Here is a 57,671-nt window from a genome sequence, read left to right as displayed (position 1 = left end):
GGAACGGGTGCTGGTCGTGGACCTGGAGAAACCCGCCGAGCCGCTGGAGGGCGTGCCGGGCGTCATCGACGTGAGGAGCGAGTTGGGCGGCCTGCGCCAGCACCTCACGTTCCGCAAGGACCGGACGACCGCCGCCGCGGTCATCGCCGCCGTCGCCGCGCGAGCCGAGGTGCACGACCTGGTCGTCGAGGAACCCGAGATCGACGATGTGGTGCGCCGGTTGTACGCGCGTCGGTAGAGTCGGGCGAAACGGTCACGCACCACCTACTCTCGGGAGTTCACCATGCGCGCAGGTCGTCCGGTCGCCACCATCCTGCTGGCACTGGGACTCGTCGGCGCGGTGTCCGGGTGCGAGGCGGTGCAGCAGGCGCAGGACACCGCCAACTCCGTCGGCCAGGCCGCCGACAAGGCGCAGTTGTGCCTGGACGCGCTGTCCCTGGCCGGCTTCACGCCGAACGCCGCCGACCCGCAGAAGGCCGTCGAGGAGACCCAGGCCAAGGCGAAGGAGCTGGAGGCCCTGGCCGCGAAGGCCGGCGACGCCACCCTCAAGGACGCCATCAACGGCGTGTCGGACTCCATGAGCCAGTTCACCGCGGCGGACCTCTCCCCGGCCAAGCTGGCGGAGTGGACGTCGAAGAAGCTGGAGACGGTGAACAAGCTTTCCCAGGCTTGCGGCTGAGCGGAAACGCCAGGCTGTCGGTACCTTCGAAGGCGTCCTACGCTGTGACGCACCGGAGGTGTTGCAGATGCACGCGACAGTAGGCGACCGGTTGCACGTCCACAGCCGCGCCGTGGGTCTCGACGAGCGGGTCGGCGAGATCCTGGAAGTCCGCGGCGCGGAGGGTGCACCCCCGTACCTGGTCCGCTTCTCCGACGGCCACGAGGGGCTGGTCTACCCCGGCCCCGACTGCCTCGTCGAACCCCGGACCGGCGACTAGCGCCGAACCGGTCCGCCGGTCGGACGGCCAGGCCGTCCGACCAGACCGGGTTGCCCAGCAGTCTGACGGCCTAGCCGGGCAACAACGACTCCACCTCGGCGCGGTACAGCAACGCCGGGTCGAACCCCATCGGCCCGAACTGGCCCGCGACCTCCAGGCTGAGCACGCCGTGCAGCCTGGTGAACGCGCGCAACCCGGTCAGCAGGACGGTGGGCGGAAGTTCGCCTTCACCCCGCGACAACGCCCAGGCCGCCAACTGCCCGTCCAACACGAGCCCGGCCCGCGAGGGCGCAGGTCCGGCCCCGGCACCCACCGCGCCAGCCCTGGCAGCCACCGCGCGGGTTCCGCCACCTGCCGCGCCCGCCGACCCGCCGCCCGCACCCACGGACCCGGCCGCAGCCCCGCTACCCATCGCCGCGCCGGCCGACCCAACCTCAGCACCCGCCGGCCTGGTGCCTGCCGTCGAGTTGGCTGCCTTCCAGGACCGGTCGACCCGGGTCTCGTCCTCGGAGGCCTCGGCGAGCACGCTCAGGAATGCGCTCATCGTGCGGTGGGCCAGGGCGATGGTGTCCTGTGGTGCGTGGTAGCCCGGTAGGGGGGTGCCGAAGAGCAGCAGGTAGCGGTGGGGTTGGCCCACGGCGAAAGCTCGGAACGCGTCTGCGAAGCCGTGCACCCGCTCTCGGTGTGGCCGGCCCTCGGTCGCCGCCACGGAGGCCTCCACCTGGTCGGCGAGGTCGCGCCATGCGTCTCTGACCAGGTCGTTCAGCAAGTCGTCGCGGTTCTTGAAGTAGCGGTACAGGGCGGGGCCGGTCACGCCCATGCGCTTGGCGATCGCGTTGACCGAGATGCCCTCGACGCCCTGTTCGGCCAGCTGCTCCAGGGCGATGCGCTTGGCCTCCTCCTTGGTGTCCTCGCGGTACTTCTCGCGCCGGCTGTTCACCACGTGCCGCCACCTCCTTGAGAAGGCACTCTAACTTGTGTTAGAACTTCTAACACAAGTTAGATGGGCTCAGGAGGGTGAGACGTTATGACGGTCGTGGTGTTGGGTGCGGGGCGGGGTATCGGGCACGAGATCGCTCGGCAGCTCGTCGTGGACGGGCGTGAGGTGCGGGCGGGTACCCGGTCGGGGGGTGTGCCGGAGGGGGCGGAGGATGTCCGGGCCGATCTGATGGACCGGGAGTCGGCGGTCAAGGCCGCGCGGGGCGCCTCGGTGATCCACTTGGCGGCCAACGTGCCGTACACCAGTTGGGTGGACATGCTGCCGACGATGTTCGACAACGCCGTCGCCGCTGCCGAGTCCGCCGGGGCGAAGCTCGTGCTCGCCGACAACCTGTATTCCTACGGCCGGGTGCCGGTGCCGTTCGACGAGAAGACTCCCGAACGTCCGACCGGAACAAAGGAGAAACTGCGCAGCGCGTTGGGCAAACGTTTGCTCAGCGCATCGGTGCCCGTGGTCCTGGCCCGGTCCAGCGACTACTACGGACCGGGCGGCTTCGGGTCGCTGCCGGGTGAACTGGTCCTCAAGCCGCTCGCGGCGGGCCGGCAGCCGTTCTGGTTCGGGCCGCTGGACGTCCCGCACACCTTCGCCTACCTCGGCGACACGGCCCGCGCCCAGATCGTCCTCGGCGACGACCCACAGGCCGACGGCCGCGTCTGGCACACCCCGGCCGCCGAGACGCTGACCGTCCGCGAGTTCATCGCCCTGGCCGGGAAGGTCGTCGGCAAGACCGCCAAGACCGGCAAGACCACCAAGGCCTTTGCCCTGCCGCACGCCGCGGTCCAGGTCATGGCGCTGTTCGACAAGCGGGTGCGGGGCATGGGCGAGCTGGCCCACCAGCGCACCAAGCCCTGGGTGGTGGACCACTCCGCCTACGAGACCACCTTCGGCCCGCTGCCGGTGACGCCCCACGAGGAGGCGATCGCGAAGACGGTCGAGTGGTACCGCGGGCGGGACTGAGGTGCACGCCCAGCCGACCGGGGCGCAGGTTAAGCCGACCGGGGCGCAGGGTCAGCCGACCGGGGCGCAGGGTCAGCCGACCGGGGCACGGGGATCAGCCCGACTGGGGTGGGGGATCAGCCGGACTGGGGCGGGATCAGCCGAGGATGGTGGTGATCAGGTCGTCGGCCAGGGCGGGGGTGGCGGCGGCGATGCCGGACCAGCGGCGGGTCAGGTCCGGGTCGAAGGTCAGGGGGCGGCCGTGCAGGTCCAGGAGTGCGCCGCCGGCCGCCGGGACGGTGATCAGGGCCGCGATCAGGTCCATCAGGCGGTGGGTGTCGGAGCCGGGGTCGGCGAAGGCGTCGACCGAACCCTCCGCGACCAGCACCGTCTCCAGGCACGTCGTGCACAGCACGCGGATGCGGTCGGCGGCGTTGGCGACGCGCATCCAGGCGTCCTCGGTGCCGCGCTTGGGGCGCATCAGGCACACCGACGCGCCTTTCAGGACCGTGCGGCCGGAGGTGCGGTAGGGGGTAGGTTCGCCCGCCTTCGCGGACCACGCGCGGCCGGTGTCGAACCAGACGGTCAGCGCCTCGACCGGCTTGTCGTCCAGCACCAAGGCGCCCGCGAAGCACGACAGCGGCACACCCAGCGCGGCGTTCGCCGAGCCGTCGACCGGGTCGATCACGAGGGTGGCGGCGGACCCGTTGTCCACGAAACCCGCCTCCTCGGACAGCAGGTTCACGCCGGCCTCCGCCGCGGCCTCGGCGATCGCCGCCTCCACGATCGCGTCCACGCGCATGGTCGGCGTGCCGTCCGCACCACCGGCCACCTCCTCGCGCAGCTCGGCACGGGTGTATGCCGCGCGGGCCTGCTGGTAGGCGCGGGACGCCGCTCGGGCGGTGGCGGCCAGGGCCGGGTGGGTGTCGGGCGACAACTCGGGCTGCGGGACGGGCCACGGGTTCTTCGTCACGGGGTCCAGCCTTCCACGAACCGCGCGCGAAGAAGCCCCCGTGCGCCGGAGCGCACAGGGGCCTCTCGAAAAGCAGGAGCGCCGCGAGGGCTCAGCCGAAAGCGGGTCCGAGCGAGCCCGCGGGGCTCAGCCGAAAGCAGGCCGAGCCGGCAGCGGGGCTCGACCGAAAGCGAGCCGCGAGGCTGAACCAAAGCGGGCTCAGATCAGGCCGAGGGCCTTCACCGCGTCGCGCTCCTCGACCAGCTCGGCCACGGAGGCGTCGATGCGGGCGCGGGAGAAGTCGTCGATCTCCAGGCCCTGCACGATCTCGTAGCGACCGTCCTTCGACACGACCGGGAACGAGGAGATCAGGCCCTCGGGCACGCCGTACGAACCGTCCGACACGACCGCCGCCGACGTCCAGTCGCCCTCGGGGGTGCCGTTGACCCACGAGTACACGTGGTCGATGGCCGCGTTCGCCGCCGACGCCGCCGAGGACGCGCCGCGCGCCTCGATGATCGCCGCGCCGCGCTTGGCCACGGTCGGGATGAAGGTGTTCTCCAGCCAGTCCTGGTCGTTCACGGCCTGCGCCGCGACCTGGCCGCCGACCTCGGCGTGGAACAGGTCCGGGTACTGGGTGGCCGAGTGGTTGCCCCAGATGGTCAGCTTCTTGATGTCGCTGACCGTGACACCCAGCTTCTTGGCCAGCTGCGACAGGGCGCGGTTGTGGTCCAGGCGGGTCATCGCGGTGAACCGCTCGGCCGGGACGTCCGGCGCGTGCTGCTGGGCGATGAGGGCGTTGGTGTTGGCCGGGTTGCCGACGACCAGGACGCGCACGTCGTCCGCCGCGCCCGCGTTGATGGCCTCGCCCTGCGGCTTGAAGATGCCGCCGTTGGCCTCCAGCAGGTCACCGCGCTCCATGCCCTTGGTGCGCGGGCGGGCGCCGACCAGCAGGGCGATGTTCACGCCGTCGAACGCCGTCTTGGCGTCGTCGGTGATGTCGATGCCGGACAGCAGCGGGAAGGCGCAGTCGTCCAACTCCATCGCGGTGCCCTCGGCGGCCTTGACGGCCTGCGGGATCTCCAGCAGGCGCAGGCGGACCTGGACGTCGGGGCCCAGCAGGTGGCCGGAGGCGATGCGGAACAGCAGTGCGTAGCCGATCTGGCCGGCCGCACCGGTGACGGTGACGTTCACGGGCGTGCGGGTCATGAGCCTTCCCGAATGACGATCTGACGGCTTCAGTCCCCGGGCACGACCACTAGGCAGGCAGCACCTGTCAGCGGCGGTCTCTACTCCGGGACCGGCGCATCGGGCGGTTTGCCCGACGCGGTGAGGTTACCAACCGGCGAACGATGACAAGGTGTGACAGTGGACATCATCCTCGGGGACGACTTCAGCGACGCCGATCTCGTGGGGCGGGAGTGGGAGGGGCGGTCCTTCGAGCGGTGCGACTTCACCGATGCCGACCTGCGGCGGCTGGTGACGTCGGGGTGCACGTTCACCCAGTGCACGTTCGAGCGCACCGACCTCGGCGAGTCGCGGCACTCCGCCACCGCGTTCCGGTCGTGCCGCTTCGTGGGCGCGACGCTGGCGTCGGCGTCGTTCACGTCGTGCACGTGGCTGGGGTCGTCCTTCGTGGACTGCGTGCTGCGGCCGGTCGAGCTGGTGGAGACCGATCTCACGCTGGCGAGCCTCGCGCGGGCACGGCTGCGGAAGGTGTCGCTGCGCGGGCTGCGGCTGCGCGAGGCCAACCTGGAGGACGCCGACCTGCGCGACGCGGACCTGCGGGAGGCCGACCTGACCGGCGCCCGGCTGCGCGGGTGCGCGTTCGACGGCGCGGACCTGCGCGGGGCGCGGCTGGACGCGAACGGGCTGGTGGCCGCGTCCCTGCGGGGTGCCGTGGTCGACGTCGAGCAGGCGATCGCCTTCACCGCCGCCCACGGCCTCCGCGTTCAGTGAGCCGGGGCCTCCTGGTTCGCGACCTCGACCAGGACGCCGTCGGCGATCAGGTCCTCGACGGCCTTGGGCAGCAGGTAGGCGGTGCCGCCGCCGGGCTGCTCGAACCACGGCACGGCGACGCCGGTCAGCACCTCGACCGGGCGGCGCAGGCGGTAGACGCGGTACGGGCGGTTGATCCACGACGGGACCAGTGAGCGCTCCTCGAACGGGGTGCCGGCGACGTAGACGAGGTTGCCGGAGCCGTCGCCGAAGCGGTCGACCTCCATGCCGGCGGGCAGCTCGACCATCTTCTTGTGGCGGAAGAGGGTGAGCGGGGGTTCGCCGTTGAGCGGGGTGATCGGCCACTGGCGGGCGGCGGGCTTCGGGGACTCCTGCGGCTGCGGCGGCGCCGGGCGGCGCGGGGGTTCCTCGCCGCGGAACCCGTTGGTCATGGGCGGGCGGTCGTCGCGGAAGGGCTCGCCGTTGAGGGGCGGGCGGTGCTCCTCGCGGAAGGGCGGCTCCACGGGCGCGCGGTGGGGCTCCTCGCGGAAGTTCTCGACCGGCGCGCGGTGCGGCTCTTCCCGGAAGGGCTCGACCGGCGGGCGGTGCGGCTCCTCGCGGAAGTTCTCGACCGGGGCGCGGTGGGGTTCCTCGCGGAAGGGTTCGCCGTTCATCGGCGGGCGCGGGGGCTGGGGGCGTGGCGGGGGCAGGGGGCGCGGGGTGCGGCGGCCGGTCAGAACGAGCTTGCCGACCAGGTAGGCGGCGGCGTCCTCGACGCGGTCGAAGCGGACCGGGTTGGTCGGGCCGTGGTCGAACCAGGAGACCTCCCAGTCGCGGCCCTCGGTGCGCAGCAGCCACGTGCGGTCGACGGGCTCGCCGAAGCGGTACGCGGCGGGTGGCACGTCCAACTCGTCCAGCGCGCGGCGCACCCCGGACAGCTGCTGCTCCTCCTCCGGCGTGACCTGGCGCGGCTCCACCGGCGCGGGTTGCGCGGGCGGCTCCGGGTCCTCGAAGCGCGGCTGCTCCTCGGTGAACCGCTCGTCCTCGGCGAACCGGTCGGGCTCGCCGAACTTGGCCGGCTGCTCGAACTGCGCCTGCTGCTCGAACTGGGCGGGCTGGTCGAACGCGGGCGGCTGGTCGAACTGCGCCTGCTGGTCGAAGCGGGGCTCTTCGTGGAACTGGTCGAACTCGGTCGTCTGCTCGGCGGCCTCGACGGGCTCCGGCTCGGGTTCCGGTTCGGGATCGGCGGACGCCTTGGCGGTGAATTCCGGCTCGGTGGCGAAGTGCGCGGTGTCGGCGAACTCCGGCGGGTCCGAGTACTGGGTGTCCTCGGCGTACTCGGGCTCGTCGCCGTACTTCTGCTCGTCGACGTACTTGGGTTCGTCGGTGAACTGGGGCTCGTCGGCGAACTCCGGCTCCTCCGCCACCTGCTCCTCGGCGGCGGGCTCGTCGGTGACGACCTCCACCTCCGCGGTCTCCTCGGCGGGCTCGGGCTCGGGACCCTCCTCGGCGAACGGGTTCCACGCCTGGGTGGTCTCGACGTCCTCGGCGTCCCGGTCGTACTTGGCGGGCGCGAAGAGGTCCATGCCGTCCACATAGGACTCGCGGCGGTACCGGTCGTCGATGACCGGGCCGTCCTCCTCGAACCGGACCCGGTAGGGCGGGCCGCTGTCGCTGAACTCGACGCGGTCGGCGCGCAGCTCGGTGAGGTTCGCGGTCTCCTCGACGTCCGCGCGCGGCGGCTCGGGCTCGGCGGGCAGCTCGGGCAGCGGGGCGGCGACGGTCTCGGCGACCTCCACCGGCTCGTCGTGCGGCGGCTCGGCGAACGCCTCGAAGGGCTCGGGGGCCTCGGCGACCGGCAACGCGGTGTCGCGGGGCGCGGCGGGTGCGCCCAGGTTCGCGGCGGCGGCGACGCGGGCGTCCTCGGGCACCTCGGGCAGCACGTAGTCGTTCGCCTTGGCCCGCTCGACCAGCTCGGGCTCGGGCGGCACGCCGTACGCGCGCAGGTAGTAGCCGACGGCGGCGGGCCAGATCCAGTGGCCGTCGGTCTGGAACGCGACCGGCACGACGGCCGGGGCGTCGGGGTTGAGGACGTCGGCGTCGAAGCCGCGCCCGATCACCGCGACCGGCGCGCGGTCGAGGTAGCTCAGCAGCAGCTCACGCTCGCCCTCGGGCACCGGCGGGCGGTTGACGGCGGGGCGGCCACCGGGTCCGGCGCCGTCGAACACGCGGGCGGTCCGGAACCCGCGCGGCGGCACCGGGCCGGTCAGGACGGGAGCGGGCAGACCCGCGCCGGGTGTCGACGGGCCGGGGTGGTGCGCCTCGCGCTCGGGGGCCTCGCCGGCCGGGGCCTCGTAGGGCTGCGGCTCGTGGGCGGGCGGGGCGAAGGGGGGTTCGGGGTGCGCGGCCTCGTGCGGGGGCGGCGGGAAGAGCTGCGTCTCCTGGGCGGCGGCGTCGTGCGGGCCACCGAAGCCGTGGGGCTCGTGCGCGGCCGGCTCATGCGGGCCGGCGAAGCCGTGCGGCTCGTGCGCGGCCTGCTCGTGCGGGCCGCCAAAGGCATGGGGCTCGTGCGCGGCCTGCTCGTGCGGGCCGGCGAAGGCGTGCGGCTCGTGGGCCGCGGGCTCGTGCGGGGTGCCGAAGGAGTCGTGCGCGGCGGGCTCGTGCGGGCCGAAGCCGTGGGGCTCGTGCGCGGCGGGCTCGTGGGGGGCGAAACCGTGCGGCTCGTGGGCGGCGGCCTGCTGGCCGCCGGGCGGCGTGGGCGGGCCGGGCTGGGCCGGGAGGACCGGGCCGGGCGGGGTCGGGGGTGCGGACTGCTGGGCCGCGGTCAGGCGGCGGCGCAGCCAGTCCGGCACGTTCTCCTCGGTGCGCGGGAAGAAGCGGACCTCGTCCACGTACGCCTGGGGCGGCGGGGGCGTCTGCCACGCGGGCTCGGCGCGGTCGAAGTCGAGGTTGTAGCTCGACGGGTGGTCGAGCTGGTAGCGGGCGTTGGACCAGCTCCCCCGGCCCTCCCGGTACATGCCCGCGCGCAGCCGCGCGAACAGGCCGGCCACCTCCTGCGGCGGCTGCCAGGCACGCAGCGCGCCGTCCGCCGCCCGCACCTCGGCGGCCAGCTCGAAGTACCGGCCGGTGGCCCGGTACTCGGCAGTGACGTGGCGCCAGTCCTCCGGAGCGGCCCGCATCAGCGTGAGGCCGATCTGCTTGACCAGCGCGTCCTGCTCGGTCGGGTTCAACGGCTTCGGCTCGGACACGCCCACCATCTTCCCCCGCGACTCACCGTGCGCGCACGGGACCCCGTTGCGCCGAACGGACGAACCACGGGGCGCGACCGAAACTAGACCCCCGGTGGCTGCGCGGTGGCCTCGGCGATCTCCACCAACCGGCCGTCGGCCAGCAGGTCGCGGACGGACGCGACGAGGAAGTACCCGGTGCCCCCGCCGGCCTGCCCGAACCACGGCACCGCGACGCCCTTCACCGCCGGCACCGGCTGCTGGACGCGATACACGTGGTAGCGGCGGTTCAGCCAATCCGGTGGCAGCGAGCGCTGGCCGAACACCGTGCCGGCCACGTACACGAGGTTGCCGTTCTCCGCGCCGAACCGGTCCAGCTCGGTCCCGGCGGGCAGCACGACCGCCTCCCGGTCGCGGAACAACGACAGCGGCGGCTCGTCGGGCAGCGGCTGGATGTCGGCCACCGGCTGCACCACCTGCGCCCGGCCGCCCGCGCGCTCGGCGTCCCGGTCGTCGCGCCACAGCAGCTCGGCCAGCAGCACCTTCGCCGCGTCCACGGCGTGCTCGTAGACCCTCGGCCGACCGTGCGGCCCCCGGCTGGAGTCCCAGAACTGGACCTGCCAGCCGGACGGCCCCGGCGCGGGCTCCAGGACCAGCGCGTCCGGGCGCGGCTCGACCAGCCCGTACTCGTGCTCGGCGACCCCGAAGTGGTCGAGACGGGCCTTGAGCTGCTCCAACGCGCGCCGGTCGGCGTCGGTGACCACGCGCGGCGCGTACGCGGGCAGCGGCGCGCTCTCGGCCTGGCCGGAGGCGACGGCGGTCGCGGCGGCCCGGGCGTCCGGGGACACCGGCGGCACGGCGTAGCCGTTGTCCCGGATGTGCTGCACGAGCTGCGGCACCGGCGGCACGTGGTGGTGGCGCAGGTAGTAACCGACCCCGCCGGGCCACACCCACGTGCCGTCGGTGTGGAAGGACAGCGGCACGCCGGGCGCGGCGTCGGGCTTGAAGACGTCCTTGCCGTAGGAGCGGGCGGCCAGGACGACTGGCGCGCCCTCCAGGTAGGCCAGGACGTCGTCCAGCTCCTGCGGGTGGGGGCGGGGACGGTCGGCGAAGGTCGGCACGCCCTGCGCGTCGAGGCCGTCGAACAGCGGCGCGGCCACCAGCGGCGCGGCCGGCGAGGCGGCCGGCGACTGGGCGGGGATCTGCGCGGTCGGCGGCTCGGAGGACTCGGCAGCCGCGGTCTCGGCGGCGGTCCCGGCTGCGGCGCTCTCAGCGGCCTCGGTCCCGGCAGTCCCGGCGGCGGTCCCAGCGGGCTCGGCGGCGGTGGTCCCCGCGGTGGGTTCGGCGGCTGCGGGTTCGGTGGCGGGCTCGGGGAGGCCCGCCTTGGCGGCGAGCCAGCCCGGGACTTCGTCCCGGGGGTGCAGCTCCAGCTCCTGCGCGTAGTGCTCCGGGTTGGGCGGGGACGTCCAGTCCGGCTCGGCGTCCCGGTTGAACTCCGCCGAGTACGTGTCCGGGTGCACCAGGTGGAACTTCACCGACAGCCACGTGCCGCCGCCCGGCCGCGCCATGCCCTCGCGCAGCTGCACGAAGAACGGCAGCGCCTCGTCGGGCAGCCGCCACCGGAACGACGACCCGTAGATGGTCAGGCCGGTCGCCTCGGCCTCCAGGTACCGCCCGACCATGCGGAAGTCGACGAACAGCTGCTCCCAGTCGCCGCGCAGCCGTTGCACCAGCAGCGTCGTCACGGAGCCGAGGATCGCGTTCTGCTCCTCGAGGTCCAACTGCGGCGCGGTCATGCGTTCTGCTCCTCGGTCGCGGCTTCGGCGAGCTTGGCCCGCAGCCAGTCCGGCACGAACGCCTCGTCCCGGGGGAACGCCGCCACGTCGCGGGCGAAGTCCGCGGCGGGCACCGGCGGGTCGAACTGCGGGTCGTGGTCCAAGTTGTAGGTGATGTCGATGCGCAGCGGCGCGTTGACCACGCACCGGCACGAGAACCACGCGCCCCGGCCCGGCTGGTAGAGCGCCTGGCGCAGCTGCGCGAACGCCTCCGGCAGGCCCTCGGGCGGCAGCACGTCGGGCGTCGAGCCGTCCGGCATGTACACCGTCAGCGCGAGGTCCTGCACGGCGACCGTCATCCGCACCAGGAGGTCCACGCGGCGGAACCCCTCGGGCGCGACGTCCAGCAGCAGACCGCCGATGACCTGGAGCAGCTCGTCGTGCCGCTCAGAAGCCGACTGGCCAGAGGGCTGCGTTGTGCTCATTGGGGTAGCTCCTGACGTAGATCCCGGTCGTGCCGTCCGGGCGGGTCACGTGCCAGCGGGTCTGGTACGTGTGCGGGTGCCGGGTCAGCGGGTCGCGCAGCGCGAAGGTGTCGATGATCTCGACCGTACCGCCGGCCCTCATGAACTTCGACCGGTCCCGCTCCATCCGGTGCCACGTCTCGTCGGTGGCGAACGCGGGCCGGCCGTTGCCCTGGTTCTGGTCGCGCTGCTGGCTGGACTGGTTGGCCGCCTCGCCGGGGAAGCCCAGCTCGTTGCCCTGGTGGTGACCGCCGTCGGACAGCTTCTTCCCGCGGCCGTCGACCTCGCCGTGCGTGCCCACCTCGCTCTGCGCGGACCCGTCCCGACGGATCGCGCCACCGGAGGACAGATCGGGCCGCCGACCGGTGGTGGCGACGGTCTCGCCGTCGCTGTTGGTGCGGCCCCGCCACATGTCGTTGTCGGTGGTCAGGACCGCGTTGGGCAGCGGCAGGTTCAGGTCCGGGCTGAACGGGCGGAACGTGTGCATGTGGCCGACCGAGCCGTCGTGGCCGGTCTGGAACGTGCCGTAGCCCTGGTCCTGGTGGTCGTCGAGCACGAACCGGGTGCCCGGCGGCAGGTCCGCGCGGGCGGCGAACGGGTCGCTGTTGCCGAACGGCCGGGTGACGGCAGCGTGCTGCTCGGGCGTCCAGGACGACGTGTCGCCGGTGACCCTCACGGAGTAGACGTACTCACCGTCCACTTTGTTCCGTTCGAGGGTGAGCCTGACCTCGTTGTCCGGCCTGGGCCACGTGGTCGTGGGCTGTTCGGCGCGGCCGAGGCCGTAGAAGCCGTCCGAGGTGATCTCGGCGTGCGCCGGGGCCTGGGCGATCTCGGCGTTGACCCGGCTGCGCTGCCCGGAGTGGGTCTCCTCGAACACCACGTGCCCGGTGTCGTCGGTGAGGAACCGGCCGCGCCGCTGGCCGTGCTCGTCGGTGACGACGTACTCGGTGTTGGGGTCGTGCAGCTGGCCGGGGCGGCTGAACGGCTGGTTCTGCTTGAGGTCGTCCACCGCTTTTTGGTGCGTGGTGGGCGGTTCGACGCGGTCGACGGCGTTCTGCGGGCGGCCGTTGGCGTCGGTGGTGAACTCCTGGTGCACCGGGCCGCGGTCGATGTTGTAGTTCGCGCCCGCGATCGGGTGCATGACCTCGGGGTTGCGGCCGTTGTCCAGGAAGTCCGGCGCGGCGATCCACTGTGGACGGCCGGTCCCGTCTGTCTGGACCGTGCCGCGGTGGTTGCCCTCGGTGTCGTAGACGTCCATCCGGGTGTCCGGCGGGAGGTCCGTGCGCGCGGTGAACGCCTCGCCGGGCCGGGGCGCCATCGGGTGGTTCTGGTCGATGGTCACGCGGCCGTTGGCGGCGGGCGGCGGCGGGTCGATCAGGACCGTGCGCTGGACCTGGACCTCCTGACCGCCGATCTTGATGGTGTCGGTCGTGGTCTGGCGGGTGCCGTCCTGGTTGGAGACGAACACGTCGTGCCGGTTCCCGGTCTCCACGCGGTAGTGGGCGTTCGGCGCGGGGTGCAGCAGCTCGGGGTTGTCGCTGTTGCGCGCGATGGCGTCGACGAAGACGTTGCCGTCCGCGTCGACGTGGACGACCGTGCGGACCTGGCCGTCCGGGTTGCGCACCTCGATCGTGGTGTCGCGGGGCAGGTCGGTGTTGCGGAACAGTGACTCGCTGCCCTGGTAGGTCTCCCGGTGGGTGGTCGGCGGCTGCTGCCACGGGGTCTGGACCTGGGGCTCGATGTCCAGCCTGCCGCGGTGTTCCCCGGTGGCCAGGTCGCCCTTGGGCTCGTGGCCGGGCGGCATGCCGTTCTCGCCGACCGGGGTGCTCGTGCCGTCCGGCTCGAACCGGTGCCAGCCGCCGTCCGGGGGGATCCTCGGTCCGCCGGACTCGTTCGGTGAGCTGGAGTAGAGGTTGCCGTGCTCGTCGGACCAGGCCAGGCGGTCCGGCGCGACGACCGGCTGACCGGTCTCGCGGGCGACGTGCGCGGCGAGGCTGTTCTCGCCGCCCGCCGCCGCGTCGCAGCCGACGAACACCAGCGGCCGGTTCGCCAGGTCCGGGTGGTTGTTGATCAGCTCGACCAGCTCGGCGCGGGTGTAGTGCCGGTCGCCGATCCGGACGCCGTCGCCGTCGGTGTGGATGTCCAGGACCGCGTGGCTGTCGGTGGGCGGGATGCGGCCGGACAGGTCGTTCAGGTGGGGCTCGGTGTGCAGGGCGACGCCGGCGTCGGTGACCTGGCTGTTCCGGATCGCCTGGTCGACGGTCTGGGAGACCTGGCCGAGCGGGATCGGGCCCTGGTGGGCGACCGGGCCGATGTCGGGGGCGGCGGCGTGGGGCGTGTAGTCGTCGAACGCGCCGTTCCGGGCCTGGTCGACGGTGACCGGGTCGGGCGTGCGGACGTTGCCGTTCTCGTCGAACGTGCCGAAGTCGGGCGGCAGCACCTTGCCGTCGGCGGGCGGGACGTCCACCTCGCGCATCAGGCCCAGGTCGATCAGGCGCTGGACGCTCATCTGGCCGGTGTTGGGGTCGACCAGGTCGGGGTGCGCGACGGGTTGGAGCTGGCGGGCGCCGCCGGGTTGGTCGAAGGCCGGCGCGACGGGGGCGAGCTCGACGGTGAGCGGGGCGTCCAGGACGTAGACGTGGTAGCCCTTGCCGAGGCTGTCCGGGAGGATCGCGCGCTCGCCGAAGCCGTACGGGTTGCCGTCGGTGCCCAGCGGGGAGAGGAAGTCGCCCTGCGGGCTGCCGAACCGGTCGAGGACCGTGCCGGCCGGGAGCTCCACCACGACCCGGGGGCCGTCCGCGCCCTGGTTCGCGGGCCAGTTGATCGAGCCGTCGGCGTTGGAGTGGGCCTGGATGAACGGCTCGTAGCTGCCGTACGGGCCGTAGGGCTGGTAGCCGGGTTCGACGATGGCCGCGGCGCGTTGGTCGTAGGTGCCGACTTCGCGGTCCGTGGGGCCGGTGCTGTCGTGGAAGGAGTGGTAGGGGCCGTCTTGGGAGAAGCCGGGGACGACGCCGGCCGGGTTGCCCCAGACGCCCTTGTGGGGGAACGGGTCCGCGGGGGTGGCCGGGGTGTCGGACTGCGTGTCTTCGGGCCACTCGTGGCCGGCGGCCGGGGTGTGCTCGTCGCCGGGCTCGCCGACCGTGTCCGCCGGGGTGTCGGCAGGTGTCTCCGCCGGGGTTTCCGTCAGGGCTTCCGTCGGGGTGGGTTCCGGGGTCGGCTCGGGAGTCGGTTCCGGAGTGGGGTCGGCGGAGGAGTCCGGCGTGGGGTCGGCGGCGGGCGGCGGGTTTTCGGTGCCGCGGGCGGCAGGCGTGTCCGTGCCGCGGGCGGCAGGCGTCTCTGTGCCGCGGGCCGCCGGTGAGTCTGTGCCGCGCGCCGCCGGGATGTCCGTGCCGCGGGCTGCTGGTGAGTCTGTGCCGCGCGCCGCCGGGATGTCCGTGCCACGGGTCGCCGGGGAGTCCGTGCCGCGGGCGGCCGGGGCGGGGGCTTCGGAGCGCGGGGTCGGTGTCGGGGTGGGCGCGGAGTGGGGGGCGGTTGGGCCGAAAGTGCCTGGTTGGGGGCCGAACGTGCCCGGTGCGGGAGTCGGCGGAGGGGTGTGCGGCGGCGGGGTGGCCGGGCCGCGTTGTTCGGGCATGACCGGGGAGTTCTGGTGCGGGATGTGCGGGGCGTCCGCGTAGGGCTGCGCCGGGATCCCGGTGACCGAACTCGCGCCCGTGTCGTCGTGGGGACCGAAGTTCTGCTGGTTGTTGCCCGGGTTGGGGTCGCTGAAGAGCCCGCCACCCACCGGCGCGGACGGCCCGCGTCCACCGCCGCCGCCACCGCCTGGCGCACCGCCTCCCGGCGCACCCATCGGCGGAGCCGCGAACCCACCCGCCATCGGCATGGAACCCGCCCCGCTCGACGGACCGCCGGCAGCCGGACCAGTCCCGACAGGGCCGGAGGGTGCCGGAGCAGGACCGAAACCAGCGGGACCGGTCGGAGCCTTACCGCCCGCGACGGGCGCGGTCCCCGGAGTCGGACCACCGGTCGCGGCCGGTCCGCCGGGCACTGCTGCGCCACCAGTCGGAGTCGCGCCGCCAGGTGCGGTCGGGGTGCCGGGCACCGCTGCGCCACCGGTCGGAGTCGGGCCGCCGGTCGCCGCCGGACCACCAGGCACTACCGCGCCACCGATGGAAGTCGGGCCGCCGGGTGCGGTCGGACTACCGGGCACCGCTGCGCCGCCGGTCGGAGTCGGGCCGCCGGTCGGAGTTGGGCCGCCGGGTGCGGTCGGGCCGCCGGGAGTGTTTGAACCGCCGGGAGCGCCCGGGATGCCAGGGCCGGCCGGGCTGCCGGGAGTGGCCGGGACGCCGAGGCCGGTCGGGCTGGCGTGAGTCGCCGGGATGCCGGGAGCGGTGGGGCTGGTGTGGGGAGTCGGGCCGCTGTGCGGGGTGGGGCTGCTGCCGAACGGGCTGGTCGAGGTCGGCATGTGGGGCAGGCCGGGAGTGGGGCCGCCGAACGTCGGGCGCGGGGCTCCGCCCTGGGGCGAACCGCCACCAGGGGTCGCGCCGCTGCCGGGGGTCGGCCCGCCGCCAGGCGTTGGGCTGCCGCCGGGGGTGGGGCCGCCGAACGTGGGTGCGGGGCCGGGAGTCGGTGCGCCCGACCTCGTCCCGCCCGGAGTAGCCCCGCCCGGGGTAGTCCCGCCGGGTGTGGCACCGCCCGCGGTGGCTCCGCCGGGAGGCGTGCCCACAGGTGCGGAAGGGGTGTGGTGCGTGCCCAGGCCGGCGGGTGGGGCGCTGCTCAGGCCCGTTGGCGTGCGGCCCGCCGGAGAGGTGCTGCCGGGAGTCGGCGTTGCAGGCGAGGCCGATGGTGTAGGTGTGCTCGGTGCTCCCAAGCGTCCGCTGATGGACGACGTCCCGCCCGTCACCGGCGAAGTCGGCACGGTCGCCCGCCCACCGGAAACCGCCGGAGGCGGCGAGTTGTCGCCGCCACCAACACTGGGCGGTGGCGCGACAGGAGCAGGCGCGGGTGCAGGAGGGGCGGAGACCGCAGATGTGGTCGTGCCATCGCGGCCGACCGGGTTGAGGCCGTCGCGGCGCACGCCGGGGCCGGGGGCGGTGGGCGTGCCGGCGGGAGGCGCCACGGTGGGCGGTGGGCCGATGTCCGGCGGGCGGGAGACCGAGCCCGGGTCGCCGGGGTTCACGCGGGGTGGCTCGACGGTGATGCCGTCCTTCGCGCCTCCGATACCCCCGGACACCGCGCCGGACGTCGCACCCAGAAGCACGTCCCGCGCGCTGATGTCCTGGCCCATCACAGCAGCGGTACCGACCGTGGACACCGCGCCCTCGACCGCACCGCGCGTAGCGCCCGCAGCCACCTGACCGGCCAGGCCACCACCCTCGAACTTCAACCCACCGGACAACCCGCCGACCACACCGGACACAGCGCCGGACACCGCGGCCTCGCCGGTCTTGCCCCAGTCCCACTGGGTGCGGTCGCCGCGGGCCATCTGGATGCCCTGGATGACGACGTCGATCCCGACCGAGATCGCCACCTCGCGCAGGATGGCCATCACCAGCTGCCGGAACGTGAACTGCACGATCAACCGGGTCGCCTGCTGCGCGATCGGGATACCGGCGGTGGACGCGCCGAACGTCCCGAACGCCGCCGCGATCAGCGCCGCGATCTCGATGGCCAGCGCGATCAGGGACGCGATGATCGACAGCTTGGTGTACTCGACCTCCAGCGCCGAGTTGTCGCAGCTCTCCGCGAGCTGCTCGCACACCTTCTGCAACTTCGGCAGGTACGAGTCGTCGCCGCCGGCGAACTTGGTCCAGTACTCCTCGAACCGCTGCGCCGCCTCGCCGACCTGGCTCGCCGTCACCGTCGACGCGGCGCCGTTGGCCTCGTCGATCACCGACTTCACGCCCTGCGCGGCGGTCCGGTAGGCGTCGGCCATGCGCCGCAGCGCCGTCTCGTCGCCCTCCGGCCAGCTCTGCCCGACCACGATCGGGAAGAGCCAGGTGACCTCGCTCGGGATCTCGATACCCACCGCTCGCGCCCCTCAGCAGAAAAAACGTCAGTAGGTCCGGGAGATCCCGGTCGCGTTGCCCTGGTCGGACCCCTCGTAGGCGTCGGCCGACTGGTCGACGCCGGTCCGGATGTCCTGCAACGCCTTGGCGAGGTTCTTGAAGGCGTCCAGGGTCGCCGTGGAGTTCGGCACGTACTGCTGTGCGAACGCCTGCCCGGACTCGTCGCCACCCCAGCACTGGCCCTCCGCCTGGAGAGCGCCGTTCAACGCCTGGAAGACGCCGTCCAACGAGTCACCGGCCGCGCTGAACTGCGCGCCACCGCGCCGCATTCCGGCCACATCTACCTGGAAGCCGCCGTTCACCAGCCACTCCTGTCCATGATGCTGTCGCCGTCCTCGTCATCGGGTCGAGCGGGAGCCCGGCGCGGCGGCGTCGCGGTCGGCACGGCCGGCGGCTGCGGGATCAGGTCGGCCAGCGACGGCACACCCGGCAGCAACTCGGACAGGTCGACGCTCGCGCCCTGCTGGGCCGGGGCCAGGACCTCGGTGACCTCGGTGCGGGCCTTGGCGATGGCCTGGAGCACGGTCTCCGTGGTGAGCCGGGCCAGCTTGTCCGGCGTGGTGCGTTCGAACGCGTTGGGCGAGAACTCCAGCGACGTCAACGCGCCCGTGGAGTCCACCGAGGCGCGCACGCTGCCGTCCTTGGACACCGCCGTGGCGCTGACCGCTTGGGCCCGCGCGGCGGTCTCGTGCAGTTCCGCCGTCTTGGTGCGCAGCTCCGCGAGGAGGCTGTCGACGCGCTCGCGCATGGCGGCGTTGCGCGCCTCCAACTCGGCTCGGCGTCCGGTGGGATCGGTCACAGCTGTCCCCTCGCTCGTGCCCTCCAGAAGGTGCAGACGCTAGCCGAGGGCTCCGGGTTCCCGTCGATATTCGGGCCGGTTTTGTCGGGGGTCGGGTGCAGAGTGGGGGCCGTGCTCCGGCCCTACCGCGAACTCGCCTCCGTCCCTGGACTGCCCGCCCTGCTCATGTGGTCGCTGTTGGGGCGCATCCACATGCCGGGCACACCGCTGGCCTCGTCGTTCCTGATCGCCGGGTGGACCGGGTCCTACACGGCGGCGGGCCTGGTCGGCGGGGCGTTCGCGGTCGGGCTGGGGGCGGCGAGCCCGTTGCGCGGCCGGGCCGCCGACCGGAGTCCGGCGAGCCGGTTGCTGCTGGTCACAGCCCTGGGTTACGGCGCGGCGATCACCGCGGCGGGGGTCGTCCCGCTGGTGCTGCCGCCGTCGTGGTGGCCGTTGTCGGTGCTGGTGGCGGCGGTCGCGGGGATCATGATGCCGCCGGTCACGCCGATCAGCCGCGCCACCTACCCCCGCATGGCCACGGGCTCGGCGGGCACGGCCGTGTTCACCGTCGAGGCCTCCATGCAGGAGGTGATCTACGTGATCGGGCCGGCGCTGACCGCGATGGTGGTGGCGTTCGTCAACCCGCAGGTCGCGCTGTGGATGTGCGGGGCGCTGGCCGTGCTGGGCGCGTTCGGGTTCCGGGCGGCGCTGCGGCGGGCCGGGATGGACGAGCCGGTGCCCGGCGGGGAGAAGCACACCGGGCGGACGCTGCTGGCGGACCGGTCGATGGTGTTCGCGCTGTCCACGGGGTTCTGCATCGTCGCGGCGCTGCTGACCATCGACCTGGTGATCATCGCGTGGGCGCGGGACCTGGGGCGGCCGGGCCTGGCGGGCGTGCTGACGGCGGTGTGGGGCGTCGGGTCGGTGCTGGGCGGGCTGATCGCGGGCGGTCTGCACGGCGAGCCGCGCTTCACCCGGCGGATGGTGCTGCTGGCACTGGGCGTGGTGGCGCTGGTGCCGGTGCTGCCGCCGGTCGTGGAGCCGTCGTCGGTGTGGTTGATCGGGCTGGTGCTGGGCGTCGGCGGGATGGCCATCGCGCCCGCGATCGCCGCCAACAACACCCGGATCAGCGACATCGCGCCGGACGGGCGCAAGGCCGAGGCGTTCGGGTGGCTGGGCGCGTTCACCACGGCCGGGCAGGCGGCGTTCCTGCCGATCGCGGGGTGGCTGCTGGACCTCGTCGGACCGGCCGCGGCGGCGGGGTCGAGCGCGGTGGCGGCACTCCTGGGCGTGGTGCTGGCCAGCCGGGTGCGGGTGCCGGCGGGCGCGGGGGCGGTGCGTGCCGTTGGCTGAGGCGGTGACGTCGCGGGAGGCGGTGCGGGTTCGGGTCGGCGGGGCGCTCGTGGCGTTCGTCGGCGGCGTGTTCCTGGCGGCGCAGGGACGGCTGAACGGCGAACTGGGGCACGTGTTCCGGGACGGGTTCCTGGCCGCGCTGGTGTCGTTCGGCGGCGGGTTGCTGCTGATGCTGCTGATCGTCCTGCCGGCACGGGCCGGTCGGGCGGGGCTGGGGCGGTTGCGGAACGCCTTGCGGGACGGGCGGATCCGGTGGTGGCAGTGCGTCGGCGGCGCGTGCGGGGCGTTCTTCGTGTCCACGCAAGGGCTGACGGTCGCCGCGCTGGGCGTCGCCGCGTTCACCGTCGCGGCGGTGGCGTCGCAGGTGGTGAGCAGCCTGGTGGTGGACAAGGCGGGGCTCGGGCCGACGCGGCAGCCGCTGACCGTGCCGCGCGTGGTGGGTGCGGTGCTGGCCGTGCCCGCGGTGGCCGTGGCGGTGGCGGACGACTTCGCCTCGCCGTCCGCGCTGTGGTTGGCGGTGCTGCCGGCGCTCGCGGGCATCGGGCTGGGCTGGCAGCAGGCGGTGAACGGGCTGGTCCGAGAGGCGGCGGGCAGCACCCGCGTGACGACGCTGGTCAACTTCTCCACCGGGACCGCCGTGCTGCTCGCGGTGTGCGCGGTGGACGTCGCCGTGCGCGGGTTCCCCGCCGCCGCGCCGAGCGGGCCGTGGTTCTACGCGGGTGGCGCGCTCGGGATCTGCACGATCGGGTCGGCGGTGCTCGCGGTCCGCTGGATCGGGGTGCTGCTGGTCGGGTTGGCGCAGGTCGCGGGCCAGTTGGTGGGCGCGGTGGGCGTCGACGTGATCGTCCCGGCGGGCGAGTCGCGGCTGTCCGTCACGACCGTCGTGGGCACGGTGTTGACGCTGCTGGCGGTGGCGGTCGCCGCGCTGCCGAGCCGCCGGTGATGCGAAGATGGGGCGCGTGACGGCGACGATCCTCAACGGCAGGGCCACCCGGGACGCGATCTTCGACGACCTGCGGGCGCGGGTCGCGGCGCTGGTCGAGCGGGGGGTGACGCCGGGCCTGGCCACCGTCCTGGTCGGCGACGACCCCGGCTCCCACTCGTACGTGAAGGGCAAGCACGCCGCGTGCGCGAAGGTCGGCATCACGTCGATCCGCCGCGACCTGCCCGCCGACACCACGCAGGAGCAGCTGGAAGCCGTCATCGACGAGCTGAACGCCGACCCCGCGTGCACCGCTTACATCGTGCAGTTGCCGCTGCCCAAGCACTTGGACGCGAACCGGATCTTGGAACGCATCGACCCGGCGAAGGACGGCGACGGCCTGCACCCGGTCAACCTGGGCAAGCTGGTGCTCGGCGACGAGGCGCCGCTGCCCGCCACCCCGCGCGGTGTGGTCGAACTGCTGCGCCGCTACGACGTGCCGATCGCTGGCGCGAACGTGACCGTCGTCGGGCGCGGGGTGACGGTCGGGCGGCCCATCGGGCTGCTGCTGACCCGGCGCAGCGAGAACGCCACCGTGACCCTGTGCCACACCGGGACCAAGGACCTCGCCGCCGAGGTGCGGCGGGCGGACATCGTGGTCGCGGGCGCGGGCAGCCCCGGTCTGATCACCGCCGACATGGTGAAGCCGGGTGCGGCGGTGGTGGACGTCGGCATCACCCGGACCGAGGCCGGGCTGGTCGGGGACGTGCACCCGGACGTGGCTTCGGTGGCCGGGTTCCTCGCCCCGATCCCCGGTGGCGCCGGGCCGATGACCATCGCGATGCTGCTGACCAACACGGTCGAGGCGGCTGAGCGCGGCTTGGCGGCTGCTGGTGCGGGCTCGGGTGCTGGCTCGGCTGCGGGCTCGGGCTCGGCTGCTGGTGCGGGTGTGGGGTCGGGCTCGGTGGAGGGCTGAGGGCGGTGGAGCTGATGCCGGAGCAGCGCTGGCGGTCGGCGGCGGGCCAACACCTGCCGTTCGCGCTGGTGGTCGGGGTGGTCGTGCTGGGCATCCTGCGGATCGTGCAGTACCACTGGCGGCAGGGCGCGGTGCTGATCGGAGTCGCGCTGCTGCTGGCGGCGCTGCTGCGGGTGCTCGTGACCGACGAGCAGGCCGGCCTGATCGCGATCCGCAGCCGGAGCGTGGACGCCCTGCTGTACTCGGCGTTCGGGTTCTCGGTCATCGTGGTGGCGATGACCATCATCGGCGGTCCGCTCAGCCGCTGATCGCGTCGAGCAACGCGGTCAGCTTGGCCCGCCTGGCGGGCCGGCCGGCGGACACCCACTCCACCCGGCCGCGCAGGTGTGCCCGGAAATCCGGGTGGTTGTGCCGGTTCTGCGACTCCAGGCCGTGCTGGGCGCAGTTGTGCAGGACGGCCCGCAGATCGTCGTACTCGGCGCGGGAGGCGGCCGGGGTGTCGTTGACGACCAGACCCGCGAGCCGTTGCCGCTGGTGCTCGGCGGCGATGCGGGTCTTGCGCGGGTTGAGCCGGAAACCTTCGCCCTCCACGGCTTTCCGCACGCCGGGCAGCAGGCGGTGCAGGGGCAGGTCGTCGCCGCCGGAGAACGCGAGGTCGTCGGCGTACCGGGTGTAGGTGGCGCCGAGGGTGCGGGCCAGGCCCGTGAGGCGACGGTCGAGGTTGCGCGCGATCACGTTCGCGGTGGCCGGTGAGCTGGGCGCGCCCTGCGGGAGGTGCGGTGCGGCGAAGCGACGGCGCTGCTGCCAGTCGGCGGCGTGGAGCGCTTCCGGTGGGGTGCGGGTGGTGAGCAGGCCCGTCAGCGCGGCGGCCACGGCGGGCGGGTAGCCCTGGGCGGTGAGCCGGCCCCGCAGGCGCGCGCCCGTGACGGAGGTGAAGAAGCCTTCGAGGTCCAGACGGACGACCAGCGGTTTTCCGGCGTGGGGCGCGGCGAAGGTCGTGATGGACCGGCCCTTGCGGAAGCCGTGCGCCGCGTCGTGGACGTCGAGCCGGTCGAGCAGGTGGCGGACCAGGCGGCGCTGGAGTTCGGCCAGGCGGGGTTTCGGTGATTCGATCAGCCGGCGGCCGTGCGACCGGCTCGGGACCCACCAGGTTCGGTAGTGGCGCAGGGGTTGCTCGGCGTGGCGGTTCCAGGCGCGGGCGTCGGCGAACCAGGCCAGCTCGCCGATGTCGAGGTCGAGGGCACGGGCCAGGTCGGCGGTGGTTTCCCAGCGCGGAACTTCGCCCCGCCAACGGGGTCGTCGGTGTTCCTCGGGTGGCTCCACCTTGAGGTCGCCGACCAGGCGGACGAGGGAAGGCGCGCCGCCGGGTGGGGCGGTCGGGCTGAGGTTGAGCAGTCGGACGGCCAGGTCTTCCGCGGGGATCGGCCCGAGGACGTCGGCAAGGCGCTCGACCAGGCCACCGCGATCCCACGGCCCGTCGAGGACGGCTTCGGCTTGGGCTTCCGTCAGCATGCGCGGCCCACGGGGTGCGACGGCGTGGCGCGACGCTTTCTCCGCCACGTCGGGCAGCCAAGCACGCGGAGCGTGCCGTCCTGCCTTGGGCGCAGTGGGTTCTTCGAGTCGTGCTCCCAGGGGTTGCCCCTGAGGGGCGGTGTTCCAACCGCCTGCTCGCTGCCACGCCGCCGCACGGTGGCCAGGATAGGCACTTGACAACCACTACAGTCAAAGTACTACAGTCGCAGTTGTCAAAAACCGAGTCACCCTCACGGGAGCGGAAAACGCATGCGAAACCTGACCTACCTGGTCGCGATGTCCCTCGACGGCTTCATCGCCGCGCCGGACGGCACCTACGCCGACTTCCTGTTCGAGGGCGACCACATGGCGGCGCTGTTCGAGGAGTACCCGGACGCCCTGCCGACCGCGGCCCGCCAGGCCCTGGGCCTGGACGACGTGCCGAACCGGACGTTCGACACGGTGCTGATGGGCCGTGCCACGTACGAGGTGCCCGGCGGCCTGCCGAGCCCTTACGCGCACCTGCGGCAGTACGTCGTGTCGAGCACCCTGACCGGGACGCCGTCGGACGTGACGGTCATTTCGGACGACGTCGTGACGGCGGTGCGGGAGTTGAAGGCGGAGTCCGGTTTGGACATCTGGCTGTGCGGCGGCGGCAAGCTGGCGGCGACGCTCGCGTCGGAGATCGACAAGCTGGTGCTCAAGGTGCACCCCATCGTGCTGGGCCGGGGCGTGCCGCTGTTCGACGGGGAGTTCCCTGTCCACAGGTTCGCCAAGATCGAGACCCGGACCTTCGCGACGGGCGTAGCCTTCACGACGTACACGCGCTCTTGATCACACTTTCCGGTGAACAACCGCCGGAAATGTACGAAAACACCGTTACCGCCCCTCGGTGAACACATGGAACCCCGCGAGAACCACCCCACCACCCCGCTCCCACCCGCACCCCCGACTCCAGCACCCGCCGCGATCCCACATGGGGCCGGCAGCCCGGCCCGGGTCCGGGAGGCCATCGCGGTCGGTGCGGAGGCGGGGAGCTGCCGCGACTGGGGCCTGACCGGGCCGGCGCGGGTCTGGTCGGGAATGCGGCGGGCACGGTGGGAGAGGTGGGTCCGGCCATAACGGCTGGACCGGCCGCAGCAGCGGGTCCGGCTTGCGGCAGCGGGACCAGCGGGCGGCCGAGGCCCCCGGGACCGGCCCGGGGCGTCAGCGGAAGTCTCGGGAGCGAGAGGGGATCTTCAGGGGGAGGTGGGTCAGGCGGGTGGCTCGGATGCTGATCACGCCCTCCGCCTTCTCCAGCACGCCGCGCACGAGGAGGGCCGGGCTGGTCCTCGCGACCTTGCGGTAGCGGGTCCACAGGCCCGTGGTGCAGACGACGTTGACCATGCCGGTCTCGTCCTCGATGTTCAGGAACGTCACGCCGCCTGCCGTCGCCGGTCGTTGGCGGTGGGTCACGGCGCCGCCGATGAGGACCGTGGTGCGGTCCGGCACCGTGGACAGGGCCGACACCCGGAGGACGCCCAGGGTGTCGAGGTGGTCGCGGACGAACTCCGTCGGGAAGCTGGTCGGGGACAGGCTCATCGCCCACACGTCGGCCGTCGCCAGCTCGACCTCGTCCATGCCGGGGAGGGTGGGCGCGTCGGTGCCGACCGTGGTGTGGGGCAGGCGGTCCGGGCGGATGCCGGCGACCGCGCCCGCGGCCCACAGGGCCTGCCGGCGGTCCAGGCCGAAGCTGGTGAACACGCCCGCGGTGGCCAGGGATTCGGCTTGGGTGGTGGTCAGGCGGACGCGGGTGCCCAGGTCGGCCATGTCGCGGTACGGGCCGGAAGCGCGTTGGGCGACGATGGTGTCCGCCAGGCCCTGGCCGATGTTGCGGATGCCGGCCAGGCCGATGCGGACGGCCGGTTTGCCGTTCGCGTGCTCGACGGTGGCGTGCGGGAGGCTCGCGTTGATGTCCGGGCCGAGCACCTCGACGCCGTGCCGGCGGGCGTCCGCGACCAGGGACTGGGGTGAGTAGAACCCCATCGGCTGCGCGCGCAGCAGGGCCGCGCAGAACGCCGCCGGGTGGTAGAGCTTGAACCACGCGCTCACGAACACCAGGTGGGCGAAGCTCAGCGCGTGGCTCTCGGGGAAGCCGAAGTTCGCGAACGCCAGGAGCTTCGCGTAGACCTGCTCGATCAGCTCCTCGTCCAGGCCGTTGGCCAAGGCGCCCTGGTGGAAGCGCTCCCGCAGGCGTTCCATGCGGTGCGTCGAGCGCTTCGCGCCCATCGCCCGGCGCAGCTCGTCGGCCTCGGCGGGCGTGAAGTCGGCCACGTCCACGGCGATCTGCATCAGCTGCTCCTGGAACAGCGGCACGCCAAGGGTTTTCTGCAACGCGCCGGCCAGCAGCGGGTGGTCGTGGGTCCACTTCTCCTGGCCGTTGCGCCGCCGGATGTACGGGTGCACCGAACCGCCCTGGATCGGACCCGGGCGGATCAGGGCCACCTCCACCACCAGGTCGTAGAACACGCGCGGCTTCAGGCGCGGCAGGGTCGCCATCTGCGCCCGGCTCTCCACCTGGAAAACCCCGACGGAATCGGCCTTCTGCAACATCTCGTACACGCGCTCGTCGGTCAGGTCGATCCTGCCCATGTCGACGTCCACGCCCTCGTGCTCGCGCACCAGGTCGATCGCGTAGTGCAGCGCCGACAGCATCCCCAGGCCCAGCAGGTCGAACTTGACCAGCCCGATGGACGCGCAATCGTCCTTGTCCCACTGGAGCACGGTCCGGTCCGCCATGCGCCCGTTCTCCACCGGGCACACCTCGCTCACCGGCCGGTCGCAGATGACCATGCCGCCGGAGTGGATGCCCAGGTGTCGCGGGAAGTTCTCCAGCTGCGCGGCCAGCTCCAGCACCGGCCCTGGAATCCCGGAATCCTCCACAGTGGACCGAAGCGGTCCCCAGCGGTCGATCTGCTTGCTCCACGCGTCCTGCTGGCCGACCGAGTGGCCCAACGCCCTGGCGACGTCCCGGATCGCCGACCGCGCGCGGTAGCTGATGACGTTCGCCACCTGCGCCGCGTGCCGCCGCCCGTACTTGCCGTAGACGTACTGGATGGCCTCCTCGCGGCGGTCCGACTCGATGTCCAGGTCGATGTCCGGCGGCCCGTCGCGGGCGGGCGCGAGGAAGCGCTCGAAGAGCAGGTCGAACCGGACCGCGTCGACGTTGGTGATGCCCAGCGCGAAGCACACCGCCGAGTTCGCCGCCGACCCGCGCCCCTGGCACAGGATGTCGTTGCGGCGGCAGAAGTCCACGATGTCGTGCACCACCAGGAAGTACCCCGGGAACCCGAGCTCCTCGATGATCCGCAGCTCGTGCTCGACCTGCCGGTACGCCTTGGGGTTCTCCTCCGGCGAGCCGTAACGCCGCCGCGCGCCCGCGTACGTGAGCTTGCGCAGGTAGCTGTTCTCGTCCTCGCCGGGCGGGACGTCGAACGGCGGCAGCTCGGGCGCGATGAGCTTGAGGTCGAACGAGCACTGCAACCCCAGCACGGCCGCGCGGTGCACCGCGCCGGGGAACCGCGCGAACCGGCGCGCCATCTCCTCCCCCGACCGCAGGCACGCCGTGCGCCCCGGCGGCAACCACCCGGTCATCTCGTCCAGGCTGCGCCGCGCCCGCACGGCCGCCATCGCCGCCGCCAACCTCCCCCGCGACGGCACCGCGTAGTGCACGGCGTTCGTCGCGACGGTCGGCAACCCCAGCTCGGCCGCCATGCCCCACAGCAGGTCGTTGCGCGGACCGTCCTCCGGGTAGCCGTGGTCGGTCAGCTCGACGTACACGCGGTCCGCGCCGTACAGGTCGACCAGCCGCCGCAGCGCCGCGAACGCCGCCTCCGGACCACCCGCCGCCAACGCCCGCCGCACCGAGCCCTTGCGGCACCCGGTCAGCACGACGCACTCGTCCCGCGTGTCCGCGACGACCTGGTCCAGCGAGTACACCGGACGGCCCTTCTCGCTGCCCTCCGCCAGCTGGCCGGTGGTGATGGTGCGGCACAGCGCGTGGTAGCCGTTCTTGTTGGTGGCCAGCAGCAGCAGGTGCTCGCCCTCCGGGTCGGGGAACCCGTTCTGCGGCGCGGACAGGCCCAGGCTCAGCTCGGTGCCGAACACCGTGCGCACGCCCAGCTCCTTGGCGGCCTCGGCGAACCGGACCACGCCGTACATGCCGTCGTGGTCGGTGATCGCGATGCCGTCCAGGCCGAGCTGCTGCGCGGCCTCGACCAGCTCCTCGGGGTGGCTCGCGCCGTCGAGGAAGCTGAAGTTGGAGTGGCAGTGCAGTTCGACGTACGGGACGCGGGTGCGGGTCGCGCCCAGCTCGTCGACCTTGACCGCGAAGTCCGGCGGCGCCTCGTAGCGGTCGCGGTGCCGGGTCCAGGCCGGGCTGTCACCGCCGTCGGGCAGCGGTGGCTTGCCGGACAGCGCGCGTTCCAGCTCCGACCAGCGGACCGGCGGGTTGTTCCAGCCCATGCTCAGAACAGCTCGTCGGGCGCCCGGCGGGGCAACGGGACCAACGGCGGCGCCCACCCGAAACGGGTGGAGTACGCGGGCTCGGAGCCACCACCGCGACCGAACGCCGGCGCGGAGCCGGTGTCGAAGCCGCGCCCGGGCTCGAACACCGGCGCGGGGCCGGGGCTGCTGCCCGCGCCGGCCCCGAAAGCCGCACTCAGGCCGGTGCCCGGTTCGTAGCCGTCCAGCCAGTCGCCCCGGCCACCGCCCTCGGCCTCGAAGAAATCGGCAGACATCAGTCGTACACCCCTTCCACCGCCCACTTCCCGCCCGCGCGGATCAGCAGGCAGGCCAGCTCTTCCCCGTCCGGCGCGGACCCCAGGACCTGGAGGCGGGCGGCCCGCACGGCGGTGTCCTCGTCCCACCACCGCTCGTCCACCGGCCACGGACCCGACCACGCCACGACCCGCCACGACCGTCCACCGCGGACCAGCCGGTCCGGTCGGCCGACCAGCTCCGCGTACCCGGTGACCACGACGTCGCCGCCCGCCGCGTCCACCAGCACCACCGGTTCGGGGTCCGCGAACACCGTCGCCGGCGACGGCGCGGGCAGGCGGCCCGGCCACGGCGGGTCCGGGTCGGTCACGGGCGCCCGCTCGTCGCCCCACGGCACCAGGCGCACCCGCTCGACCGGTCCCCGACCGCCCTGGAGCACCGGGGTGAGCACGGCGTCCGGCCCGAGCAGGCCTTGGACGTGCACCATCGCGCGGGCGGCGCGCTCGGCGGCCTCCCCTTGGTCCTGGCCCGCGCCCGGCCACAGGCCGAGCTGGAGCGCGGCGGCGTCGACGACCTCCTCCGGGTCGAGCTGGAGCAGGTGCAGGCCGGAGGTCAGGCGTGCGCGGGTCAGCCAGCCGTCGAGCTGCCAGCGCACCCGGTCCGCGATGCCCTGCGGCGTCAGGGGATCGGCGCAGCGCCACACCCGGCGCAGCTGCTCGCCGTGCTCGGTGGTGGCCTGGATGCCCAGCCGCGTGCACGCCAGACCGCGGTCGGCCAGCACCCGGTGCAGGCGTTCGGCCAGGGCCTTCGCGGCGAACGCGGCGGCGTCGACCCGGTCCACGGGCGGGTCGAGGGCCTGCGTGACGGACAGCTCCGGCGGCGGCCGGCGCCGCGCCCGCGGGCGTTCCTCCAGGCCGCCGGCGAGGCGGTGGGCCAGCACGGCGTCCCGACCGAACCGGCTGGCGACGTCCCGCTCCGGGACCGCGGCGAACGCGCCGAGCGTGCGCAGTCCCAAGCGCCGCAACAGGTCCACCAGGTCGGCGCGGTCCGGGCGGTGCTCGGCGGGCGGGTCCAGCTCGTGGACGCCCAGCGGGGCGAGGAACTCGCGCGCGCCACCGGACGGGACGACCGCACCGCGCTGCGCGGCCAGCGTCGCGGCGAACAGGCCGTCGGCGAACCCCACCTGCGCCTCGACGCCCGCGTGCACGGCGACGTGGTCCACGATCCGCTCCGCCGCCCGTTCGGGTGAACCCCAGTAACCGACCGGGCCGCGCGCGGGGACGGCCACGAGACCGGGCCGGACCACCTCGATGCCCGGCGCCAACTCCTCGACGGCGGCGGCGACCGGTTCGAACAGGCGGGCGTCCCGGACGTCGTCGTGGTCGAAGACCACCAGTTCGGGGCACAGGCTCTGCGCGGTGCGCTTGCGCTGACCACGCCGGACGCCCTCGGCCCGCGCCACGGCGGAGCAGGCGACAACCGCGTTGTCGCGCACGACGGCGGCCGGCACGTGCGGCGGCAGGGCGGCTTCGGCGCAGGCGGCGACGACCGGCCAGTCCGGGCACCAGACGGCGAGCGTGTAGCGGCTCATCGGGGCACACCCCCGAACCGGGTCCAGCCCCCGACCCGCCACGGCGCGACCCCTGGCGATCCGGTGGACAACCAGCCGAGCAGACGGCACAGCACGGCGCTCACCCCGCTTCCGCCGGAACCGCTTGCAACACGCGCTCCGCCCGGAGCGACTCGCCCGCGCCACCCCGGGGCGACTCACCCGCACCGACCCGAGGCGGCTCACCCGCGCCCGCCCAGGCCTGTTCGGCCGCGCCGGCCCAGCCTTGTTCGCCCGCGCCGGTCCAGGCCTGTTCGGCCGCACCAGTCCAGGCTTGCTCGCCCGCGCCGGCCCGAGCCTGCTCGGGTGTGCGCCAGGACTGTTCCCGCGCGGGGAGGCCGTGCAGGGTTGGCCCCTCCCGCGCGGGAACGCCTGGCAGGGACAGCACCGCGGTCCGTTCCCGCGCGGCGGACCCCCGGCCGCTCGCGTGGACGGTCACGGTGCGACCGGTGAGCAGGCCGTGGCCCTCGCCCAGGCCCGTCCACCGGCTGGAGGCGACGCGCAGCTCCACGTCGGCGCCGGGCCAGCCGATCCCGAACGGCAGCAGGACGGCCTTGCGGTGCCGTGCCCGCGCGGAGAGCTTGCGCGCGGTCGCGGGCGTCACCGGAGCGGCCACCGACACGAGGTCGAAGCCGTCCAGCAACGCCGCCACGGTGCGCTCGACCTCGCCCCGGTCCCGACCGGGACGGGGCACGAACGCGAGGCGGTGGACGGCCACCCCCAACTCGGCCGCCGCGAGCGCCCCACACCGCGGCAGCCCGACCACCGCCGCCCAGCACCCTTCCGCCGTCGCCTCGGCCACCAGCGTGAGCAGCAACGATGTCGACCCGCGCACCGACACCGTGCTGCCCCGCCGCAGGCCGCCCCACGGGAGGATCCCCGCCAGTTCCCCGCGAACCGGCAGAGCCCGAGCCGATGCCGTGGCCGACTCGCCGGCCGCGCCTACCCCGAGCGCGACCAACGTCGCCGTTGCCGACCTGGACGACACCAACCCTCCTCCCACGAATCCGCGCGCACCCCTGTGCGCGGATCGCCGTGGGAAGCCGGCGACCTGTCCGTCGAACACCTGTTCGAACGACGGCACGATCTTATCCCCTCCGGACCACCCGGTGTCAATGGCCACGACCGGGTGACTGGCAGACTGCGGCCCGACGCTTCCGCGACGCACGGGGGGAACCGTGAACGCTCCTCAGAACTGGCCCCAGCAGCCACAACAGCCCCATCAAGCCCAACCCGGCCACGGTCCCGGCCCCGGCGCGCAGGCCCCCGGCTACGGCCCGCCGCAAGGCGCACCCGGCTACGGCGCACCCCAGGGCGCACCCGGCTACGGCCAACCCGGCCCCGGCTACGGCGCACCGGGTGGTTACGGCCCCCAGCCGCCGAAGAAGAAGCGGACCGGCCTGGTAGTCGGCATCCTGGTCGCCGTCGTCCTCCTGGTCGTCGGTGGCGTCTTCGGCTCGATGTACCTGGAGTACACAGAGGACGTCGGCGGCGGCCCCGGCGAGGAGCCCACCGAGGTGTGCGCGATCAGCGACGCCCTGAAGCAGCAGGCGAAGACCAGCAGCTTCCGGCTGGTAGTCAAGCCGGACGACGGCAAGTCCGGCCTCAAGCACAGCCACTGCATGTGGGAGCAGGCCAAGGGCAAGGACGGCACGAACCCCCGGAAGCTGAGCATCCACGTCTACGACTACCGGGTCCACCTCAAGGACCCGAAGAAGAACCTGGAGTCGGCGGAGAGCGAGTACGCGAGCCTCGCCCAGTTCCCCCTGGAGGGCGACCAGGCCAAGCCCACCGACGGCCTCGGCGACCAGGCGACCTACATCAAGCCCGGCATCGGCACCGACAAGACCCACATCGGACTGGTCATGCGCAAGGGCGAGATCGTCTACCTGATCGACTACTTCGGCCGCGACAAGGGCTTCTTCAGCGACTCGGAGTTCCCGGCCGACCAGGCCGAGGCCGTCGTCCGCAAGACCGCCGAGGAAATGCTCGCCAAGTAACGCGAAAGCCGCGCGGCCCCAGCAGGACCGCGCGGCTTTCCCGTCGATGACTCAGTGCGCGAAGTGGCGCGTCCCCGTCAGGTAGACGGTCGCACCAGCAGCTTCCGCCGCCGCGATGACCTCCGCGTCCCGCACGGACCCACCCGGCTGCACGACCGCGCGAACGCCGGCCTCCAGCAGGACCTCCAGCCCGTCCGGGAACGGGAAGAACGCGTCGGAGGCCGCCACGGACCCGCGTGACCGGTCACCGGCCCGCGCCACCGCCAAGCGCGCCGCATCGACGCGGTTGACCTGGCCCATGCCCGCGCCCACGGTGGCGCCGCCGGAGGCCAGGAGGATGGCGTTGGACTTCACCGCGCGGCAGGCGCGCCAGGCGAAGGCCAGGTCCGCCAGGCCCGAAGCGTCCAAGGGCTCGCCGCAGGCCAGGGTCCACTTGGCCGGGTCGTCGCCCTCGGCCTCGATGGTGTCCACGGTCTGGAGCAGCAGGCCGCCGGACACCGGTCGCAGTTCCGCGCCGCCGCGCGTCGGCTCCGAGGCGACCAGGATGCGCACGTTCTTCTTGCGCGCCAACACGTCCACCGCACCGTCGGCGTACGACGGTGCGACGATCACCTCGGTGAAGATCTCCGCGACCTGCTCGGCCAGCTCGACGGTCACCTCGCGGTTGACCGCGATGACGCCGCCGAACGCCGACAGCGGGTCGCACGCGTGGGCCTTGCGGTGGGCGTCGGCGATGGCGCCGGGACCGTCTACAGAGGACACCGCGATGCCGCACGGGTTGGCGTGCTTGATGATCGCCACGCACGGCAGGGTGTGGTCCCATGCCGCGCGCCACGCCGCGTCGGCGTCGACGAAGTTGTTGTAGGACATCTCCTTGCCGTGCAGCTGCTGCGCGGTCGCGAGGCCCGTGCGGCCGTCGCCCTGCGTGTACAGGGCCGCCTTCTGGTGCGGGTTCTCGCCGTAGCGCAGCACCTGCTTGCGGTTCCAGGTGGCGCCGACCCAGCCGGGGAAGCCGGAGCCCTCGTCGTCGGGGCTGAGGACGTTGCCCATCCACGACGCCACGGCCACGTCGTAGGACGCGGTGTGCCGGAACGCCGCCGCCGCCAGGCCCTGCCGGTCGGCCAGGGTGAAGCCGCCCTCGGCGACCTGCGCGAGCACCCACTCGTACCGGGCCGGGTCCACGACGACGGCCACGCTCGCGTGGTTCTTCGCCGCCGCGCGCACCATCGCCGGGCCGCCGATGTCGATCTGCTCGACGCACTCCTCGGGCGACGCGCCGGACGCCACGGTCTGCGTGAACGGGTACAGGTTCACCACCAGCAGGTCGAACGGCGCGATGTCCAGCTCGCGCAGCTTCTCGACGTGCTCGGGCTTGCGGGTGTCGGCGAGCAGACCGGCGTGCACGCGCGGGTGCAGCGTCTTCACCCGGCCGTCGAGCACCTCGGGGAACCCGGTCACGCGCTCCACCGGGGTGACCGGCACGCCCGCGTCGGCCAGGGTCTTGGCCGTGCCGCCGGTGGAGACGATCTCGACTCCGGCCGCGTGCAGGCCGGTGGCCAGTTCCAGCAGCCCCGACTTGTCGGACACCCCGATCAGGGCCCGACGAACCGGTCGCCTCTCGGCAGGAGTGGTCACGGGATGCTCACCTTTCGTCCGTTCACGGTGCAGCCCTCGCGGGCCAGGCGGGCGACGACGTCGACGAGCAGCCGCCGCTCCACCACCTTGATGCGCTCGTGCAGGCTGTCGACGTCGTCACCGGCGCCGACGACGACGGCTTCCTGGGCCAGGATCGGCCCGGTGTCCACGCCGCCGTCCACGAGGTGCACGGTGGCGCCGGTGACCTTGACGCCGTAGTCCAGGGCGTCGCGGACGCCGTGCGCGCCAGGGAAGGCGGGCAGCAGCGCGGGGTGGGTGTTGACCATCCGGCCGCCGAAGCGGGCCAGGAAGGCCGGGCCGAGGATCTTCATGAACCCGGCGGAGACCACCAGGTCGGGCTCGTGCGCGGCGACGGCGTCGGCCAGGGCGGTGTCCCACTCGTCGCGCGACGCGTGGTCCTTGAGGCGCACGGTGAACGTGGGCACGTCGGCGCGTTCGGCGCGGGTCAGCCCTTCGATGCCGGTCCGGTCGGCGCCGACCGCCACCACCTCGACGGGGTAGCCCGGGTCGGCCGCGGCGTCCAGCAGCGCCTGCATCAGGGTGCCGGAGCCGGAGACGAGGACGACGACCCGCGCGGGGTTGGGAAGCCGGAGTGTGGTCTCGGCGCTCAGCGTGCTCTCCTTGCTGGGGACTGTCACAGCAGCTCAGGAGCAGCCTAAGCGGTGGCTAGTCGCGCTTGCCGGCCAGGTCCTCCGGCTCGTCCTCTTCCTCGTCCGCCGGGTCTTCCGGGTCTTCGGGCTCGCTGTCGTCTTCCTCGGCGACGGGCTCCGGTTCTTCTTCGTAGTCCTCTTCTTCTTCGGCTTCTTCTTCGAGTTCTTCGAGGTCTTCCTCGTACTCCTCGTCGTCCTCTTCGTCGTCGAAGTCCTCGTCCTCGTAGTCCTCGTCCTCGAGGTAGTCCTCGTCCTCGACGACTTCCTCCTCGGGCTCCTCCTCCTCGACCACCCGCGGCGGTCGGGGACCGGCGAACCACGCCACCACCGCGCCGGGCACCGCGATCCACCCGATCGTGAGCACGGCCAGCAGTCCGGCCGGGATGGTGACCGGGGTGAACGCGCCGCCGCCCAGGCTGCCGCCGGACACCGCCGCCAGCACGAGCGTCCCGACGCCCGCGGTCACCGCCGCGACCAGCACGGCCCGCACCCGCGCCCTGGGCGTCCCGGCCGCCGTGCGCAGCGCGTACCCGACCAGCACACCGATCGCGCCGGGCAGGACGAGCACCAGCGGCAGCAGCGGCGACTGCTGCTCCGGCATGGCCGCCAGCAGCGGCACGGCCGGCACCGGACCACCGGTGAACGTGATCGGCCCGACCGTGGCCGCGCCGATGGAGAACCCGGCGCCGGTCACGTAGGACAGGGCGCCGACCACGGCGTTGGGCAGGTACCCCAGACACAGCAGCCAGATGCCGAGGCCGGTGCCGAGCGTGCCGCCCGTCTGGTCGAACAGCGAACTGGTCAGCGGCCACGACACCACCAGCCCGAACGCGAACAGCAGCGCCCCGCACGCGGTCAACGCGAACAACGCCATCGCGCCCGCGCGCAGCCCGTGCCGGGCCACCGGGTCGATCCGCTCGAACACCACCTCGACCAGCCCGCACCGCTGCGCCACGCCGGCGACAGCCGCGACCCCGGACACGGCCGCGCACCCGAAGAACGCCACGGCCGGCGTCGCCCGCACCACGCCCTCGTCGCCCATCAGGAACGAGATCATCCCGCCGGTCACGGCGTGCGCGGACGCGATGCTGATGACCACTCCGCGCGCCTGCAACGGCTCGAACAGCCCCAGCCGGTCCGCCGCGCCGGCCGCCGCGCGCGAGACCAGCAGCATCAGCAGGACGGTCGGCAGCAGCGGCAGGACGCCGAGCTGTCCGCCGTCGAACCGCAGCGGCACGTGGTGGGCGACCAGCCAGCCCGGGGCGGACGCGGCCAGCACCCCGGTGGTGGAGAACTTGGCGTGCGCGGCCGTCGAGGACACCAGCGCCAGCAAGGCGGCGACAGCGGCATAGCTGACCACCACGGACCCGGCGGCGGTCATGGCCAACACCCGCGCCCGCTCACCCCGGGAGAACTCGGGCGGGCGCACGGACTCGGTCACGGCAGCGTGCGAAGGCGGCGTTTGCACCGGCATGTCCCCAGGCTCTCAGTCCGATTGATCCGTTCAGGTGAGGCTCGCCGAGCACGGCAAGAGGGGTGGCACCGCGTGTGCGGTGCCACCCCTCTCGGACGGAAGATCAGGCCTGCGGCTGCTGCCCGAAACCACCGGGCGGCGTGCCCTGCTGCTGGCCCGGCTGGTTGAACTGGCCCGGCTGCGGCATGTAGGAGGTGGGCTGCGGCGCGCCCGGCTGCTGCTGCTGGGGCTGCACCGGCGACCCGAACTGGCCCGACGGCGGGCTGAACTGACCCGGCTGCTGCTGCGGCGGGGCCTGGTGGCCCGGCTGCGGGAAGCCACCGGACTGCGGGTTCCAGCCGCCCGGCTGGCCGTAGGGGTTGGCGGGCTTGGGCTCCAGCTTCAGGACGCCCGCGTCCAGCAGCAGGCTCCCCACGACGGCCGCGGTCTGGAGGAGGGCGACCAGCAGGAGCACGATCTGCATGCCCTTGGTGTCGGCCTCGCTCTTGATCATGCCCTGGAGGAACAGCAGGGTCGGCACGGCGGTGAGCACCGCGGCGGCGGGCAGCAGGCGCGGCATCTTCGGCAGCACCGACAGCCCGGACAGCACGCCCGCCGCGAGCAGCAGGTCGATGCTGGACGTGGACACGTCGTCGGCGAACGCGAGCAGGTAGGCGATGAGCCCCAGGCCCGCACCGACCAGCGGGAGGATGAAGTTCAGGTTCACGCCCACCGGTTGCTGCGCCGGACCCGGCTGCTGCTGAGGTGCGCCGTACGGCACGGACATGGTGAGGTCTCCTCCTCCACCGACGGACTAAAAGGCAACGACAGAACGCTAGCCGATGCACACTCTCCGACGACGACCGGACCTCTTCGGTTCCCCCGAACGCGTGGATTGACCCACGCCACAACGCCGTGAAGGCCACCTCCCAGGGGAGATGGCCTTCACGGACGGGTGAGCGATCAGCCGATCGACTGCATGATCTCCCGCATGAGGGCAGCGGTCTCGGACGGCGTCTTGCCGACCTTCACGCCCGCGGCCTCCAAGGCCTCCTTCTTCGCCTGCGCGGTGCCGGCGGAGCCGGACACGATCGCGCCCGCGTGGCCCATCGTCTTGCCCTCGGGGGCGGTGAAGCCCGCCACGTAGCCGACGACCGGCTTGGTGACGTTCTCCTGGATGTAGGCCGCGGCCCGCTCCTCGGCGTCGCCGCCGATCTCGCCGATCATCACGATCGCCGCGGTCTCCGGGTCGGCCTCGAAGGCCGCCAGCGCGTCGATGTGGGTGGTGCCGATGATCGGGTCGCCGCCGATGCCGATGGCGGTGGAGAAGCCGAAGTCCCGCAGCTCGTACATCATCTGGTAGGTCAGCGTGCCCGACTTGGACACCAGACCGATCTTGCCCGCGCCGGAGATGTTGGCCGGGATGATGCCCGCGTTGGACTGCCCGGGGCTGATCAGACCCGGGCAGTTCGGGCCGATGATCCGGGTCTTGTTGCCGGTGGCGACGGCGTGCGCCCAGAACGCGGCGGTGTCGTGCACCGGGATGCCCTCGGTGATCACGACGGCCAGCTCGATGCCCGCGTCGATCGCCTCGATCACGGCGGCCTTGGCGAAGGCCGGCGGCACGAAGATCACGGTGACGTCCGCGCCGGTGGCCTCCATCGCCTCGGCGACGGTGCCGAACACCGGCAGCACGGTGCCGTCGAAGTCGACCTTCTCGCCCGCCTTGCGCGGGTTCACGCCGCCGACGATGTTGGTGCCGGACGCCAGCATCCGCTTGGTGTGCTTGGTGCCCTCGGCGCCGGTCATGCCCTGGACGATGACCTTGCTGTCCTTGGTGATGAAGATAGCCATCGTCAGACCCCCGCAGCCGCGAGTTCGGCGGCCTTGTCGGCCGCGTTGTCCATAGTGTCGACAACGGTCACCAGCGGGTGGTTGGCCTCCGCGAGAATCCGGCGGCCCTCCTCCACGTTGTTGCCGTCGAGGCGGACGACCAGCGGCTTCTGCGCCTCGTCGCCCAGGATCTCCAGGGCCTTGACGATGCCGTTGGCCACCGCGTCGCAGGCGGTGATGCCGCCGAAGACGTTCACGAAGACGCTGCGCACGTCCGGGTCGTGCAGGATGATGTCGAGCCCGTTGGCCATCACCTCGGCGGACGCGCCGCCGCCGATGTCCAGGAAGTTCGCGGGCTTCACGCCCTTGTGCTTCTCACCCGCGTAGGCCACGACGTCCAGCGTGGACATGACCAGACCGGCGCCGTTGCCGATGATGCCGACCTGACCGTCGAGCTTGACGTAGTTCAGGCCCTTCTCCTTGGCCTTGGCCTCCAGCGGGTCCTCGGCCTGCTTGTCGACCAGGGCCTCGTGCTGGGGGTGGCGGAAGGAGGCGTTCTCGTCCAGCGTGACCTTGCCGTCGAGGGCGACGATCTTGCCCTCGGGGTCGCGGACCAGCGGGTTGACCTCGACCAGCGTCGCGTCCTCGGAGACGAAGGTCTCCCACAGCTTCACGATCACGTCGGCGACCTGGTCGGCCACCTCGGCGGGGAACTTCGCGGCGGCGACGATCTCGTCGGCCTTCGCGCGGTCCACGCCCTTGATCGCGTCCACCGGCACCTTGGCCAGGGCCTCGGGCTTGGTGGCGGCCACCTCTTCGATGTCCATGCCGCCCTCGACGGACGCCATCGCGAGGAAGGTGCGGTTGGCCCGGTCGAGCAGGAACGAGAAGTAGTACTCCTCGGCGATGTCGGACGCGGGGGTCACCAGCACGCGGTGAACGATGTGCCCCTTGATGTCCAGGCCCAGGATCGCCTCGGCCTTGACCTCGGTCTCGTCCGGGGTCTCGGCGAGCTTCACGCCGCCGGCCTTGCCCCGCCCACCCGTCTTGACCTGGGCCTTGACGACGACGGTCTGGCCGAAGCGCTCGGCGATCGCCTTGGCCTCGGCGGGGGTGCTCGCCACGTCGCCCGGCAGCACCGGGACATCGTGGGCGGCGAAGAGGTCCTTCGCCTGGTACTCGTACAGGTCCACTCGGGTCTCCTGCGACGTCGGTGTCGGACACCGCGTCCGTGGTGCGGTCCTCGTGGTCCGGCGCTCCAGGCTGGGGCCTGGTGCCCACACGTACCAGGCATCACCTGGAACGCCGGCATAGCCGTGGGGGGACCGGCTCGACGCGGCTGGCAGGAACACTATCGACCTGCGCGGACCACCTCGCACCCCACACCCGTGAGGTCCGTCTCAAGTGTGGTGAGGTCGATCACTGTGTTGGATGGCGCGACTCCGTCGCGCGGCTCGGCCGCCCGAAAGTCGGCTCGTCGCGCCGCGTTTCCCGCCGATCGGAAAAGCTGATCGGCGGGAAAGGCGACGCGACAAGCCGACGGCGGCCTCGCGGTTAACGGGCCGTCCGGACCGCCGCCGCGATCACCAGCGCCACCGTGGCCGCCAGCGCCAACCACAGGCCCGGACCGGGTGAGGTGTCGGCCGCGCGGGACGCCGTCAGCGGGTACTCCAGGGCGCGGGTCGCCGTCACGCAGGCCGTGCCCAGCAGCAGAGCGGCACCCTTGACCGGCCTGGAGGCCAGGGCCAAGGCGATCGCGGCCAGCACGGCGGCCAAGGCGATGAGCAGGCCCCACGAGCCGACGCGCAGGCCCAGAGCGGTGATCGGGGTCAGGTCGGGGGCGCGCACCACCGGCATCGCGAACGCGCCCACCGCGACCAAGCCGGCGATCAGCGCGACGGCGATCAGCGGCAGCGACGGCGCCGGCGGCTCCACCTCTTCTTCATCGCGTTCCGCGGACCCGGCGATGGCGGCCGTGATCACGGCGGCGATCGCCAGGACCACGCCCACGGTCGTGAACCAGACACCCGGACCGGGCAGCACGGTGGCCACCTGGGTCGCCGCGAAGGCCGCGTCCAGCGCCAGGCCCGCCGCGAGCGGGATGGCGGCGGTCGCCGCGATGAACGCCGGACGTGCCTTGGGGAGCAGCGCCAGCAGGGTCGGCACGGCGGCCGGCCACAGCAGGCGGGCCGCGTAGTCGGTCGGCGCGGGCAGGCCCTCGGGCACGCTCAAGTGCGGCGTCAAGGCGCCGACCACCAGGAACAGCCCGGCGCCGACGCCGAGCACCGCCACGATCGTGTTCAGCCGGCGCACCCCGGGCAGCGTGCCCTCGTGGTGCTTGAGGACGCCCTCGGGCAGCAGGGCCGCGAAGACCAGGCCGACCGCCCCGGCCACCACGTAGACCGGCCCGACTGACAGGAACACCTGGTCCACCGCGGCGACGGCGGCCAGACCCGGCGCGGACAGGGCGGGCAGGGCGAGGCCGAGGCCGAGCAGGCCGCCGGTGCGCACGTCGTCGTCGGCCGAACTGGCCACCAGGGCCGCGACCACCGGCACGGCGAGGACCAGCAGCAGGCCGCCGACCACCGCCGGGCCGGGCACGTCGAGCACGCCCTTGGCCCGCACGAACGGGTCCAGCGAGCTGAACGGGGCCGTCACCAGGCCGAACGCCGCCACGACACCACTGGTCGTGGCGAGCCCCATCCGACCGCCCCGACCGCCCTCGGTCTCCAGCCGGGTCAGCGCGACCACGCCCGCGGCCAGCGCCAGGACGTGCCCCGCGAGCAGCACCCACAGGCCGGCGGCGGGCTGGGGCGCGGTCAGCGTCGTGACCCGCAGCAGCTCGGGCCGGGCCACCCCGACCGGGTCGAACGCGATCGCCAGGTCCATCAGGAACCGGCCGGCCGCCAGCGCCCCGAGCGGCACCAGCAGCGCCGCGCCCGTCGTCGCGCGCCCGCGCGCGTAGTAGTAGGAGGCCGCCGCGACCGGCAGCACGGCGAGGACGGCCAGCAGGGGCCACGCGGTGAAGGCGGGCGGCGCGGTGTCGTCCACGACGGACAGCAGGGGGCCGACCACGCCGCACACGGCACCCGCGACCGCGAGTCCGAGCGCCGCGCGCAGGCCGGTGGACGCGGGCGTGGCCGGTTCGGCGGTGCGGATCATCGGCTCGAAACTAGCAGGGCTCGCTGGTTCGGTCGGAATGCCGAGAACCTGCGTCGGGTACTCCCGTAATTGTGGAAATCTCACCTACCTTCAGCCCTATGGGTGAAGTTCAGCGGTGGGCCAGGTCACTGGTCGACCGGGTGGGCACCGGGCTGAACGGCGCGGTGGGGGCCGGCGCGGCGGCCGGCCGGGAGCTGCTCGACGGCGCGCTCGGCGTGGCACGGGCGGCTCTTTCCCCTGGTGGCGTGCGGGGTGCCGTGGTCGAGGCAGCCTGGCTGGCGTCCCGCGCCGCGATGTACCCGTGGGGTGTCGTCGAGGAGCAACTGCGGCCCGAGGGGCACCTGCGGCACTACCGGACCGACCAACTGCCGCCGCGCACGCGCGGGCTGCTGGTTTCGGCGATGGACGCGGCGGGCACCCCGATCGTGCTGGTGCACGGGATCGGGGACAACAGGTCCGCCTTCGCGGTGCTGTCGGGGGCACTGCGGAGGCGTGGCTTCGGGGTGGTGCACGCCGTGAACTACAGCGTGCTGACGGCGTTGACGGGGGATGTCCGCCGGTCGGCCGCGCTGCTGGGCGAGCACGTGGAGCGGATCTGCGAGCAGACGGGGGCGGAGCGGGTCCACGTCGTCGGGCACTCGCTCGGCGGGCTGATCGCCCGGTACTACGTGCAGCGCCTGCACGGCGACCGGAGGGTGAGCACCTTGGTCACCCTCGGGACCCCGCACGGCGGGACGCTTTCGGCCTACTTGTTCCCCACTGCGCTGACCAGGCAATTGCGTCCCGGTTCGGAGCTTTTGTCCGAGTTGGCGGAGCCCTCGCGGCCGTGCCGGACGCGGTTCGTCGTGGTGTGGAGCGAGATGGACCAGGTCGTCATCCCGCAGCGGAACGCCCGGTTGGAGCACCCCTCGCTGGTCGTCGAGGAGCACCGGATACGTGATTCAGGTCACCTGTCCCTGCCCGTTGACAGGCGCGCACTACAGGCGGTCGTGACCGCAATCACTCGATCGTATGACGGCGTGTCGCACGACATCGTGCCTGTACGTGAGGGGTTTGGCGGCGGCGCTGTGACCTAGCGTCACAGCGCACACTTCCGGCATTCACGTTAACCGCTATTCGGTAGACATCGTGAGCGGGGATTGCTTCCGGGGCTCTCGCCCCGTTACTGTCCCCCGGTCCGTTGTCACGGTCTGGTCACAGATGGACACCGAGCCGGTACCCCGACCGGCTCACCGGGATCCCCCGCCCGGCGTCCCGACCGGACTCCCCGAAGACGGAAGGCCTGGTCTTGTCCCGACACCGCTCCCCCGGCGGCCATAGCAGTTCCGCAGTGCTCGAAGAGGCGACCGAACGCCTCGCCGTGCGCCCCGTGGCGTCACACCGGCTCCCGCCGCCCCCGTCGGCGCTGCGCGGCCGGATCGTGGTCGCCGCCGTCGCGGTCGGCGCGTTCGCCGCCGCCGGCGCCGGTCAAACGCTGCACGCCCTGGGTTCGTCGGACTCGTCGACCGACGAGGTCGCCCCGCTCGCCAGCGCCGCGGACGGCGCCGCCGCCTTCGGAGTCGGCGGCCAGGGCCACGCGGGCTCGCCCCACATCCTCCCGGTCGCGAAGACGACCGACCCGGCCGCCGAGGCGCAGAAGCTCGCGAAGAGCGCGCAGATCGCGGCCGACCGCGAGGCGGCCGAGGCCGAGTCCCGCCGCCCCAAGTTCGCCCGTCCCGCCAACGGCGACTTCACGTCCGGCTTCGGCGGTCGCTGGGGCGGAATGCACTACGGCATCGACATCGCGGGCCCCATCGGCACCCCGATCCTGTCCGCGGCGGACGGCGTCGTCATCGAGGCGGGCCCGGCCAGCGGCTTCGGCCTGTGGGTGAAGGTCGAGCACGCGGACGGCACGGTCACGGTCTACGGCCACGTCGACACGTACTCGGTCCGCAAGGGCCAGCGCGTCCAGGCCGGCGAGCAGATCGCCCGCATGGGCAACCGCGGCTTCTCCACCGGCCCGCACCTGCACTTCGAGGTGTGGAACCCGGACGGCATGAAGATCAACCCGCTGAGCTGGCTGAACTCCAAGGGCATCAGCGTCTGAGCGCACCCCGGCGCGCGCACGATCGAAGATCGCTGCCGAGCCTGGTCGACGAGTACGACCGCGCCTGTGGACGAGTACGACTTCGCGGGCTGAACGACTTGAGCGGGCTGGGTGCCCGCAAGTGGAAGGCCGGGTCGCAGTGTGCGACCCGGCCCGTCCCCCTAGACCGCCCCCGCGGTTATCCCCTCGGCACGACTTCCGCCCCCGATGCGGTTGTCGCCCTCCGTGTCGTCAAGCGGTTCGCTCCGGCCGGTTCACCCCGAATGTCCCGGCCGTCCCGCTTGGGACAACCCTTAAGACGCCCGACCTGTTCCCGGGTTGCGCGCGGATTTCCAAGATTCTCGATCGAGTGACGGACCGAGTGACGGGCCGCACTTGCATGCGCCTGCATGATCCCGCGCCACGCACAAAAGACCACCCAGGAGGGTGATCCTGTGCACTCGTTGGTGTGAAGCCCTCAGCGGCCCGCTGAGGGCGATCTACGGCACCCGATCCACCGCGCGGGATCTACAGCTTCACGAGCGGCACGCCGCCGATGAGCATCAGCCGCACCTTGCCGGCCGTGCCGAAGTCGATCGTCGCCGTCGCGCGCGGGCCGGAGCCGTCGACCGCGATCACGCTGCCGAGGCCGTACTTGTCGTGGCTCACGCGGTCGCCCACGTCCAGCTTCAGCGCCGGGGTGTCCTTCCACGCCGTGTTCGTGGGCGCGGGGCGGGACGGGCCGTCCGAGCGCCTGCCCCACGTCGTCGCCGTGGACGGGGCCGAGCGCTTCGGCTCGACGCGTTTCCACTCCACGAGGTCGCCGGGGATCTCGTCCAGGAACCGCGACGCCGGGTTGGCCGACGGCTGCCCCCACGCCGAACGCACCAGCGCCCGCGACAGGTACAGCCGCTGCTGCGCCCGCGTGATGCCGACGTAGGCCAGCCGCCGCTCCTCCGCCAGCTCGACCGGGTCGCCCAGCGCCCGCATGTGCGGGAACACGCCGTCCTCCCAGCCGGTGCAGAACACGACCGGGTACTCCAGGCCCTTGGCGGTGTGCAGGGTCATCAGCGTGACCACGCCGTCGGACTCCGCGTCCGGCACCGAGTCCGCGTCGGCCACCAGCGACACCCGCTCCAGGAACGCCGCCAGCGAGCCCTCCGCGGGCAGTCCCTCGTCCTCGGCGGGCACCTGGGTGGCCGACCCCAGCTCGGTGAACTCCCGCGCCACGGTCACCAGCTCGTTCAGGTTCTCCACGCGGGTGTGGTCCTGCGGGTCCTCGCTGGCCTCCAGCTCCGCCCGGTAGGCGGTCCGGTCCAGCACGGCCTCCAGGACGTCGGCCACGTCGTCGCCGCGGTCGACCATCACGGCCAGCTCGTCCAGCAGTTCCACGAAACCGGCGATCGCGTTGCGGGACCTCGGGTTCAGCATCGGCACCCGGCCCTCGACGGCCGCCCGCAGCGCCTGCACGAAGCTGATCCGCTCCTGCTCCGCGTACAGGGCGACGCACGCCTCGGCCCGCTCGCCGATGCCGCGCTTGGGCACGTTCAGGATCCGCCGCAACGACACCGTGTCGTCCGGGTTGGCCAGCGTCCGCAGGTACGCCAACGCGTCCCGCACCTCGCGCCGCTCGTAGAACCGGACACCGCCGACCACCCGGTAGGGCAGCCCCAGCCGGATGAAGATCTCCTCGAACACGCGGGACTGGTTGTTGGTCCGGTAGAACACGGCGATCTCGCCGTTGTTCGCCTCGCCGGAGTCCACCAGCCGGTCGATCTCGCGGGCCACGAACGCGGCCTCGTCGTGCTCGTTGTCGGCGACGTAGCCGACGATCTTCTCGCCCTCGCCCAGGTCGCTCCACAGCCGCTTGTCGCGCCGGTTGGGGTTGCGCGAGATGACCGCGTTGGCGGCGGTCAGGATGTTCTGCGTGGACCGGTAGTTCTGCTCCAGCAGGATGGTCGTGGCCTGCGGGTAGTCGCGCTCGAACTCCACGATGTTGCGGATCGTCGCGCCGCGGAAGGCGTAGATCGACTGGTCGGCGTCGCCCACCACGCACAGCTCGCCGGGCTCGACGCCGCCCTGGCCGGTGCCGACCAGCTCGCGGACGAGCGTGTACTGGGCGTGGTTGGTGTCCTGGTACTCGTCGACCAGCACGTGCCGGAAGCGGCGGCGGTAGTGCTCGGCCACGTCCGGGTGGTTCTGGAGGAGCTCGACCGTGCGCATGATCAGGTCGTCGAAGTCCAGCGAGTTCGACGTGGACAGCCGCCGCTGGTAGCTCTCGTAGACCTCGGCGACCCGGCGCTCCAGGTCGTTGGACGCCTGCTCCTTGGCCGTCTCGACGCCGATCAGCTCGTTCTTCAGGTTCGAGATGTGGACGGCGAGCGTGCGGGCCGGGTAGCGCTTCGGGTCCAGGTCGAGGTCGCGGGCCACCAGGGTGATCAGGCGGCGCGTGTCGTCGGCGTCGTAGATGGAGAAGTTGGACGACAGGCCCAGCGTCTTGGCCTCGCGGCGCATCACGCGGACGCACATCGAGTGGAACGTGGACACCCACATCGACCGGGCGCGGGAGCCGACCAGGTCGGCGACGCGCTCCTTCATCTCCGCGGCGGCCTTGTTGGTGAACGTGATGGCCATGACCTGGCCGGGGTGCACGTTCCGCTCGGCCAGCAGGTGGGCGATCCGGCGGGTGAGCACGCGGGTCTTGCCCGACCCCGCGCCCGCGACGACCAGCAGCGGCGTCCCGGCGTGCTCGACCGCCCGGCGCTGCGCCGGGTTCAGGTCGTCCAACAAGCGGGAGGGCCGGGATGCGGGGGGACTTGAGGGCAAGTCGAACAAGGCGCTCATCGTGGCTCCACGTTACCGGGTACCCCCGACAGAGCGGCTCCTGTGGCATGATGTCGGCGTGCGCATGGCCCACTTCGAGTTTTTTTACGGGATCCGGACTCCGGCTCCCGTGGACCGCTAGCGCGCGAAAGCCACCACGAAGCCCCGGAGTCCTCGGACCCCGGGGCTTCGCTGCTTCGCCGGGGTCGGGACCCCACCAGCGAGAGGCCACCCGAGATGAACAGCACGGACACCGCGCCGCAGACCGAGGACATCGACGCCCTGCGGCAGGAGATCGACCACCTCGACGCCGAGCTGCTGCGCCTGGTCAAGCGGCGGGTCGAGGTCTCCCGGACGATCGGCGCGGCGCGCATGGCGGCGGGCGGCACCCGGATCGTGCACAACCGGGAGATCGACGTCCTCAACCGCTACAAGGAACTCGGCCCCGAGGGTCGCGACCTGGCGATGATCCTGCTCAAGCTGGGTCGCGGTCCGCTGGGCCGCTAGCCCTGGCCAGGTCCAGGTCGACCAGCTGGGTGTCGTCGGGCACGTAGGCGAGGGGGTCGTCGAGCAGCGGGCCGACCCCCACCAGCCCCTCGACCAGGGCGTGCAGGCACAGGGCGGCGTACCCGCGGAGGTAGCCGCCCTCCTGGGTGAGCACGGTCGGCAGGCCCAGGCCCGCCGCGCGCCGGCCGATGTCGCGGTACCCGGCGGCGGTGAGGTTGTGCCGGCCGTTGGGGTCGAACGCCGAGCCGTCGAAGCCGGACGCGCACACCAGGAAGTCCGCGCCGAACGCCTCGACCGCGGGCAGCGCCACCTCGTCCAGCGCCCGGCGGTAGGCGGTGTCGCCCGCGCCCAGGGACAGCTCGACGTTGAGGTTGGCCGGTCCGCTCTCCTCCGGACCGCCGGTCTGGGTGTGGTTCGCGCCCCACGGGCCGTGCCGCATGTGGATGGAGATCGTGAGGACGTCCCCGGTGTCCTGGAAGACGTCCTGGGTGCCGTTGCCGTGGTGGACGTCCCAGTCCAGGACGGCGACCCGCCGACCCGCGCGGCGGGCGGTCTCGGCGACCAGGGCGGCGTTGTTGACCAGGCAGTACCCGTCCGGCAGCGACCGCTGGGCGTGGTGGCCGGGTGGGCGGACCAGGGCGTAGGCGAGGCGGGTCCGGCCGGCCGCGACGGACTCGTACGCGGCGAGGGCCGTGCCGGCGGCGGCGCGGATGGCGTCCCACGAGCCGGGGCCGACCACGGTGTTGGTCTCCAGCAGCACCCTTTCGGTGCCGCTGCACGCCTTGTGCAGCGCGGCGATGTACTCGGGTGTGTGGACGCGTGTCAGTTCTTCTTGTGTCGCGAACCGGCCTTCGTGCCAGGTGAGGTGCGGTGCGACCGGGCCGTGCGCGAGGGCGTGCCGGAACGTGCGCAGCCGGGCGGCGTTCTCCGGGTGCGGCTCGGGGGTGTCCAGCCAGGCCCAGTCGCCGGGCAGCTCCCACAGACCAGTGCCGGTGTCGTGCTCCAGGCAGGCGTCGTGCCAGTACAACTCCACACCAGGGGGATATCAGGGCGATCACCGATGGTCCAAACGGAAAAAGCCGGGGCACACTGGGGTCATGGGCACGGTCATCGGTCTCATCACGGGTCTCATCGCAATCCTCGGTGTGCTGGCGACGCTGGCCCACGACGGCTACCTCGCCATGCTGGGGTCCGCCGCCAAGTCCAAGCGCGCGGCGGGCGCGCCGATCGCTCAGTACGTGCGCAGCCGGTGGACGATCGCCGGGGTGACCACGGTCATCGCGCTGGTCGGCCTGCTGATCACCTCGGGCGAGGGCGTCCCGGGCGACATCATCGGCGCGCTGATCGCCGGTGGCGCGGGCGCGGCTGCCACGAACGCGTTGCAGAGCAGTCGCAAACGGTTGAACAGCGGCGGCTGAAACTCACTCGTCCGGGTATCACTCGGTGCCACAAGGCTGATCCGTCCGGCCACCTGCGGACCCTGCACCTACGCTGCTGCGTGGGCGCAGGGTTTCGTCGTCCCACCCCGATCCCCTGCCCCCTGAACAGGTGAACAGCGGCCTTCAGGGCGTCAGGACCGGGGTTGGGAGGGGTCTGCACAGGCATGGACATCGGGGAACCGGAACGGTCTGGTCGGCACCGGCTGGAGGACGGGGCGGCGGCGTGGCTGCCGCTGGGCGGCGAACTCGACCACGCACCCACGCCACGCGCACCCCTGGCAGCCCCACCGCCGGGCGCACCGATCCCCCCGCCACCGACCGCCCCCGCCGACCACGCACCGGCCACGCCGGCCGCCCACGGCCACACGCCGAGCCCCTCCGCCGCCCACAGCCACACGCCGAGCGCTTCCGCCGGCCTGGGTCGCGCGCCGGCGACGCCCGCCCCGCACGACCCCGCGCCAGCCGCCCACGGCCATGCGCCGAGCCCCTCCGCCGGCCTGGGACGCCCGCCGGCGACGCCCGCCCCGCACGACCACGAGCCGGCCGGCCCGCACCGCCGCGCGCGGGGTGCCGCGCCGCACGCTCGGGCGATGGACCGGCCGCCGGTCATCCCGGCCCAGCGCGACCCCTTCGCCGCCGGCCTCGCCGACCTCACCGACCACGAGGTCCTGGGGCTCGGCACGTTCAACATCGGCCTGGTGCCCGCCTCGGTCACCCCGCCCCGCACGTGGAAGCGGGCCGCGTGGTTCGCCGTCCTGTCTTCGGCCGGGGTGCTGGTCGGGCTGGTCGTCGCCGCCATCAAGCTGGTCGGGGCGGGCACGCCCACCGACCGGCTCGGGATGCCCGGCTACCCCACGTCCGCGCCGATCGTGACCGGGTTCGGCACGAGCACCCCGCCGCCGTCGCCCGCCCCGCCCGAGCCGGGCCGGCGCGGTGAGCGGCCGGACGCGCTGGTGGGCACCGCCGAGGCCCCCGCGACGGCCGTGAGCGGCACGTCGGCGCCGATGTCCGCACCGGCCGCCTCGCCGTCCACCTCGCCGACCGTCACGACGGTGCCCGTCGTGGGCGAGCCGGTGGTCGACACCGTCGCCGTCGCGGCGCGCACCGAGCGGTTCTACGAGCAGGCGGTGGCCAACGCCGCGACCGCGCTGGAGATGGTCACCGACACGTTCGAGGCGGACGCGAAAGCGCTGCTGGAAGGGCGTTTCGGCGACGTCTCGGCGATCGAGGTGACCGAGATCAGCGTGGACCCCGCGCGCGGCGTCACGATCAGCACGCTGCACGTGAAGAACAAAGACGGGTCCACGACGACCGAGAAGCGGCAGCTCGTCTTCACGACGAACGGCGACCCGTTGATCGACGCCGAGCGGCTGTTCGGCGGCGCTTAGCGGTCGTTCGCGAACGCACAGCGCTTCGCGCCCGCGGCCTTGATCGCCCGGTAGAGCGACCTGCCCGGACCGCTGAACGCCACGAACGGGTGAACCCCAGTGTTCGGTCTGGATTCCGATGTTGTGCGCGCGGTACGTGTTCCCCCTGACGACACAGGGTTAGGGAGTCGCCAGTGCAGCGCCCTACGGCGAGCGGTCGCAGGCACAACCGCACCGGCTCGGTCTCGGTGGCCGAGCTGATCAGGAAGCAGCGAACCCCGTTGCGCATCCCGTCCCCCGAGCAGGCCGCGACACAGGGCCTGGTCACCGAGTTGCTCGGCGAACCGGTCCACCGGTCCGCGCCGCCGCCGTCCCGGCGGGGCGCGCGGATCGCCGGGCTGGTCACCGGCGTGCTCGTGCTGCTCACGTCCGTGGCGGCGGTGGCCGTCCTGGCCGGGCAGCGCGCACCGGGTCCGGAGCGCCCGCGGGCCGCCGCGCCGCGGGAGATCAGCGGGTCCTCCGCGCTGCGGCCGGACGTGCTGTCCGCCGAGCTGGGCGGGACCGGGGCCGCGGTCCCGGGCCGGTCGGACGCGCCGGTGGAGCTGGTGCCGATGGCGGCCGACGAGGTGGAGGCGCAGTCCGTGGTGCCGCCGCCGAGCGTGGCGACCGGGCCGCACCCGCAGGTGGACGTGGTGCGGCGGTTCTACGAGCTGCTGCCCGCGAAGCCGGCCGAGGCGGCGCGGCTGCTCGCGCCGGACCTGGTCGGCGGGAGCGGGCGGGACTTCATCGCGTCGTGGGACCGCATCCAGGCGATGACGATCGAATCGACCACGGCGCGACCCGACGGGTCCGTGCTCGCGGTGGTGTCGATGCAGGAGCGGACCGGGCGGTGGATGCGGGTCGAGCAGGTGTTCTGGCTCACAGACACCAGTCAGCCGAGGATCATCGCGACACGCGTCCTTTCGGCCCAGCGCAGCTGACGGTACGTATCGATCTTGAACGGCGACTTGACGCAACGTGACCTTGAGGAGTTGTTGACAAGGAAAGTTCGCCCGAAGGGGTTACGAAGTCGGTCACGATTCGGTATCCATGTTCCCGGCCGGTAGCGCAACGCACTCTCCGGGAAAGGTGACTTTCGGTGTCGAACGACGACAAACGCCGGCGACGGGACGGGTCCACCACGGCCCAGCTCTCCGTCGCCGAGCTGCTTGCCAGGCGTGAAGCCGAAACCCAGCCGATCCCGCGGATCACCGACGAGCAGACGGTCCGGTTCAAGCCGACGGCCAACCTGTCCGGGCGCGAGCTGCACATCACCGAGCTGCTCAAGCGCGAGGGACGGGCGGGCGAGGAGGAGCGCGGGGGCGGGTTCTCCGTGCCGAAGCTGGTCGCGATGGCGGGCGGCGGCGTGGTGCTGGCCGGCACCGTCGCGTTCACCGCGAGCAACCTGCTGTCCTCGCCCGACGAGCGCCCGCTGGCGGAGGTCCGCTACGACACCCGGCCGGCCGCGCGCGCCACGAACACCCTCGGCCAGAACCTGGCCCCGGCCGCCGCCGCCGCGCAGGAGCAGGCCCCGGAGACGACGGAGTCCACCCCGGACACCACCACCCCGTCCCAGACCGCCACGCAGAAGCCGCGCGCGACCCAGCAGCCCGCCCCGACGACCACCACGACGGAGCAGGCCCCGGCCCCCGAACAGCCGGCCCCCACCACGACGACGCCGTCCACCACGACGACGACCCCGTCCACGACGACCCCGCCGCCGCCCACCAGCAGCTCGACGACGCCGAAGACCCCGGACTCCTCCACCACCCCGCCGTCGTCGACCGAGCCGTCGAAGCCGGGCCTGGGGCTGGGCTTGGACCTGGGCGGCATCCTGGACCCGATCGGCGACTTCGACTTCTTCGCCCCGGCCGAGTAACCACCGGCCGAGCACTCACCGGACGGGCACTCACCGGACGGGCACTCACCGGACGGGCAACCGCCGGAACTGTCGTACCCCCGTGGGATGATCGAACCGGGGGCCGGAGGCCACGCCGAGCCACGAAAGCCGCGCCGCCGGGGAAGGCCGACCGACACCGCGGTGCGCTCGCAGAAGCCCGGCCCAGCGACACACCGGGACACCCTCAGCGCCGCCCTCGGTCCGACCCCGCGCCGCCCCGAGCAAGCCCGCCGCGCGCCCGTCACGCCACGAAGTGCGCACGATGTGCCGTGCCGGGCGACCGTCACCCGAACGGCCGTGGTTGGATGGGTTCGGGGGCCCGGTCGGTTCGGCCCGTGTTGGACCGTTCGGAGTCAAAAAGCGCGATCTTCACCCGAACAGGTGGCCCTCCGGACTGGATTCAGGTATCCCTTCCCGGTCCGAACAGAGCTCGCGTGACCTGCGCAACGGTCCGAAAGCCGTCGTCACGGCCGGGGTAGGCTGTCCGCGCACCGATCCGCACGACGAGGAGCCCGAGCGTGAGACCTGCTGCCCCCGCCGCGGTCCCGCAGCGCCCCAGCGAGGTGGTCCGGTGAGCACCGCCGAAGGTCGGCTGATCGCCGACCGCTACCGCTTCCTCGACAAGATCGGCAGCGGCGCGATGGGCGTCGTCTGGCGCGCCCAGGACGAGCGCCTCGGCCGGATCGTCGCGGTCAAGCAGCTGCTCCTCGCACCCGGGCTCGAAGCCACCGAGCAGGACGAGGCCATCCAGCGCGCCATGCGCGAGGGCCGCATCGCCGCCAAGCTGCACCACCCCAACGCGATCGCCGTCTACGACGTGGTCGAGGAGAACGGCGCTCCGTGCCTGGTCATGGAGTACCTCCAGTCCTACAGCCTGGCCGACACGATGGCCGAGCACGGCCCGCTGGACCCGGAGGAGGTCGCCCGCATCGGCGCGCAGGCCGCGGCGGCGCTGGCGGCGGCCCACGCGGCGGGCATCGTGCACCGGGACGTCAAGCCGGGCAACGTGCTGCTGTCCGACAACGGCCTGGTCAAGATCACCGACTTCGGCATCTCCCGGGCCAGCGACGACGTGACGGTCACCAAGACCGGCCTGATCGCGGGCACCCCCGCCTACCTGGCGCCGGAGATCGCCCGCGGCCAGGACCCCACGCCCGCCTCCGACGTCTTCTCCCTGGGCTCGACGCTGTACGCCGCCGCCGAGGGCGAGCCGCCGTTCGGGCTGAGCGAGAACACCCTGGGCGTGCTGCACGCGGTCGCCGCCGGGCGGATCAACCCGCCCTCGGTGGACCACCCGCTCACCGACGTCCTGCTCACCCTGCTCAACTACGACCCCGAGCAGCGCCCGACGATGGCCCAGGCGCGCGACCTGCTCAACGCGGTCGCCCAGGGCCGCGAGCCGAGCCTGTCCGGGTTGAACGCGGTGCCGGCGCCGATCCCCGTCGGCGCGACGTCCGTGCTCGACCCGGAGCGCACCCGCGTCGTCCGGCCGCACCCGCGCACCACCGGCCCCACGGCCCCGGTCGCGCCGCCGCCGTCGAACACCAACACCCGCCCGCTGGTCATCACGGCGGCGGTGCTGGGCGCGCTGCTGCTGATCGGCTTCGTCCTGGTCGCGCTGAACGTGTTCGACCGCAAGGACCCGTTGGTGCCGCCGGTGAGCGAGACGACCAGCTCCAGCACCCCGACCCCGACCACCTCGTCCTCCGCTGTGACGACCACCACACTGCCGCCGCGCACGACGTTCGAAGAGCCGACGACGACCGAGGTGACGACGACCCCACCGCCGACGACCACCCCGCCGCCGACCACGACGCCGAAGTCGACCACGCCGCCGCCGACGACGACCACCACGCCGGCGCCGACGAGCAACAACGCGACGACGACGTCACCAGCCAACTAGAACCTCGTAAGGTGGGGCTGAACCCGATCGGGTGATGCAACGTCCTTTGTCCGAGTGGCGATGGCACCGGTGTTCGCCACTGATGAGTAGGCCCGAGCAGCTTTGGGAGCACCCGTGACCGACGATGGCCGCCTGGTTGCCGGCCGCTACCGACTGGGCCGGCGGATCGGCAGCGGCGCGATGGGCATCGTCTGGCAGGCCCACGACGAGCGCCTGCACCGGACCGTCGCGGTGAAGCAGCTGCTGCTCCAGCCGGGTCTCGCCGAGTCGGACACGGACGAGGCCAAGCGACGCGCCATGCGCGAGGGCCGGATCGCCGCCCGCCTCCAGCACCCGCACGCCATCGCGGTGTACGACGTGGCGGAGGACGACGGCCAGCCGTGGCTGGTCATGGAGTACCTGCCGTCGCGCAGCCTCTCCACCGTGCTGTCCGAGCGCGGCACGCTGCCGCCCCGCGAGGTCGCCTCGATCGGCTCGCAGGTGGCCAGCGCGCTGGCCGCCGCGCACAACGCGGGGATCGTGCACCGGGACATCAAGCCGGGCAACGTGCTGCTGGGCAACGACGGCACGGTGAAGATCACCGACTTCGGCATCTCCCGCGCGACCGGCGACGTCACGGTCACCGCCACCGGCATGCTCGCGGGCACCCCCGCCTACCTAGCGCCCGAGGTCGCCAAGGGCTACGACCCGGGTCCACCCTCGGACGTGTTCTCGCTGGGCTCGACGCTGTACGCGGCGATCGAGGGCATGCCGCCGTTCGGCCTGAACGAGAACACCATCGCGCTGCTGCACCAGGTCGCGTCGGGCAAGGTCACGCCGCCCAAGCAGGCCGGCCCGCTGACCGCGCTGCTGATGCGCCTGCTGCGCGCCGAGCCGGAGGACCGGCCGACGATGGCCGAGGCGAAGGAGGCGCTGGCCGCCGTCGCCGCGGGCCGGGCCGCGCCGGAGTTCCCGGTGCCGCTGCCGCAGTCGCACCCGCCGTCGTGGCAGGGCGCGCCGGTGCAGGCCCCCGCCGCGCCGACCCGCGCGCTGACACCCCCGGCGCCGCAGACACCCGCGCCGCAGGCGACCCGCGTGGCGCCCCCGGTGCAGGCCCCGCAGACCCCGCCGAGACCGGCCGCCGCCGTGCCGCCGGTGGCCCGCCCGGCCGCCGCGCCGCCGCGCAACCGCCCGCCGGGCCGGGGTCCGATCAAGAGCAAGCGGTCGACCGTGGTGACGGCGCTGGCGATCGTCGGCGCGGCCGTGGTGGGCATCCTGCTGGCGAGCATGCTCTCCGGCGGTGGCAGCCCCGAGAGCGAGGCCGGCGGCACGACGCCGACCACGCAGGTCGCTGGCGGCGGCGAGCCGTCGGCGTCCACGTCGAAGAAGCCGGTGAACCCGCCGACGAAGATCACGACCGACCCGACCAGCGCCCAGATGGAGCAGACCATCCGGGACTACTACGCCCTGCTGCCCAACCACGTGGACGAGGGCTTCGGCCGGCTCACCCCGGAGATGCAGGGCGCGTTGGGCGGTCCCGGCGGCTACAAGAGCTACTGGGAGTCGGTGAAGAAGGTCGAGCTGACCAGCGTCCGGGAGAACTCCCCGTACGCCTACGAGGTCGAGCTGACCATCACCAAGAAGGACAAGTCGGTGACGCAGGAGCGGAAGCTGATCATCCTGAAGTGGACCCAGGAGTCCCTGTTCCTGTCCAAGGAGCAGAACCTCGGGCAGTGACCGGGGCTCAGGCCACGGCCGCCTTCAGCGCGTCCACCAGGGTCCGCACGGCGGGTGAGCCCAGGGCGTCCTCGCGGATGGCGGCGTGGATCGAGCGCACCGGCTCCGGGTGGCGCAGCCTGCGCACCACGACGCCAGGGTGGACCACGCCCAGTCCCAGCTTGGGGATGATCGTCACGCCCAGCCCGGCGGCCACGAAGCCCTGCGCGGTGGGGTAGTCGTCGGACTCCAGCACGAAGTTCGGCGCGAACCCCGCCCCGGCGCAGGCGTTGAGGACGATGTCCCGGCACGGCCCCGGCGGGTTCACCGCGTCCACCCACGGCTGGTCGGCCAGGTCGGACAGGTCCAGCACGCGCTTGCGGGCCAGCTCGTGACCGCGCGGCAGCACCGCGAGGTACGGGTCGTCCAGCAGGTGCTCGAACCGGACCCCGCGCGGCGCCTCCTCGACCCGGGGGAAGACGGTCAGCGCCACGTCCGCGCGGCCGGCGGCGATCTCCAGCATCGGGTCGTCGGGCTCGGTGAGCTTGAGGTCCAGCTGCACGTCGGCGTGCCGGTCCTTGAACGCGGCCACCGCGGGCGGCACGAGGGCCGCGCCGGCGGTGGCGAAGTAGCGGACCCGCAGCCGGCCCGTGCGACCGGCGCGCAGGTCGGCCAGGGCGGCTTCGGCCTCCACCAGGCGGTCGGTGATGTGGGCCGCGTGCTCGGTGAGCATCCGGCCCGCCGGGGTGGGGCGGACGCCCCGGCCGACGCGGTCCAGCAGCGGCAGGCCCGCCTGTTTCTCCAGGGCCGCGACCTGCTGTGAGATCGCCGAGGGGGTGTAGCCGAGGTTGACCGCGGCGGCCGTGATGGACCCGGTGGTCACCACGGCACGGAGCACCTGCATGCGTCGCACGTCCAGCATGACTCCCAGCGTATAGCTGTGCTTAAAGGTCGTGCAGTTCTATTCACTTGTCCTGATGCTTCGCAAGGCGCACGATATCCCGGTGAACAAGCCCGGCACGCTGGTCAGGATGGGTGTCCTCGCCCTTTTCTGGGGTTCCAGCTTCCTCTGGATCAAGATCGCGCTCACCGGGTTCTCCCCGGTCCAGATCGCCCTCGGGCGGACCGTGCTGGGCGCCGCCGTCGTCGCCGGACTGCTCTACGCCGGTGGTCAGCGCCTGCCGCGCACGCGGGCCGTGTGGGTGCACCTGGCCGTCGCCGCCGTGTTCGGCAACGTCGTGCCGTTCGTGCTGTTCGCGGTGGGTGAGCAGACCGTGGACTCGGGCGTCGCGGGTGTGCTCAACGCCACCACCCCGCTGTGGGCGCTGGCGATCGGCCTGTCGTTCGGCTTCGAGAAGCAGCGCAACCCGGCGCGGCTGGTCGGGCTCGTGCTGGGCTTCGCGGGCACGCTGATGATCTTCGCGCCGTGGGAGAAGGCCGGGGTGGCCAGTTGGGGCGCGCTGGCGTGCCTCGCGGCGGCGGCGTCGTACGCGGTGGCCTACACCTACGTCGGCCGGACGGTGTCCGGGACCGGGCTGTCCTCGATGCAGATCTCCGCCACGCAGCTGGTGCTGGCCAGCGGCCTGACCGTGCTGGTGGTGCCGGTCGGCGGGCTCCAGGAGCCGCAGCTGTCGTGGCAGGCGGTCGGCGCGGTGGCGATCCTGGGCGTGTTCGGCACCGGGCTCGCGTTCATCATCAACTACCGGATCGTCGAGGACGAGGGTCCGACGAACGCCACGACGGTCGGCTACCTGCTGCCCGTGGTGTCGGTCCTGCTCGGCGCGGCGTTCCTGGGCGAGGGGCTCAACCTCCGGGTCGTGCTGGGCATGGTCGTGGTCCTCGTCGGCGTCGGACTGACCCGCAAGCAGCCCGCGACGGCGATCGTGCCGGTCGAACCGGAGCCCGTGACTACGCACAAGTGACCTGCGACAACTCTGTGTTACTCGCCGGTACGGCCAGTTGAGACGGCTCATGTGGGCAAACGGGTGGACCTGAGACGCAGGTCTCCCCCGATCGCGTGGTGTTCAGGCGAACCGCGTCCTGATTCACCTTCCCGGACGTCTCCTCTCCTGAGAGGGTCGAACGGAGAAGGGAACCCCAGAGACATGAGCGCCGAGAGCATCACCACCACGACGACGTTCCACCTCCTGGTCCCCGGCGTCGCGCCGGCCCCGGTGGAAGCCGAACTGCACTACGAACCGGAGGACCCGTACGCGGTCGCCGTCCTGTTCCACACCGGACAGGGCAAGGTCGAGTGGATCTTCGCCCGCGACCTGCTGGCCGACGGCCTGCTGACCGCGTCCGGCGAGGGCGACATCCTGGTCCGCCCGGCCGCCGACGACCCGGAGCGGGTCCTGCTGGAGCTGAACGCGCCGACCGGTTTCGCGATCCTGTCCGCCCAGGCCGAGGACATCGCCGAGTTCCTGGACCTCACCTACGACGTGGTCCAGCCCGGCGAGGAGGACCTGTGGATCGACTTCGACCGCGAACTGGCCAAGCTCGTCTCCACGAACTGAAACCCGGTCGCTACCCTCCTCCCGTGCACGAGTCCGGGTCGACGGTCGGCGGCCGGTACGCGCTGGCCGAGCGGGTCGGCAGCGGCGCGATGGGCGTCGTCTGGCGAGCGCACGACACGCTGCTGGACCGCGAGGTGGCCGTCAAGCAACTCCGCTGGCCCGACCTGACCCCCACCGAAGCCCGGGTGGCCGGCACTCGGGCCCTGCGCGAGGCCCGCAACGCGGCCCGCCTGCACCACCCGAACGCCGTCGCGGTCTTCGACGTGGTGGTGGAGGACGACCGCCCCTGGCTGGTCATGGAATACGTCCCCGCCCGCAGCCTGGCCGAACTGCTGTCCGACCACGGCCCCTTGGACTCAGCGGAAACCGCCCGCATCGGCGGTCACGTGGCATCGGCCCTGGCAGCGGCTCACACGGCGGGCATCGTCCACCGCGACGTGAAGCCGTCCAACGTTCTTATAGGCCACGCCGGCGTGGTGAAACTGACCGACTTCGGCATTTCCCGCGCCGTGAACGACGGCACCCTCACCGACAGCGGCATGATCACCGGGACTCCCGCGTACTTGGCCCCGGAGGTAGCCCGCGGCGACCACCCTGGGACCGCTGCGGACGTCTTCTCCTTGGGCGCGACGCTGTACGCGGCTTCCGAGGGTCGGCCGCCGTACGGTTCGAGTGACAACAGCCTGGGGTTGCTTTACAAGGCGGCCAAGGGCGACATCACGCCGCCTGCTCCCGGACCGTTGTCTGGTGTGCTCAGTCGGATGTTGGCTGTGGATCCTGCCGAACGCCCTTCTGCGTCCGATGCTGTGGACCTGTTGGCCAATCCCCCGGTGGATCGGGCTCGACCAGGCTGGATGGCTCCGGCCATCGCTGCGGCGATCCTGGTGGTGGCGGCCGGTGCGATCGCTGCGGCTGCGTTGACCAGCCCGACGGTCATCATGTCGCCGCCGACGCAGACGGATGCGCAGGTTGTCGCGCCTAGCTTCGACGACGTGGATGTGGATGCGTTCGTCCGTGGCCATTACGCCTTGGTCTCCAGCGACCCGATGTCCGCGTGGGAGAACTTGTCCCCGGACTTTCGGCCGGATGTGACCGAGTACACGCGCTTTTGGGGGCAGTACGACAGCGTGCGGGTGGGGGATGTTTTTGTGGGGCGGGAGGATGACCGGTTCACGGCGGACGTGCAGTTGACGTTCGTGCAGGGCGGCACGGAGACCGTCGAGACGTACCGCCTGCGCCTGCAACCGGTGGACGGCAACCTCCAGATCGTGGCATCGGAACAAATCTCCTAACAGCAGCCCTACGCCACAAGCGCCAAAAGCTGCTACGCGCCGAAGGCGCGAGCCGAAGCGGCTAGCGCCCACGGGAAGGGCCTCGGTTTCTTTCCCCGTCCGGCCTGG

General features: G+C 72.8%; 46 protein-coding genes and 1 pseudogene (1 of these 47 running past the window's edge). 23 read left to right on the top strand and 24 right to left on the bottom strand.

Annotated elements, in window-relative coordinates:
• The 3 genes from WBN91_RS16480 to WBN91_RS16470 all read left to right on the top strand — a co-directional run.
• A protein-coding gene (locus WBN91_RS16480) for an ABC transporter ATP-binding protein (RefSeq protein ID WP_337724590.1) crosses the window boundary here: on the top strand, positions 1–238 show its 3' portion. The gene continues 719 nt to the left of window position 1, outside the view; 238 of the gene's 957 nt are visible here — the last part of the coding sequence; its start codon lies off the left edge, out of view; it ends in the stop codon at positions 236–238.
• A 45-nt stretch (positions 239–283) separates the two neighbouring features.
• Complete coding sequence (locus WBN91_RS16475; RefSeq protein ID WP_337724589.1) at positions 284–679, top strand: bacteriophage spanin2 family protein; 396 nt, start codon at positions 284–286, stop codon at positions 677–679.
• A gap of 67 nt (positions 680–746) precedes the next feature.
• Positions 747–938 carry a DUF1918 domain-containing protein gene (locus WBN91_RS16470; RefSeq protein ID WP_337724588.1) on the top strand — a complete coding sequence of 64 codons (192 nt, stop codon included), beginning with the start codon at positions 747–749 and terminating at the stop codon, positions 936–938.
• Between the two features lie 70 nt (positions 939–1,008).
• On the opposite strand, the gene WBN91_RS16465 is transcribed toward WBN91_RS16470, so the two are convergent.
• Positions 1,009–1,881, bottom strand: coding sequence for a TetR/AcrR family transcriptional regulator (locus WBN91_RS16465; protein WP_337724587.1), 873 nt, complete (start codon positions 1,879–1,881; stop codon positions 1,009–1,011).
• An 84-nt stretch (positions 1,882–1,965) separates the two neighbouring features.
• On the opposite strand from WBN91_RS16465, the gene WBN91_RS16460 reads away from it, so the two are divergent.
• On the top strand, positions 1,966–2,895 hold the full coding sequence (locus tag WBN91_RS16460) for an NAD-dependent epimerase/dehydratase family protein (RefSeq protein ID WP_337724586.1): 930 nt from the start codon (positions 1,966–1,968) through the stop codon (positions 2,893–2,895).
• Between the two features lie 136 nt (positions 2,896–3,031).
• Here WBN91_RS16460 and WBN91_RS16455 read toward each other — a convergent pair whose 3' ends face one another.
• Entirely contained in the window at positions 3,032–3,847 is an 816-nt protein-coding gene (locus WBN91_RS16455; protein ID WP_337724585.1) for an inositol monophosphatase family protein, read from the bottom strand.
• A 198-nt stretch (positions 3,848–4,045) separates the two neighbouring features.
• A complete protein-coding gene (locus WBN91_RS16450; protein WP_337724584.1) occupies positions 4,046–5,035 on the bottom strand; it encodes a malate dehydrogenase in 990 nt (329 codons plus the stop codon).
• A 159-nt stretch (positions 5,036–5,194) separates the two neighbouring features.
• Here WBN91_RS16450 and WBN91_RS16445 point away from each other — a divergent pair, with 159 nt between their 5' ends.
• Complete coding sequence (locus tag WBN91_RS16445) at positions 5,195–5,785, top strand: pentapeptide repeat-containing protein (protein ID WP_337724583.1); 591 nt, start codon at positions 5,195–5,197, stop codon at positions 5,783–5,785.
• Here WBN91_RS16445 and WBN91_RS16440 read toward each other — a convergent pair.
• From WBN91_RS16440 to WBN91_RS16415, 6 genes are all read right to left on the bottom strand, one after another.
• On the bottom strand, positions 5,779–9,021 hold the full coding sequence (locus WBN91_RS16440; RefSeq protein WP_443217737.1) for a glycohydrolase toxin TNT-related protein: 3,243 nt from the start codon (positions 9,019–9,021) through the stop codon (positions 5,779–5,781). The two genes, WBN91_RS16445 and WBN91_RS16440, sit on opposite strands and share 7 nt — an antisense overlap.
• Positions 9,022–9,095: 74 nt before the next feature.
• Complete coding sequence (locus WBN91_RS16435; protein WP_337724581.1) at positions 9,096–10,787, bottom strand: TNT domain-containing protein; 1,692 nt, start codon at positions 10,785–10,787, stop codon at positions 9,096–9,098.
• The gene (locus WBN91_RS16430) at positions 10,784–11,251 is read right to left on the bottom strand and encodes a hypothetical protein (RefSeq protein WP_337724580.1); all 468 of its coding nucleotides are present in this window, start codon (positions 11,249–11,251) and stop codon (positions 10,784–10,786) included. The genes WBN91_RS16435 and WBN91_RS16430 overlap by 4 nt, the downstream gene beginning before the upstream one ends.
• A complete protein-coding gene (locus WBN91_RS16425; protein WP_337724579.1) occupies positions 11,214–17,315 on the bottom strand; it encodes a WXG100-like domain-containing protein in 6,102 nt (2,033 codons plus the stop codon). The genes WBN91_RS16430 and WBN91_RS16425 overlap by 38 nt, the downstream gene beginning before the upstream one ends.
• Before the next feature lie 27 nt (positions 17,316–17,342).
• On the bottom strand, positions 17,343–17,657 hold the full coding sequence (locus WBN91_RS16420) for a WXG100 family type VII secretion target (protein ID WP_121225123.1): 315 nt from the start codon (positions 17,655–17,657) through the stop codon (positions 17,343–17,345).
• Positions 17,654–18,154, bottom strand: coding sequence for a YbaB/EbfC family nucleoid-associated protein (locus WBN91_RS16415; protein ID WP_337724578.1), 501 nt, complete (start codon positions 18,152–18,154; stop codon positions 17,654–17,656). Before WBN91_RS16415 ends, WBN91_RS16420 begins: the two co-directional genes overlap by 4 nt.
• A 111-nt stretch (positions 18,155–18,265) precedes the next feature.
• On the opposite strand from WBN91_RS16415, the gene WBN91_RS16410 reads away from it, so the two are divergent.
• From WBN91_RS16410 to WBN91_RS16395, 4 genes and pseudogenes are all read left to right on the top strand, one after another.
• Entirely contained in the window at positions 18,266–19,486 is a 1,221-nt protein-coding gene (locus tag WBN91_RS16410) for an MFS transporter (protein ID WP_337724577.1), read from the top strand.
• Positions 19,473–20,429: a DMT family transporter gene (locus WBN91_RS16405; protein ID WP_337724576.1), complete on the top strand. Its 957-nt coding sequence runs from the start codon at positions 19,473–19,475 to the stop codon at positions 20,427–20,429. The genes WBN91_RS16410 and WBN91_RS16405 overlap by 14 nt, the downstream gene beginning before the upstream one ends.
• 16 nt (positions 20,430–20,445) lie before the next feature.
• A pseudogene (locus tag WBN91_RS16400) lies at positions 20,446–21,285 on the top strand (bifunctional methylenetetrahydrofolate dehydrogenase/methenyltetrahydrofolate cyclohydrolase); the annotation flags it as partial.
• Positions 21,286–21,398: 113 nt separating this feature from the next.
• Complete coding sequence (locus WBN91_RS16395; protein ID WP_337724610.1) at positions 21,399–21,692, top strand: DUF3017 domain-containing protein; 294 nt, start codon at positions 21,399–21,401, stop codon at positions 21,690–21,692.
• On the opposite strand, the gene WBN91_RS16390 is transcribed toward WBN91_RS16395, so the two are convergent.
• The gene (locus WBN91_RS16390) at positions 21,682–22,896 is read right to left on the bottom strand and encodes a reverse transcriptase family protein (protein WP_337724575.1); all 1,215 of its coding nucleotides are present in this window, start codon (positions 22,894–22,896) and stop codon (positions 21,682–21,684) included. The genes WBN91_RS16395 and WBN91_RS16390 overlap by 11 nt on opposite strands.
• A gap of 270 nt (positions 22,897–23,166) precedes the next feature.
• Here WBN91_RS16390 and WBN91_RS16385 point away from each other — a divergent pair, with 270 nt between their 5' ends.
• The gene (locus tag WBN91_RS16385) at positions 23,167–23,730 is read left to right on the top strand and encodes a dihydrofolate reductase family protein (protein WP_337724574.1); all 564 of its coding nucleotides are present in this window, start codon (positions 23,167–23,169) and stop codon (positions 23,728–23,730) included.
• A gap of 372 nt (positions 23,731–24,102) precedes the next feature.
• Here the strand turns inward: WBN91_RS16385 and WBN91_RS16380 are convergent, their stop codons facing one another.
• The 4 genes from WBN91_RS16380 to WBN91_RS16365 form a co-directional block, all read right to left on the bottom strand.
• Positions 24,103–27,399, bottom strand: coding sequence for an error-prone DNA polymerase (locus tag WBN91_RS16380; protein WP_337724573.1), 3,297 nt, complete (start codon positions 27,397–27,399; stop codon positions 24,103–24,105).
• Positions 27,400–27,401: 2 nt separating this feature from the next.
• On the bottom strand, positions 27,402–27,674 hold the full coding sequence (locus tag WBN91_RS16375; RefSeq protein WP_337724572.1) for a hypothetical protein: 273 nt from the start codon (positions 27,672–27,674) through the stop codon (positions 27,402–27,404).
• Complete coding sequence (locus WBN91_RS16370; protein ID WP_337724571.1) at positions 27,674–29,245, bottom strand: DNA polymerase Y family protein; 1,572 nt, start codon at positions 29,243–29,245, stop codon at positions 27,674–27,676. The genes WBN91_RS16375 and WBN91_RS16370 overlap by 1 nt, the downstream gene beginning before the upstream one ends.
• Positions 29,246–29,345: 100 nt before the next feature.
• On the bottom strand, positions 29,346–30,251 hold the full coding sequence (locus tag WBN91_RS16365; protein ID WP_337724570.1) for a hypothetical protein: 906 nt from the start codon (positions 30,249–30,251) through the stop codon (positions 29,346–29,348).
• Positions 30,252–30,441: 190 nt separating this feature from the next.
• Between WBN91_RS16365 and WBN91_RS16360 the strand changes: the two genes are divergently transcribed.
• On the top strand, positions 30,442–31,263 hold the full coding sequence (locus WBN91_RS16360) for a hypothetical protein (RefSeq protein ID WP_337724569.1): 822 nt from the start codon (positions 30,442–30,444) through the stop codon (positions 31,261–31,263).
• 51 nt (positions 31,264–31,314) lie between these two features.
• Here the strand turns inward: WBN91_RS16360 and purH are convergent, their stop codons facing one another.
• The 7 genes from purH to WBN91_RS16325 all read right to left on the bottom strand — a co-directional run bounded on the left by purH (position 31,315) and on the right by WBN91_RS16325 (position 40,017).
• Positions 31,315–32,898: a bifunctional phosphoribosylaminoimidazolecarboxamide formyltransferase/IMP cyclohydrolase gene (gene purH, locus WBN91_RS16355; protein ID WP_337724568.1), complete on the bottom strand. Its 1,584-nt coding sequence runs from the start codon at positions 32,896–32,898 to the stop codon at positions 31,315–31,317.
• A complete protein-coding gene (gene purN / locus WBN91_RS16350; RefSeq protein ID WP_337724567.1) occupies positions 32,895–33,557 on the bottom strand; it encodes a phosphoribosylglycinamide formyltransferase in 663 nt (220 codons plus the stop codon). Before purN ends, purH begins: the two co-directional genes overlap by 4 nt.
• 28 nt (positions 33,558–33,585) lie before the next feature.
• Positions 33,586–35,010: a cell division protein PerM gene (locus tag WBN91_RS16345; RefSeq protein WP_337724566.1), complete on the bottom strand. Its 1,425-nt coding sequence runs from the start codon at positions 35,008–35,010 to the stop codon at positions 33,586–33,588.
• A gap of 136 nt (positions 35,011–35,146) precedes the next feature.
• Positions 35,147–35,809, bottom strand: a complete 663-nt coding sequence (locus tag WBN91_RS16340) for a DUF5336 domain-containing protein (RefSeq protein ID WP_337724565.1) — start codon at positions 35,807–35,809, stop codon at positions 35,147–35,149.
• A 176-nt stretch (positions 35,810–35,985) separates the two neighbouring features.
• Positions 35,986–36,876, bottom strand: a complete 891-nt coding sequence (sucD, locus tag WBN91_RS16335) for a succinate--CoA ligase subunit alpha (RefSeq protein ID WP_337724563.1) — start codon at positions 36,874–36,876, stop codon at positions 35,986–35,988.
• Between the two features lie 2 nt (positions 36,877–36,878).
• Positions 36,879–38,048, bottom strand: coding sequence for an ADP-forming succinate--CoA ligase subunit beta (gene sucC / locus WBN91_RS16330; protein ID WP_337724562.1), 1,170 nt, complete (start codon positions 38,046–38,048; stop codon positions 36,879–36,881).
• Between the two features lie 361 nt (positions 38,049–38,409).
• Complete coding sequence (locus WBN91_RS16325) at positions 38,410–40,017, bottom strand: hypothetical protein (RefSeq protein WP_337724561.1); 1,608 nt, start codon at positions 40,015–40,017, stop codon at positions 38,410–38,412.
• 98 nt (positions 40,018–40,115) lie between these two features.
• On the opposite strand from WBN91_RS16325, the gene WBN91_RS16320 reads away from it, so the two are divergent.
• Entirely contained in the window at positions 40,116–41,093 is a 978-nt protein-coding gene (locus WBN91_RS16320) for an esterase/lipase family protein (RefSeq protein WP_337724560.1), read from the top strand.
• Between the two features lie 254 nt (positions 41,094–41,347).
• Positions 41,348–42,103: a M23 family metallopeptidase gene (locus WBN91_RS16315; protein WP_337724559.1), complete on the top strand. Its 756-nt coding sequence runs from the start codon at positions 41,348–41,350 to the stop codon at positions 42,101–42,103.
• Between the two features lie 507 nt (positions 42,104–42,610).
• On the opposite strand, the gene pcrA is transcribed toward WBN91_RS16315, so the two are convergent.
• Positions 42,611–44,926 (bottom strand): DNA helicase PcrA, encoded by a 2,316-nt coding sequence (gene pcrA / locus WBN91_RS16310; protein ID WP_337724558.1) that lies wholly within the window; start codon positions 44,924–44,926, stop codon positions 42,611–42,613.
• 216 nt (positions 44,927–45,142) lie between these two features.
• On the opposite strand from pcrA, the gene WBN91_RS16305 reads away from it, so the two are divergent.
• A complete protein-coding gene (locus WBN91_RS16305) occupies positions 45,143–45,412 on the top strand; it encodes a chorismate mutase (protein ID WP_337724557.1) in 270 nt (89 codons plus the stop codon).
• Here the strand turns inward: WBN91_RS16305 and WBN91_RS16300 are convergent.
• On the bottom strand, positions 45,381–46,445 hold the full coding sequence (locus WBN91_RS16300; RefSeq protein WP_337724556.1) for a histone deacetylase: 1,065 nt from the start codon (positions 46,443–46,445) through the stop codon (positions 45,381–45,383). The genes WBN91_RS16305 and WBN91_RS16300 overlap by 32 nt on opposite strands.
• A 64-nt stretch (positions 46,446–46,509) precedes the next feature.
• Here WBN91_RS16300 and WBN91_RS16295 point away from each other — a divergent pair, with 64 nt between their 5' ends.
• The 6 genes from WBN91_RS16295 (at position 46,510) to WBN91_RS16270 (ending at position 53,776) form a co-directional block, all read left to right on the top strand.
• Positions 46,510–46,830, top strand: a complete 321-nt coding sequence (locus WBN91_RS16295) for a hypothetical protein (RefSeq protein WP_337724555.1) — start codon at positions 46,510–46,512, stop codon at positions 46,828–46,830.
• Positions 46,831–47,015: 185 nt separating this feature from the next.
• Positions 47,016–48,239, top strand: a complete 1,224-nt coding sequence (locus WBN91_RS16290) for a hypothetical protein (protein ID WP_337724554.1) — start codon at positions 47,016–47,018, stop codon at positions 48,237–48,239.
• Positions 48,240–48,412: 173 nt separating this feature from the next.
• Positions 48,413–49,198 (top strand): hypothetical protein, encoded by a 786-nt coding sequence (locus WBN91_RS16285; protein WP_337724553.1) that lies wholly within the window; start codon positions 48,413–48,415, stop codon positions 49,196–49,198.
• A 158-nt stretch (positions 49,199–49,356) separates the two neighbouring features.
• Entirely contained in the window at positions 49,357–50,136 is a 780-nt protein-coding gene (locus tag WBN91_RS16280) for a hypothetical protein (protein ID WP_337724552.1), read from the top strand.
• Between the two features lie 592 nt (positions 50,137–50,728).
• Positions 50,729–52,060: a serine/threonine-protein kinase gene (locus WBN91_RS16275; RefSeq protein WP_337724551.1), complete on the top strand. Its 1,332-nt coding sequence runs from the start codon at positions 50,729–50,731 to the stop codon at positions 52,058–52,060.
• 114 nt (positions 52,061–52,174) lie between these two features.
• Complete coding sequence (locus WBN91_RS16270) at positions 52,175–53,776, top strand: serine/threonine-protein kinase (protein WP_337724550.1); 1,602 nt, start codon at positions 52,175–52,177, stop codon at positions 53,774–53,776.
• Between the two features lie 7 nt (positions 53,777–53,783).
• Here WBN91_RS16270 and WBN91_RS16265 read toward each other — a convergent pair whose 3' ends face one another.
• Positions 53,784–54,677, bottom strand: coding sequence for a LysR family transcriptional regulator (locus WBN91_RS16265; RefSeq protein ID WP_337724549.1), 894 nt, complete (start codon positions 54,675–54,677; stop codon positions 53,784–53,786).
• A 76-nt stretch (positions 54,678–54,753) separates the two neighbouring features.
• Between WBN91_RS16265 and WBN91_RS16260 the strand changes: the two genes are divergently transcribed.
• The 3 genes from WBN91_RS16260 to WBN91_RS16250 all read left to right on the top strand — a co-directional run bounded on the left by WBN91_RS16260 (position 54,754) and on the right by WBN91_RS16250 (position 57,563).
• The gene (locus tag WBN91_RS16260) at positions 54,754–55,677 is read left to right on the top strand and encodes a DMT family transporter (protein WP_337724609.1); all 924 of its coding nucleotides are present in this window, start codon (positions 54,754–54,756) and stop codon (positions 55,675–55,677) included.
• A 183-nt stretch (positions 55,678–55,860) separates the two neighbouring features.
• Positions 55,861–56,271 carry an SsgA family sporulation/cell division regulator gene (locus WBN91_RS16255; RefSeq protein WP_121225067.1) on the top strand — a complete coding sequence of 137 codons (411 nt, stop codon included), beginning with the start codon at positions 55,861–55,863 and terminating at the stop codon, positions 56,269–56,271.
• A 23-nt stretch (positions 56,272–56,294) separates the two neighbouring features.
• A complete protein-coding gene (locus WBN91_RS16250; RefSeq protein WP_337724548.1) occupies positions 56,295–57,563 on the top strand; it encodes a serine/threonine-protein kinase in 1,269 nt (422 codons plus the stop codon).
• The last annotated feature ends 108 nt before the right edge of the window (positions 57,564–57,671 follow it).

Source organism: Saccharothrix sp. CCNWYY140, assembly GCF_037401995.1.
Taxonomy (GTDB): Bacteria; Actinomycetota; Actinomycetes; order Mycobacteriales; family Pseudonocardiaceae; genus Actinosynnema.
Note: the sequence above shows the minus strand (reverse complement) of the source record. Positions and strands in the feature narration are given on the sequence as shown.

Coding starts and splice junctions, on each gene's coding strand:
- WBN91_RS16450 (WP_337724584.1), bottom strand. CDS start 5,035: ATGACCCGCACGCCCGTGAACGTCACCGTCACCGGTGCGGCCGGCCAG.
- WBN91_RS16435 (WP_337724581.1), bottom strand. CDS start 10,787: ATGACCGCGCCGCAGTTGGACCTCGAGGAGCAGAACGCGATCCTCGGC.
- pcrA (WP_337724558.1), bottom strand. CDS start 44,926: ATGAGCGCCTTGTTCGACTTGCCCTCAAGTCCCCCCGCATCCCGGCCC.
- WBN91_RS16395 (WP_337724610.1), top strand. CDS start 21,399: ATGCCGGAGCAGCGCTGGCGGTCGGCGGCGGGCCAACACCTGCCGTTC.
- WBN91_RS16255 (WP_121225067.1), top strand. CDS start 55,861: ATGAGCGCCGAGAGCATCACCACCACGACGACGTTCCACCTCCTGGTC.
- WBN91_RS16385 (WP_337724574.1), top strand. CDS start 23,167: ATGCGAAACCTGACCTACCTGGTCGCGATGTCCCTCGACGGCTTCATC.
- WBN91_RS16430 (WP_337724580.1), bottom strand. CDS start 11,251: ATGAGCACAACGCAGCCCTCTGGCCAGTCGGCTTCTGAGCGGCACGAC.
- WBN91_RS16340 (WP_337724565.1), bottom strand. CDS start 35,809: ATGTCCGTGCCGTACGGCGCACCTCAGCAGCAGCCGGGTCCGGCGCAG.
- WBN91_RS16295 (WP_337724555.1), top strand. CDS start 46,510: ATGGGCACGGTCATCGGTCTCATCACGGGTCTCATCGCAATCCTCGGT.
- WBN91_RS16320 (WP_337724560.1), top strand. CDS start 40,116: ATGGGTGAAGTTCAGCGGTGGGCCAGGTCACTGGTCGACCGGGTGGGC.
- WBN91_RS16375 (WP_337724572.1), bottom strand. CDS start 27,674: ATGTCTGCCGATTTCTTCGAGGCCGAGGGCGGTGGCCGGGGCGACTGG.
- WBN91_RS16380 (WP_337724573.1), bottom strand. CDS start 27,399: ATGGGCTGGAACAACCCGCCGGTCCGCTGGTCGGAGCTGGAACGCGCG.
- WBN91_RS16370 (WP_337724571.1), bottom strand. CDS start 29,245: ATGAGCCGCTACACGCTCGCCGTCTGGTGCCCGGACTGGCCGGTCGTC.
- WBN91_RS16390 (WP_337724575.1), bottom strand. CDS start 22,896: ATGCTGACGGAAGCCCAAGCCGAAGCCGTCCTCGACGGGCCGTGGGAT.
- WBN91_RS16475 (WP_337724589.1), top strand. CDS start 284: ATGCGCGCAGGTCGTCCGGTCGCCACCATCCTGCTGGCACTGGGACTC.
- WBN91_RS16265 (WP_337724549.1), bottom strand. CDS start 54,677: ATGCTGGACGTGCGACGCATGCAGGTGCTCCGTGCCGTGGTGACCACC.
- WBN91_RS16290 (WP_337724554.1), top strand. CDS start 47,016: ATGGACATCGGGGAACCGGAACGGTCTGGTCGGCACCGGCTGGAGGAC.
- sucD (WP_337724563.1), bottom strand. CDS start 36,876: ATGGCTATCTTCATCACCAAGGACAGCAAGGTCATCGTCCAGGGCATG.
- WBN91_RS16440 (WP_443217737.1), bottom strand. CDS start 9,021: ATGGTGGGCGTGTCCGAGCCGAAGCCGTTGAACCCGACCGAGCAGGAC.
- WBN91_RS16470 (WP_337724588.1), top strand. CDS start 747: ATGCACGCGACAGTAGGCGACCGGTTGCACGTCCACAGCCGCGCCGTG.
- WBN91_RS16325 (WP_337724561.1), bottom strand. CDS start 40,017: ATGATCCGCACCGCCGAACCGGCCACGCCCGCGTCCACCGGCCTGCGC.
- WBN91_RS16305 (WP_337724557.1), top strand. CDS start 45,143: ATGAACAGCACGGACACCGCGCCGCAGACCGAGGACATCGACGCCCTG.
- WBN91_RS16460 (WP_337724586.1), top strand. CDS start 1,966: ATGACGGTCGTGGTGTTGGGTGCGGGGCGGGGTATCGGGCACGAGATC.